Raw genomic sequence first — 55956 nt, 5'->3', positions numbered from 1 at the left:
CGCGATCTGGCTCGGCGGGCTGGTCACGATCGTCGTGCTGCGCCCGCTGCTCGGCGGCGCGCGCCTGCTGCCCGTGATCGGGCGCTACTCGAGCCTCGCGCTCGTCAGCTTCATCGTGGTCGCCGCCTCGGGCTACATCAGCGCCGAGCTGCGGCTGGCGACCCTCGGCAACCTGCTCACCGGCTACGGCGTGCTCGTGCTGGTCAAGGTCGCGGCGCTGACCGCCCTCGGCGTCTTCGGGCTCGTCCAGCGCCGGTTCCTCATCGCGCGGATGCGCAGCGCCGGCGGAGCGGGCGGGCGCAGCTTCTGGTGGCTGGTCGCCGCCGAGGTCGCCTTCATGGGCGTCGCCTCCGGCGTCGCCGCCGCCCTCGCCCGCACCGCGACGCCGGTCGACCAGGTCGCCGCGACCGAGCTGACGAACCCGACCCCCGCGGAGCTGCTCACCGGCGAGCCGCTGCCGCCCGCACCGTCCGCGCTCAACTTCCTCACCCTTTGGAACGTCGACCTGGTCTGGCTGCTGGTCTGCGGCTTCGGCATCGCCTTCTACGTCGCCGGCGTCGTGCGCCTGCACCGCCGCGGCGACCGCTGGCCCGTGCACCGCACCGTGCTCTGGATCGCAGGCATGCTGCTGCTGGCCTACATCACCAACGGCGGTGTCAACGCCTACGAGAAGTACCTGTTCAGCGCGCACATGCTCGCGCACATGGTCCTGACGATGGCGGTGCCGGTGCTGCTCGTGCCGGCCGCTCCAGTGACGCTGATCGCGCGCGCCACCGCGAGGCGCACCGACGGCTCCCGCGGCGGCCGCGAGTGGGTCCTGCTCGCCGTGCACTCGCGCTTCGCCACCGCGATCTCGCACCCGATCGTCGCCGCGCTGCTCTTCGTCGGCTCGCTCTGGGGCTTCTACTACTCGCCGCTGTTCCGCTGGGCGACGACGGACCACATCGGCCACGAGTGGATGATCGTGCACTTCCTGATCACGGGCTACCTCTTCGTGAGCGTCCTGATCGGCGTCGACCCGAGCGTGCACCGCGTGCCGTACCCGATGCGCCTGCTGCTGCTGCTGGGCACGATGGCGTTCCACGCCTTCTTCGGCCTCGCCCTGATGACGGGCGAGGGCCTCCTGCTCGCCGACTGGTACGGCGCGATGGGCTGGGGCACGAACGCCCTCGTCGACCAGCAGGCGGCCGGCGGCATCGCCTGGAGCATCGGCGAGATCCCCACGCTCGCGCTCGCGATCATCGTCGCGGTGATGTGGAGCCGGTCGGACGCGCGCGACTCCAAGCGGCTCGACCGCCAGGCCGACCGCACCGGCGAGGCCGAGCTCTCGGCGTACAACGACCGCCTCGCGGCGCTGCAGAAGCGCGGCTGATCCGAGCCGTTCCCGTCCGGCCGGACGTCCTGCGACAGCCCGGAGCGGGCTCCGCCGGCGCTTCCTAGGCTGACCGCTGCCGCACGACCTCGCCCGCTCCCCGCGGGCTCGAGGCGGCGCGCTGCGAGAAGGGGAACGCATGATCGAGGCACGAGGCCTGACCAAGAAGTACGGGGCGAAGACCGCCGTCGACGGGATCGACTTCACCGTCGAGCCCGGGAGGGTCACCGGATTCCTGGGGCCGAACGGCGCCGGCAAGTCGACGACGATGCGGATGATCGTCGGTCTCGACCGGCCGTCCGCCGGCTCGGTCACGGTGAACGGCCGCCCCTACCGCGAGCACGAGGCGCCGCTCGCCGAGGTCGGCGCCCTGCTCGACGCGAAGGCGACTCACCGGGGCCGCTCGCTCCGCGACCACCTGCGCGTGATCGCCGCGACGCACCGCATCCCGCGCTCCCGGGTGGAGGAGGTCATCGAGGTCGTCGGCCTCGGCAGCGTCGCCCGCAAGCGCGTCGGCGGCTTCTCGCTCGGCATGGGGCAGCGCGTGGGCATCGCGACCGCGCTCCTCGGCGACCCGCGGACCCTCCTGCTCGACGAGCCGGTCAACGGCCTCGACCCGGAGGGGGTCCGCTGGGTCCGCGACTTCGTCCGGGCGAAGGCGGCGGAGGGCTGCTGCGTGCTGCTCTCCTCGCACCTGATGAGCGAGATGGCGCAGACCGCCGACCACATCATCGTCCTCGGCCGGGGCCGGATCCTCGCGGACGCACCCCTCGCCGACTTCCTCGCCGAGGCGCGGCCGCGCGTGCGCGTCGAGAGCCCGGACTCGGTGCGCTTCGCCGAGCTCCTCGCCGTCCGCGGCGCGGCGGTCGCCGTCGTCGCCGGCGGGATCGAGGTCGAGGGCCTCGGGGCCCCGGTGATCGGCGCCCTCGCCGCCGAGTCGGGGGTCGTCCTGCACGCCCTCACCGCGCTGACGCGCTCGCTCGAGGAGGCGTACGTCGCGATGACCGCCGACTCCGTCGAGTACCACGCCGCCCAGCCCGCCGGATCCCAGCCCCTCGAAGGAGCCTCCCGATGACCGCCACCGCCCCGGGCACCGCCCGTGCCGACACCGCGCCCGTCCGGCTCCGCCTGGACGGCGTCGTCCTCTCCGAGCTGCTCAAGCTCGTCACCGTCCGCTCGACCTGGTGGTCGATCGTCGTCTCCGCCGCGCTCGCGCTCGCGCTGGCGCTGGCGCTCGGCGCCGTCGCCTCCCCGGAGCCGGGGGTCTCCGCGTCCACGCTCGCGGCCGGCGGCTCGACGATCCAGCTGCAGTTCGTCGGTCTGGTCATCGCCGTCCTCGGCGCGCTGTCGCTCGGCGGCGAGTACTCCACCGGGATGATCCGCTCGACCTACACCGCCGTGCCGCGCCGGATCCCGTCGCTCCTCGCCCGCGGAGTCGTCGTGGCCGTCGCCTCCTTCCTGGTGGGCGTGCTCACCTGCGTCGGCTCGTTCGCGGTGATCGCACCGCTGCTCACGGCGAAGGGCGCGCAGGTGTCGCTGCTCGACGACGGGGTGATCGGGAGCCTGCTGGGCGGGGCCTTCTCGCTGGCCGTCATCGGCGCCTTCGCGGTCGGGGTGGCGGCGCTGCTGCGCAGCACTGCCGCCGCCATCGGCGTCTCGGTCGGCGTGCTCTTCGTTCTGCCGCTGCTCGCGACCATCGCGGGCGGGCTGCTGCAGGCGCCGTGGATCGCCGACGTCAGCCCCTACCTGCTCTCGAACCTCGGGCTGGCGCTGTCGAGCGTCCCGAGCGAGGGCTCCGGCGTGGAGTCGATCAGCACGACGTCCGCCGTGCTCGCCTGCGGCGTCTGGCTCCTCGCCGTCTGGGTCCCGGCGCTGCTGGTCACCCGCGTCCGCGACGTCTGACCGCCCGGGTCGGCCGGGTGCGGCGGTCGGCTGGGTACAGTGGAGCGGTGACCCAGCCGACCCTCTCCGACGAGCAGCAGCGGGTGTTCGACCTCATCGAGAACACCCGCGAGCACCTCTTCGTCACGGGCCGCGCCGGCACCGGCAAGTCGACCCTGCTCAACCACCTGAGCTGGAACACCGACAAGCAGATCGTCATCTGCGCGCCGACCGGGGTCGCCGCCCTCAACGTCGGCGGGCAGACGATCCACTCGCTCTTCCGGCTCCCGATCGGCGTCATCGCCGACTCGGACCTCGATCAGCCGCCCGAGCTGCGCAAGCTCCTCAACACCATCGACACCCTCGTCATCGACGAGATCTCGATGGTCAACGCGGACCTCCTCGACGGCATCGACCGCAGCCTCCGCCAGGCCCGGCAGCGCCGGTCCGAGCCGTTCGGCGGCGTCCAGGTCGTCCTCTTCGGCGACCCGTTCCAGCTCGCCCCCGTGCCGGGCGACCCGGAGGAGCGCGCCTACTTCGCCGACCGCTACCGCTCGCTCTGGTTCTTCGACGCGCTGGTCTGGCAGGAGGCGCCGCTGCGGATCATCGAGCTCGGGAGGATCCACCGGCAGAGCGACGAGCGCTTCAAGTGGATGCTCAACGCGGTGCGCTTCGGGATGGTGACCAAGGAGATCGCCGACGTCCTGAACGCCGCCGGCGCGCGCACTCCGCCCGGGAACGACGCGATCACCCTGGCGACCCGCAACGACACCGTCAACCGGATCAACCAGACCGCCCTGGCGCGGCTCAAGGGCCCGGTGAAGACGGCCTCGGCTGAGATCAGCGGCGACTTCGGCGGTCGCGCCTACCCCGCCGATCAGAACCTCGAGCTCAAGATCGGCGCGCACGTGATGTTCCTGCGCAACGACGCCGAGCAGCGCTGGGTCAACGGCACGATCGGCCGCGTGACCAAGGTCGCCGGCACGGTCTGGGTCGAGGTGGACGGCGAGGTGCACGAGGTCGAGCCCGCCACCTGGGAGCGCTACCGCTACTCCTACTCCGCCGCGACCAAGAAGCTGACCCGCGAGATCGTGGCCGAGTTCGCGCAGTTCCCGCTCCGCCTGGCCTGGGCGGTCACGATCCACAAGTCGCAGGGCAAGACCTACGACGCCGCGGTGGTCGACCTCGGCTCGCGGGCGTTCGCACCCGGTCAGACCTACGTCGCGCTCAGCCGCATCACCAGCCTCGAGGGGCTCTACCTCACCCGTCCGCTGCGGCCGAGCGACATCATCGTCGACAAGGACGTGCTGCGCTTCATGTCCGAGCGCCGCGCCGAGCCGGCCGCGGTCGCCGAGGCCGGGACCGCCTCCGCCTGAGCCGTCGGGCGGACCCTCCGCGGTCCGTCAGGCCGCGGCGCGGGAGCGGGCGAGGTCGCGGAAGAGCTCGGTCGTCAGCCGGTAGGCCTCGGCCACCTCGGCGATCACGCGGTCGCGCTCGTCGTCGTCCCAGCCGGCGGCGTCGAGCTGCTCGCGGTAGACCGCTCGGAACGCGGACGGCGTCGCGATCTCGCCGTAGAGGTAGAAGCCCACGCCGTTCGTCTCGAAGCCGAAGCGCCGCTGCAGCAGAGCGCGCACGATCGCGCAGCCGGAGAGGTCTCCGAGGTAGCGCGTGTAGTGGTGCGCGACGAAGCCGCCGCTCCAGCCGCTCGCGACGGTGCGGATCCGCTCGACGTAGGCCGCCGTCGAGGGGAGCGGGCTGATCCGCGAGCGCCAGTCCTCGCCGACCAGGAAGCGCAGGTCCTCCGCGATCGCCGGCATGCGGGTGAGCTTGGCCGAGATGAACGGGGCGGCGACCGGGTCGCCCGCCATCTCCTCGGCCACGGCCTCGAGCGCCTCGTAGACGAAGTAGTGCTGCGCGATCATCGCGACGTAGTCGTCGCGGCTGCCGGACCCCGTCATCAGCGCCGTCATGAAGGCCGAGACCTCGTCGTCGGCGCCGGACTGGCCCAGGCGCGCGCGGAGGGCCTGCGAGAACGGGACGACGTTCGAGACCTTCGGCACGGCGGCCTCCTTCGGGCGTCTTAGGCTGCCCTTACCTTAGCCTGCGGGCACCGCCGTGGCCAGGACCGGTCTCAGTGCGAGTGCCCGCCGTCGGTGACCGTCGTCATCATGCCGCCCATGTCGTGCGAGCCCTCCGAGGACGCCGACAGCGCCGGCGTCGCGAGGGCGGAGACGAGCAGCGCGCCGGCGAAGAGGCCGAGGACCGCGCGCGGCGCTGACACGGGCGGCTCGGCGGTGCGCCGCGAGCGCAGGGTCGCCGCGACGACCGCGGCGGCGACGAGCTGCAGGGCGCCGGCCGCGAGGGCGGGCAGCGGATCGCGGAGCAGACCGGCGGCGATCGCCAGGACGAATCCCGCGACGGTCGTGCCGGTGACGGCGAGCGCGATCCGCGGGACGACGATCCGACCACGGGCGAGGACGACGACACCCCAGATCAGCTCGGCGACGCCGAGGGCGGCGATCGGCAGGGCCGCCGCATCGAGCTGTCCGGCGGCGAGCGAGAGGTGCACGAGACCGGCGCCGAGTCCTGCGAAGGCGGCGTTGCCGCGGGCGACGGTGCTCATCCCGGTCTCCGATCGTGGTGCATGCCTCGGGCGCGGCCCGAGAGAAGGGAAGAGGCCCCGGATCGACACACCGCATCGTGTCGTCCGGGGCCGTTCGGTCCGTCCGCCGCGGAAAACGGCGGGCCCACGGCGGACGGAGTGCAGGGGGAGCGGACGGATCCGCTCCGGGTCAGGCGGTCGCGGTGCGCGCCCGGGCGCCCTTGTCGGCGGTGAGCCCGACTCCGAGGAGGACGAGCGCGCTGGCGAGGTGCAGGAAGTGGTCGGCCGTGTTCAGCGCGAGCACATTGAGCGCGGTGTCGACCAGGAAGAAGCCCACGACGCCGAGGGCGAGGTAGACCGCGCCGACGGTGGTGTTCACGGTCTTGGCCGCCGACGTGGTGGAGAGGCCCGCGATGAGCAGTGCCCCGCCGATCAGCAGGTGAGCGATGTTGTGCAGCGGATTGACCTCGAAGATCCCGAGGAGCAGTCCGCCCTCGGTGGCGAGGAACTGGACGCCGCCCGTGACGACGAAGCCGAGCAGTCCGACGACGACGTACACCGCGCCGAAGAGCGTGGCGAGCAGTCGATTCGGTGATGTGCGCATGGTCCCTGATCTCCCTTCGAGCAGCGTCTCTTCGCCGCTTGCCTTCTCTTCGTAGCAGCCGCTCAGACGGTTTGGAAAAGGGGTGGCCGGATTCGGGAGGACGTGGTTGCGAGGGTCACGGTCGGGACACGAAAGCCGTCCAGCGCGCCTCCCGCCGCGTCCTCCGCCGGATCGCGCCCGTACAGTGGGGGCGTTCCAGCACACGTCTTCGGGGGGAGTCGAACGGCATGATCGGTGGCCGCAGGTCGATCCGGGTCGGAGCTCTCGTCGTGCCCGCCCTGCTCCTCGCCCTCACCGGCTGCACCGGCGGCACCAGCTCCGTCGTCCCCGACGCACCGCCCGGTCCCGTGCCCGACGATCTGGCGATCGCCCTGTCCGGCTTCCTCGTCGAGGCGCAGAGCGTCGCGGGTGCCTCCGGCGTGGTCGCCGGGGTCTGGTCGCCCTGGGCCGGCGGCTGGGAGACGGCGATCGGCACGATCGGCGACGAGGCGAACACCCCGGTGACCACCGACGCGCACGTGCGGCTCGGCACCGGCGGCACCGAGGCGATGACCTGCGACGTCGTCGTCGCGCTCGCCGAGAAGGGCACCCTCGATCTCGACGCCGACGTCGGCGGCACTCTCACCTCGCTGCCCGGGATCGAGGGGATGACCCTCCGCCAGCTCTGCTCGCACACGTCCGGGCTCGCGGACTTCCGCTCCATCCTCTGGCCGACCGTCGTGCAGAACCCCGCTCGCGAGTGGCCCACGCTGGAGCTGATCTCGGCCGCGCAGGTGAGCGCGCCGATCGCCGAGCCGGGGACCGCCTGGTCCGAGTCCTCGACCGGCCCGCTCCTCGCCGGTGTCGTGGCCTCCCAGGCGACGGGCCTCAGCATGCAGTCGCTCTACGACGAGTACGTCGTGCCGCGCTACGGACTGGGCAGCACCCGGCTCCCCGGCGACTCCGAGCTCGAGCTCCCCGCCCCGGCGATGCTCGGCTTCTCCGCGGCCCTCGATCCGCGCTCCGGAGCCGTCCAGTGCGAGGTCCGCCGCGACCTGTCCGCCGCGTCGCCCTCCTCGCTCGGCGCGGCCGGTGGCGCCGTCACCGACCTCGAGGACCTGCGCCGCCTCGCGCAGGGTCTCGCGACCGAGCCCGCGGGCGACGCGATGTGGGCCGATCCCGTGCCGCAGGGTCAGGGGCGCGCGGAGTGGCTCCTCGCCGGCCTCGGCGGCCACCAGGCCGGTCCGCTCCGCGGCTTCTCCGGTATCGCGCCCGGCTTCCTCACCGCCGCCTACTCCGACCCCGAGTCGGGACTGACGGTCGCGGTCGCGTTCAACAGCTCGACGGCGGGCGAGGGCTTCGTCGCCACGACCGCGCGCGCCCTCGCGGCGATCGCGGTCGAGCAGGGCGCGGCGACCGGCGCCGCGGGCCTGCCGCAGCTGCCGTGGACGGCGGACGGCGAGCGCGGTGCGGTCCAGGGCGCGCAGCCCCGCTGCTGAGCGGTCCTACCCTGGACCCATGCCCATCACTCCCGATACCAAGGACTGGACCTGGGTGCTCGAGCGCCCCTGCCTCGAGTGCGGCTTCGACGCCTCGCTCGTCGAGTCCGACGCCGTCCCCGCGCTGATCCGCCAGAACGCCGCCGCCTGGCCCTACGTCCTCGAGCGCGAGGACGCCGCGGGGCGCCCCGACGACGAGACCTGGTCGCCGCTGGAGTACGCCGCGCACGTGCGCGACGTGCACCGGATCTACCGGATGCGCCTCGGGCTGATGCTCGAGGGCGACGACCCGCTCTTCCCCAACTGGGACCAGGACGTGGCGGCGACCGAAGAGCGCTACGACCAGCAGGATCCGGCCGTCGTCGGCCGCGAGCTCGTCGAGGAGGCGGGCCGCATCAGCGACGTCTTCGAGGGCGTCACCGGCCGGCAGTGGCAGCGCCCGGGGCGGCGCAGCGACGGCGCCTCCTTCACGGTCGAGACGATCGCGAAGTACTACCTGCACGACGTGCAGCACCACCTGCACGACGTCGAGGGCTGACGCCGCGCGGAGCCGGGGCCGGCGTCAGCAGTCGATGAGCTGCGGGTTGAGGAACGAGAGCGTCCGCGCGTAGGCGAGCGCCGCGGCGGCCGGGCTCACCGACTCCCGCAGGGTGGCATTGGCGAAGTGCCGCTCCGTGTCCGGGTAGGTGTGCGCGGTGACGGGGGTGCCCGCCTCCTTCAGGCGGCCGACGAACGACTCCGGGTCGTCGCCCTCGGGCCACTCGTCGCTCTGCGCGTAGTGCAGCAGGGTCGGGCAGGGGACGAGCACGTGCTCCTCCCGGCCGAGAGTGGTGTAGTAGGCCACGACCGCGTCGACGAGACCGGTCGCGGCGACCAGCAGCGCCAGCCGACCGCCGAAGCCGAAGCCGACGATGGCCGAGCGCGCGGCACCGGCCGCGGATCCGGTGCGCACCGCGTCGGCGACGGAGGCGAGTGCGCGGTCCTGCGCGGCCATCGCGGCGAGGTCGCGCGCGTCCTCCGGGGCGAGCGTGGCCCAGCCGTCGTAGAGGTCGGGGACGAGCACGTGGTACCCGTGCTTCGAGACGGCCTCGGCGAACGGCTCGAGCCAGGGCAGCCGGCCGAAGACGTCGTGCAGGATCACCACGACCGGGCGGCCGGGGTGCCCGTACTCGAGGGCGATGCCCGGAGACGGGATCTGGACGAGCTCGCTCACCCCTCCACCCTGCACCGTCGGGCGGGCGGATCCGCGTGTTCGCACCGATCCGCCCGGCGTGTCGCAGCGCCGGCTCACCTCTGGACGGTGAAGCCCTGCTCCGCGCCGTACTCCTCGAGCTCGGCCTCCCAGTCGAGCAGCCCGTCCTGGAGGGTCGTCCCGTCGGTGTAGGCGGTGCCGACGGAGTCGTTGAAGACCCCCGCGGCGTAGACCTGGTAGGGCAGGAACCGGACGTCGTCGGGGGCGTTCTCCGACGCGGTCGCGTACTCCCGGTTGACGGCCTGCCCGCCGAAGTACTCGTTCGGCTCGTCGAGGAACCCGGGGGCCTCGGTCGCGGCGCGGTGCGCGGGCCAGAGCCCGGAGTCGCGGAGGACGTCGACGCCCTCGCCCGCGGTGGCGAAGGTCAGGAAGTCGACGGCGAGCTCCTTGCTGTCGCTGCTCTCCAGCACCGAGAAGCCGCCGCCGCCGTGCTCCGCCGCCACGCTCTCGCCCGGCTCCCACTGCGGCAGCTGCGCCACGCGCCACTCGCCGGCGGAGTCGGGGGCGCTCTGCGCCAGCGCGGAGGCCATCCAGCTGCCGGCCGGCAGCGTCGCGATCCGGTCCGCCGCGAGCATCCTCCGCCACTCGTCGCTCCAGTCCGCGACCGGCGCGAGCAGACCGCCGTCGAGGAGCCGCTGCCAGTTCTCCGCGTACCGAGCGGTGCCGGGGTCGGCGAGATCGATCGCGACCTCGGAGCCGCTCCCCGAGAACGGCCGGCCGCCCGCCTGCTGGATCAGACTCGTGGCCAGGCCGGCGTTGCCGACGTCATTGAGGATGTGCACCTCCGGATCCGCCGCGTGCAGCTGCTCCGCCGCGCTGACGTACTCCGTCCAGGTGGTGGGCACCGCCACGCCGAGCCGCTCGAAGAGGGCTCGGTTGTAGAACAGCACCATCGGCCCGGACGCCCACGGCAGCCCGTAGACCGTGCCGTCGAGCTGCGACGCCGCCCACGGACCGGGCGCGAACTCGTCGGACAGCGCGTCGGCCCCGAGCGGCCCGAGGTCGGCCAGAGCACCGGACAGGGCGAACTGGGGGAGCGCGGTGGCGTCGAGGAAGGCGACGTCGGGGCTGCCCGATCCGGCCGCGATCACGTTCTGCAGCGCGGTGTACTGCTCGTCCCCGGTGCCGACGTCGACCACCTCGATCTCGACCCCGGGATGCTCCTCCTCGTAGAGCTCCGCGACCTCCGGCAGCTGGTCGTCCCAGCTCCAGACCAGCAGGGAGTCGTCCCGGGGTGCCGCTGCGCCGGCGCAGCCGCCGAGGGTGACGGCGAGCGCGGCGGCGGCCAGCGCTGCCACGGGGCGAGAGGGGCTCCGGTGGGTCATCGTCGTCCTTCACTCGATCGGGATGCCGTCCCGGAAGGGGGAGGCCGTCGTCGATCCTACGAGAAGGTCGGCGAAGATGGTTGCCTTACCATTCCCTCATGTCTGCCGATGATGTGCACGACCCGATTCCCCCGCCCGACTTCCTCGAGGAGCTCCTGGACGAGCTGCGGCGGAAGAGGAGCCACTATGGGGACATGACCGACGTTCCGCGCCGCCCCTCGCTGGCCGACGTGGCGCGCCTCGCGGGCGTCGCGCCCGTCACCGCCTCCCGGGTCGCGAACGGGCAGACCAACGTCGTGCCGGCGACGCGGCAGGTCGTGCTGGAGGCGATGCGCACCCTCGGCTATCGGCCCAACAGCGCCGCGCGCGCCCTGAAGAGCGGTTCGTTCCGCACCCTCGGGGTCGCCGTCTTCAGCCTGGACACCCTGGGCATGATGCGGACCGTGGACTCGATCGCCTCCGCGGCGGCGGAGGCGGGTTACGCGATCACGCTCGTCCCGGTCTCCGCACCCAGCCAGACCGGGCTCAACGGCGCCTTCACTCGGTTCGGCGAGCTGGCGGTGGACGGCCTCATCGTCGTCGTGGAGACGTACCTGCGCGACACGGCGCAGCTGACCCTCCCCGAGATCCCGCGCGTGCTCGTCAACGCGGCCGCCGGTGCCCAGGGGCCCGTGGTCGACGCCGATCAGGCGGGCGGCGTCCGGGCCGCGGTCGAGCACCTCCTCGGGCTCGGGCACCGCACGGTGCACCACATCGCCGGCCCCCGCGGCTCCTTCGCGGCCGAGCGCCGCGAGACGGCGTGGCGGGAGGCGCTCCTCGCGGCGGGTGCGCCCGTGCCGCCCACGCGCTACAGCAACTGGCGCTCCGACGGCGGGTACCTGCAGGGCGCCGCCCTGGCCGAGAGCGGCGACTGCACCGCGGTGCTCGTCTCCAGCGACGAGGCCGCTCTGGGCGTCTACCGGGCGTTCGCGGAGCACGGTCTGCGGATCCCCGAGGACGTCAGCGTGGTGGGCTTCAACGACATCCCGGAGGCGCAGGACTTCTCGCCGCCGCTGACGACGATCCGGCAGGACTACCGCGCGGTCGGCGCGAAGTGCGTCGAGCTGCTGCTGGAGCAGCTCGCGAACGGGGTGAGCGACGAGCCCGTCGTCGAGCTGGTGCCGACCTCGCTGATCGTGCGGGCGAGCACCGCGCCGCCCGCGACGCGCTAGGCCGCCGCTGTGCACGGTCTCCTCCGCGTCGTCGCGGAACTGGAGCGGACCTGGCCCGACAACAGGGCGGTGAACCTCGTCTTCCACGGTCACAGCGTGCCGTCGGGCTACTCCGCGACGCCCCTGGTCGACCGGCGCGCGTCCTACCCGCACGTCGTCGCCGGCCGGCTCGCCGAGCGCCACCCGCACGCGGTGATCAACGCGATCGTCACTGCGATCGGCGGCGAGCACTCGGAGTCGGGTGAGCGCCGGACGACGGAGGTCCTCGGCCATCGCCCGGACGTCGTGCTGATCGACTACGCCCTGAACGACCGGGCGATCGGGCTCGACCGGGCCCGCCGCGCCTGGGCGTCGATGATCGACGCCGTGCTCGGGGCCGGCGTCGTCCCCGTGCTGATCACGCCCTCGCCGGACCTGGCCGCCGACCTGGCCGATCCCGACGACGAGCTGGTCCGGCACGCCGAGCAGATCCGCGGGCTCGCCGAACGCGACGGCGTGCTGCTGGCGGACCCGCTCCGGGTCTTCCGCGCGCTGCAGGAGCGCGGCGAGTCCCTGGCGGAGCTGATGGCGCAGGGGAACCACCCGAACGGGCGCGGCCACGAGGTCATCGCGGCGGAGATCCTCGCGCTGTTCGCGCAGGCCCGGCAGCGGGGGAGTCGGAGCGAGTGACGGGAATCGAACCCGCGCCATCTGCTTGGGAAGCAGAAGTTCTACCATTGAACTACACTCGCGCGGCGCCGCTCAGGCGCACCGCCCCATGGTAGCAAGCCCCGCGCCCTAAGCTCGCCTCGTGCTGCTCTCCGATCGCGACATCAAGCTCGAACTCTCCTCCGGCCGCGTCGGGCTCTCGCCGCACGACGCGGCGATGATCCAGCCCTCGTCGGTCGACGTGCGGCTCGACCGCTTCTTCCGGCTGTTCGACAACCACCGGTACCCCTACATCGATCCGGCCGAGGACCAGCCCGAGCTGACGCGCCTGGTCGAGACCCCGGCGGGCGAGGCGTTCATCCTGCACCCCGGCGAGTTCGTGCTCGGCTCGACCTACGAGGAGGTCTCGCTCCCCGACGACATCGCCGCGCGCCTGGAGGGCAAGAGCTCGCTGGGGCGGCTGGGGCTGCTGACGCACTCGACCGCGGGGTTCATCGATCCCGGCTTCACCGGTCACGTCACGCTCGAGCTGAGCAACGTCGCGACCCTGCCGATCATGCTCTGGCCGGGGATGAAGATCGGCCAGATGTGCTTCTTCCGCCTGAGCTCGCCCGCCGAGCAGCCGTACGGCTCGGCGTCCTACCTCTCGCGCTATCAGGGCCAGCGCGGCCCCACCGCCTCCCGCTCGTCGCTGAACTTCCACCGCACCGACGTCTACGGCGACTGACCCCCTCCGCGAGATGCCGCTTGTGCACGCGACACGCCGTGGAAGGCGTGCACAAGTGGCATCTCGCGGGCGGGGAGCAGCCGGTCAGCCGAGCAGGCGGGGGAGCTGCAGGACGAGCCAGGGGGAGAAGGCCCAGGGGGCCGCACGGACGGCGGCGAGGGTCGCCTCGGGGTCGACCCACTCGACGTCCATGACCTCGTCGGCGCGGGGGCTCAGCGCGTCGCGGCTCGAGACCGTCGCGGTGTAGACCGGGCAGATCTCGTTCTCGACGATGCCGGAGGCGTCCACCGCGCGGTAGCGGAAGTCGGGCAGCGCCAGCTCGAGCGAGTCGAGCCGGGCGCCCAGCTCGCGCTCGGCGCGGCGCACCACCGCGTCCTCGATCCGCTCGCCGGGAGCGGGGTGCCCGCAGAACGAGTTGGTCCATACTCCGGGCCAGGTGCGCTTGCCCAGCGCGCGCCGCGTCACCAGCAGTGCGCCGTCGGGCGCGAAGACGTGGCAGGAGAAGGCGAGGTGCAGGGGGGTCGCGGTGTCGTGCACGGTCGCCTTGTCGGCCACGCCGACGGCGGTCCCGGACTCGTCGAGGAGCACCACCTCCTCGAGGAGATCCAGCTGCTCGAGCTCGTCAGTGCGCACGGCGATTCCTTCCGAAGTCATGACCGTAAGTCAAGCACGACGGCGGAACTCAGCCGGCTTATTGCTAGAGAGGCGAGTTTGTTAGCCTCGACCCCGTGGATACGCGCGACCCCGTGGTTCTCTCCCGAAGGCGGCAGGAGCACGTCGATGCTGTCCTCGACCGGTTCTTCTCGCTCGCGCGCTCCCGGGCGACGCGGCTCGGACCCCGGTACCTGACCCTCTGGCAGACGATCGAGGCCAACACCCGCGGCGGCAAGCGGTTCCGGCCGCTGATGGTGATCTCGGCCTACGAGGCGCACGGCGGTCAGGACCCCGAGGCGTCCGCCCACCTCGGCGCGGCCTTCGAGCTGCTGCACACCGCGCTGATCGTGCACGACGACGTGATCGACCGCGACTTCGTCCGCCGCGGCGGCCCGAACGTCTCGGGCAGCTACCGCGACGAGGCGACGACCGCCGGGCTCTCCATCCCCATCGCGGAGCACCGCGGAACCTCGGTCGCCGTCATCGCGGGCGACCTCGCGCTCACCGGCGCGCACCGCCTGGTCGAGGGCGTCGGCGCCTCCGACAGCGTCCGCGCGCGCCTGCTCACCCTGCTCGACGAGGCCGTCTTCGCCTCCGCCGCGGGTGAGCTGGCCGACGTCGACTTCTCGCTGATGCCCGGCATGCCCTCGGTGGAGGAGGTGCTCGAGATGGAGCGTCTGAAGACCGCGGTCTACTCCTTCGAGGCGCCGCTGCAGGCCGGCGCGATCCTGGCCGGCGCCGACGACGCGGCCGTCGAGGCCCTCGGCGAGTTCGGCCGCGGCATCGGCATCGCCTACCAGATCGTCGACGACCTGCTCGGCGTCTTCGGCTCCGAGGGGCAGACCGGCAAGACCACGCTCGGCGATCTCCGCGAGGGCAAGCGCACGGTCCTGATCGCGCACGCCGCCGGGACCGACCGCTGGCGCGAGATCGAGGGCCTCATCGGCGACGAGCACCTCGACCCCGACACGGCGGAGCGCGTGCGCTGCATCCTCGAGGAGTGCGGTTCGCGCGGCTACGCCGAGGCGCTCGCGAGCGACTTCGCGAACCGCGCGTGGGACGCGCTGCACACCCCCGCGGTGACGGAGGCGTTCCGCACCGAGATGCGGCCGCTGGTCTCGAGCGTCCTCGGGCGCACCCGGTGACCGCCCGACACGCCGCCGCGCACCCGTCGGACGCCCGCCACGCGCGGATCGCGGCCCGGATGCCGGTCGCCGCCCGCGCGCGCCGTACGGTGGCACGATGAGCCGGCAGAGCGAACTGTACGACCGCGTCGCCCACGAGGCGTCCGCGCAGGTGATCCGGCGCTACTCCACGTCCTTCGGCCTGGCCACCCGCCTCCTCGGGGCGGGCGTGCGCGAGCGCATCGAGGACGTCTACGCGCTGGTGCGCGTCGCCGACGAGATCGTGGACGGGGTCGCCGAGGAGGCGCACCTCGACCGCGCCGCCGTCGAGGAGTCGCTCGACGCCTTCGAGGCCGAGACCGAGCGCGCGCTCGCCAGCGGCTACAGCGCGAACCTCGTCATCCACGCCTTCGCCCGCACCGCGCGCGCCGCCGGCTTCGGCACCGAGCTCACCGGTCCCTTCTTCGCCTCGATGCGCGCCGACCTGCGCGAGACGGTGCACACCCCCGAGTCGTTCGAGAGCTACGTCTACGGCTCGGCCGAGGTGGTCGGGCTGATGTGCCTGCACGTCTTCCTCGCCGCGCCCGACGCCGGACTCGTCTCGCCCGCCGCGCGCGAGCGCCTCGTCGCCGGCGCCCGGCGCCTGGGTTCCGCGTTCCAGAAGGTCAACTTCCTCCGCGATCTGGCGGCCGACGTCGACGGCCTCGGCCGCAGCTACTTCCCCGGCGTCGACCCGCGCGCGTTCTCGGAGACCGACAAGGCGGCGCTGCTGGCCGACCTCGACGACGACCTCGCCGCGGCCGGCGCCATCGTGCCCGAGCTGCCCCGCTCGAGCCGACGCGCCGTGCTGCTCGCGCACTCCCTCTTCGCCGCGCTCGCGGACCGGATCCGCGCCACTCCCGCCGAGGAGCTGCTGCGCGCCCGGGTCAGCGTGCCGACGGCGACGAAGGCGGCGCTCGCCGCCCGCGCCGCCGTCTCGACGATCGGCCCGCGCCTGGGCACCGGCCCGGCGCGCGCGTCCCGCTCGGCGAGCGGCCCGCACCGCGCCGTCGTGATCGGCGGCGGCATCGGCGGTCTCGCCTCCGCCGGCCTGCTCGCCCGCGACGGCTGGGACGTGACCCTGCTCGAGCAGCGCGAGGTCGTCGGCGGCCGGGCCGGCTCGTGGGAGCGCGACGGCTTCCGCTTCGACACCGGCCCCTCCTGGTACCTGATGCCGGAGGTGTTCGACCACTTCTTCCGACTGATGGGCACGAGCGCCGAGGAGCGGCTCGACCTCGAGCGCCTCGACCCGGGCTACCGCGTCTACAGCCAGGGCATCGCCGAGCCGATCGACGTGCTCGCCGACCTGGAGTCCAACCTCGCCCTGTTCGAGAGCATCGAGCCCGGCGCGGGGGCCCGGATGCGGGTCTACCTCGAGTCGGCGCGCGACACCTACGAGGTGGCCAAGCGCCGGTTCCTCTACACGAGCTTCGCGTCGTTCCTGCCGCTGCTGCGCCGCGACGTGCTCAGCCGCACCGGCCGGCTCGGCCGCCTCCTGCTCACCCCGCTCGACACCTTCGCGGCGACCGCGGTCACCGACAACCGGCTGCGGCAGATCCTCGGCTACCCGGCCGTCTTCCTCGGCTCCTCGCCGTTCGCCGCGCCGAGCATGTACCACCTGATGAGCCACCTCGACCTGGCCGACGGCGTGCTCTACCCGATGGGCGGCTTCACCCGCCTGATCGCGGCCGTCGCCGAGGTGGCGGAGGAGGCGGGCGTCACCGTCCGCACCTCCTCGCGCGCCACCCGCATCCTCACGGCGCGCGCCCCGCGCGGCAGCCGCCGCGGGGCCGAGGTCGTCGGCGTCGAGTACGAGGGCCCGGACGGCACGCGACAGCTCCCCGCCGAGCTCGTCGTCAACGCCTCCGACCTGTTCACCACGGAGCAGGCGCTGCTTCCCGACGAGCTGCGCAGCTATCCGCCCGAGTACTGGGAGAACCGCGAGCCCGGCCCGAGCGCCGTGCTGGTGCTCCTGGGCGTCCGCGGTGCGCTGCCGGAGCTCGAGCACCACACGCTGCTGTTCACGAGCGACTGGCGCGAGAACTTCGGCCGGATCTTCGGCGAGAACCCCTCGGTCCCCGATCCCGCGTCGATCTACGTCTGCCGCCCGAGCGCGACCGACCCCGGCGTCGCTCCCGAGGGGCACGAGAACCTCTTCGTCCTCGTGCCGATCCCGGCCGACACCTCGATCGGCCACGGGGGGATCGACGGCGCCGGCGACGCGCAGGTCGAGGCCATCGCCGACGCGGCGATCCGCCAGATCGCGACCTGGACCGGTGCCGAGGACCTCGCCGAGCGGATCGTCGTGCGCCGCACCATCGGCCCGGCCGACTTCGAGAGCGATCTCGGGGCCTGGCGCGGCTCGATGCTCGGTCCGGCGCACATCCTCTCGCAGAGCGCGTTCTTCCGCTCCGGGAACGCCAGCGCGCACGTCGACGGGCTGCTCTTCGCGGGCAGCTCGACGATCCCGGGCATCGGCCTGCCCATGTGCGTGATCAGCGCCGAGGTGATGCTCAAGCGCGTCCGCGGCGACGTGTCGACCGAGCCGCTGCCCGTGCGCGCCGCCCCCTCGGCGCCGGTCGCCCCGAGCGTGGCTCCCGAGCCCGTCGCCGCGGGGGAGTAGCGCGTGGGGGTCCTCTACCTGCTCGCGCTCGTCGTCTCGATCACCGGGATGGTCGTGCTCGACAGGCGCTTCGGCCTGTTCTTCTGGGCGGACGCCCGCCGTGCGGCGATCGTGCTGCCGGCCGGCGTCGTGTTCTTCCTGCTCTGGGACCTCGCCGGCATCGGACTCGGCGTCTTCTTCCGCGGCGAGACCCCGTACATGACCGGGCTGCAGCTCGCGCCGGAGCTGCCGGTCGAGGAGGTCCTCTTCCTCACGCTGCTCTGCTACCTGTCGATGGACGTGCACGGGTTCCTCGCGAAGCGGGCGGAGGCGCGCGCGTGACCTACCTGCTCCTCAACGCGGTCTTCCTCGCGGTGGTCGCGGTGCCGCTGGTGGTCGCGCTCCGGCGCGGCCGGCTCCGGCTGCCCGTGCTGCTCGGCACCCTCGCGATGCTGCTGGTGACGACCGCCGTCTTCGACAACATCATGATCGGCGTCGGGCTCCTCGTCGCCTACGACGACGACCTGATCTCGGGGATCCGGATAGGCGTCGCGCCGATCGAGGACTTCGCCTACGCGATCGCGGCCGCGCTCGCCCTGCCGGCGCTGTGGGTCCTCCTGCCGGCACGCCGCCGGAGCGATCGGTGAGGCGGCTCCGCGCGCTGTTCGTCTCCAGCCGCCCGCTGAGCTGGGTCAACACGGCCTACCCGTTCGCCGCGGCCTACCTGCTGACCACCCGCGAGATCGACCTCGCCCTCGTGCTCGGCACGCTCTACTTCCTGATCCCCTACAACCTCGCGATGTACGGGATCAACGACGTCTTCGACTACGAGTCCGACCTTCGGAACCCGCGCAAGGGCGGTGTCGAGGGCGCGGTCCTCGATCGGAGCGAGCACCGCGCGACGCTGATCGCGGCGGTGGCGACCAACGTCCCGTTCCTGGTCGCGCTCGTGCTGCTCGGCTCGCCGCTGTCCTGGCTGGTGCTGGCGGTCAGCGTCTTCGCCGTCATCGCCTACAGCGCGCCCGGCCTGCGCTTCAAGGAGCGGCCGTTCCTCGACTCGCTGACCTCGGCGACGCACTTCGTCAGCCCCGCCGTCTACGGCGTCGCGCTCGCGGGCACGGTGCTCACCCCGGGTCTCTGGGCCCTGCTGGTCGCGTTCTTCCTCTGGGGGATCGCCAGCCACGCCTTCGGCGCGGTGCAGGACATCCTGGCCGACCGGGCCGGCGGCATCGGGTCGATCGCCACGGTGATCGGCGCGAAGGCGACCGTGCGCTTCGCGATCGCCGCCTACGTCGCGAGCGGGCTGCTCCTGCTGCTGCTGCCCTGGCCGGGGACGCTGGCCGCGCTGCTCGCGATCCCGTACGCGCTGAGCGTCTGGCCGTACCGCTCGCTGACCGACGAGCAGGCCGAGCGCGCGAACGCCGGCTGGAAGCGCTTCCTCGCGCTGAACTTCCTCACCGGGTTCCTGGTGACGCTGCTGCTGATCCTGTTCTGGCTCGCGACCTGATCGGAGCTCGCCGGCTGATCAGGCGCTCGTCCGGGCGGCGGCGGCCGGCGTCCTGACCGGCAGCAGCAGGGCGAGTCCCGCGGCGAGCACGACGACCAGCCCGAGGATCCCCCAGTACTGCACGTCGGCGTCGCCGGAGACGCCCGCGGCGATCGAGACCGCGGCGGCGAAGGCGGCGGGCGCGAGGAACGACGCCGCGCGACCGGTCGTCGCGTAGAGGCCGAAGATCTCGCCCTCGCGTCCCTCCGGGATCAGCCGGGAGAGGTAGCTGCGGCTGGCCGACTGCGCGGGGCCGACGAAGAGGCACAGCAGCAGGCCGAAGACCCAGAACGCGGTCGGGCCGGCGTCGTGCAGGACGAAGACGGCGCCGCCGCAGACGATCAGCCCGATCAGCGAGGCGACGATCACCGACTTGGGACCGAGCCGGTCGTCGAGGGCGCCGACCGCGATGGTCGCGACGCCGGCGACGATGTTCGCGGCGATCGCGAACAGGATCACCTGCCCGGCGCTGAAGCCGAAGGTGCCCTGGGCGAGGACGCCGCCGAAGGTGAAGACGCCGGTCAGGCCGTCGCGGAAGACGGCGCTCGCGAGCAGGAAGGCGAGCGTCGTCGGGCTCTCGCGGCGCAGCGCCCCGATCTGGCGGAAGAGCGCGCGGTAGGACTCGAGCACGCTCACCCGCGCGGTGCCGCCGGTCCGGCCGGGGAGCTCGGGGACGGCGAACAGGACGGGCAGGGCGAAGACGGCGAACCAGATCCCGGCCAGCAGGATCGAGACGCGGACGTCCAGGCCGTCCTCGCCCGTGACGCCGAAGAGCCCCACCTCGGGCGAGATGAGGCCGAAGTAGAGGACGAGGAGCAGCGCGATGCCGCCGACGTAGCCCATGCCCCAGCCGAAGCCCGAGACGCGCCCGACGCTCGCCCGGGTGGAGACCTGGCTGAGCATCGCGTTGTAGTTGACGCTCGCGAACTCGAAGAAGACGGTGCCCACGGCGAGCAGGCCCAGGCCGAGCCAGAGGAAGGCCGGGTCGGGGCGGACGAAGAACATCAGCAGGATGCAGGCGACGACCACCGCGGAGTGCAGGCCGAGCCAGCGGCGCCGGCGCCCGCCCAGGTCGGCGCGGCGCCCGGTCACCGGGGCGATCAGGGCGACGACGACGCCGGCGCCCGCGAGGGTCCAGCCGAGCGCCGCGGAGACGCCGCTCGGTGTGCCGAAGAGGCCGTCGGTGGTGAGGTAGACGGTGAAGACGAATGTCGTGACGACGGCGTTGAAGGCGGAGCTGCCCCAGTCCCAGAGGCCCCAGGCGACGACGGGCCAGCGGCTGGTGCGGGGGTGGAGGCTGGCGCTGGCGGTCATGCACTCACCGTAGGGGGAGCGGGAGAACGGGAGGTAGCGTGACGTTTTCTGCAGCCTGAGAGTTGAGCCGGGTCGACTCAGGTTTCTGCTCCTCGACTTGACTCACCACGACCGATGCGTAAACTTGAGCGTGCGGGGCTCAACTCCCGCAGACGACTTTCCCGCAGAAGATCCACCAGTGAGGGACGGCCCGACGGCCGTCCGCGAAGGAGAAACACGCATATGTCCCGTGCCGTAGGCATCGACCTGGGAACCACCAACTCGGTCGTGGCCGTCCTCGAGGGTGGCGAGCCCACCGTCATCGCCAACGCCGAGGGCTTCCGCACCACCCCGTCCGTCGTCGCGTTCACCAAGGACGGCGAGGTGCTCGTCGGCGAGACCGCCAAGCGCCAGGCCGTGACGAACGTCGACCGCACCCTCGCCTCCGTCAAGCGCCACATGGGCACCGACTGGACGTTCGCCGTCGAGGAGAAGAAGTACACGCCGCAGGAGATCTCGGCGCGCATCCTCGGCAAGCTCAAGCGCGACGCCGAGCAGTACCTGGGCGAGAAGGTGACCGACGCGGTCATCACCGTCCCGGCCTACTTCAACGACGCCGAGCGCCAGGCCACGAAGGACGCCGGCGAGATCGCCGGCCTCAACGTGCTCCGCATCATCAACGAGCCGACCGCCGCGGCGCTCGCCTACGGCCTCGACAAGGGCAAGGAGGACGAGCTCATCCTCGTCTTCGACCTCGGTGGCGGCACCTTCGACGTCTCCCTCCTCGAGGTGGGCAAGGACGACGACTTCTCCACCATCCAGGTCCGCGCGACCTCGGGTGACAACCGCCTCGGCGGCGACGACTGGGACCAGCGCGTCGTCGACTACCTGGTCAAGCGCTTCAAGGACTCGACCGGCGTCGACGTCTCGAAGGACAAGATCGCGCGCCAGCGCCTCAAGGAGGCGGCGGAGCAGGCCAAGAAGGAGCTCTCCTCGAGCACCTCGACCAGCATCCAGCTGCCCTACCTCTCGCTCACCGAGAACGGCCCCGCGAACCTCGACGAGACGCTCACGCGCGCCAAGTTCGAGGAGCTCACGAACGACCTGATCGAGCGCACCCGCAAGCCGTTCACCGACGTCATCGCGGAGGCCGGTGTCAAGGTCGACGACATCGCGCACGTCGTCCTCGTCGGCGGCTCGACCCGCATGCCGGCCGTGGCCGAGCTCGTCAAGAAGCTCACCGGCGGCAAGGAGCCCAACAAGGGCGTCAACCCGGACGAGGTCGTCGCCGTCGGCGCCGCCCTGCAGGCCGGCGTCCTCAAGGGCGAGCGCAAGGACGTCCTGCTCATCGACGTCACCCCGCTCTCGCTCGGCATCGAGACCAAGGGAGGGATCATGACCAAGCTCATCGAGCGCAACACGGCCATCCCGACCAAGCGCTCCGAGACCTTCACCACGGCCGACGACAACCAGCCGTCCGTCGCGATCCAGGTCTTCCAGGGCGAGCGCGAGTTCACCCGCGACAACAAGAACCTCGGCACCTTCGAGCTGACCGGCATCGCCCCCGCGCCGCGCGGCATCCCGCAGGTCGAGGTCACCTTCGACATCGACGCCAACGGCATCGTGCACGTGTCCGCCAAGGACAAGGGCACCGGCAAGGAGCAGTCGATGACGATCACCGGCGGCTCGTCGCTGCCCAAGGACGACATCGACCGCATGGTGCGCGAGGCCGAGGAGCACGCCTCCGAGGACAAGGCCCGCCGCGAGGCCGCCGAGGTCCGCAACAACGCCGAGACCCTCGCCTACTCGATCGACAAGCTGATCAAGGAGAACGAGGACAAGCTGCCCGAGGACGTCAAGACCGAGGTCCAGGGCGACGTCGACGCGCTGAAGACCGCGCTCGCCGGCGACGACGACGCGGCCGTCAAGACCGCGTTCGACGCCCTCAACGCCTCGCAGACCAAGATCGGCCAGGCCATCTACTCGCAGGACCAGGCCGCGCAGAGCGCTCCGCAGGACGCGCCGGCCGAGGACGAGAAGAAGGACGACGAGGACATCGTCGACGCCGAGGTCATCGACGAGGACGAGCCGAAGGACACGAAGTAGCGATGGGGAAGCACAACCAGGAGCCGGACAACGGCGTGCCCGAGGACGAGCCGGCCACCGGTGCCGAGGCGGCCGAGTCCGCCCAGGACACCGAGGGCCTGATCGAGGCCGAGGGTCCCGACGTCGAGACGACGCTCTCCGACGCCGACCTCTCGTTCCTCTCCGGTCAGTCCGACGCCGAGACGCTCGCGGCCGAGCACCTCGCCGACCTCCAGCGGGTCACCGCGGAGTACGCGAACTACCGCAAGCGCACCGAGTCGAACCGCCAGGTCGACAAGGAGCGGGCGATCGGCGACGCGGTGAAGGTCATCCTCCCCGTGCTCGACGACATCGACCGCGCCGAGAAGCACGGCGATCTCGCCGAGGGCGGCCCGTTCACCGCCATCGCGCAGAAGCTGCGCGGCGGCATCGAGAAGCTCGGGCTGGTGAAGACGGGCGCCGTGGGCGATCTGTTCGACCCGAACATCCACGAGGCGATCTTCCAGCAGCCCACTCCCGGTGCCGAGACCTCCACGGTCGCGGACGTCGTGGAGTCGGGCTACTACCTCGGCGGCTCGCTGCTGCGCGCCGCCAAGGTGGTCGTCGCGGTCCCCGCCGACTGACCCGCCTCCCGCACCACTGCGGAGCCTCCACTCCCGAGCAGGGGCCGTCCCGACCACGGGCGGCCCCTGCCGGGGTCTGAGGACTCCGCACGACGACAGCCGCACTACGACACAGGAAGAGGCGCATGGCCAGCCAGGATTGGTTCGACAAGGACTTCTACAAGATCCTCGGTGTCTCGAAGGACGTCTCCGCGGCGGACCTGAAGAAGACCTACCGCAAGCTCGCCCGGCAGTTCCATCCCGACTCCAACCCGGGGGACGCGAAGGCCGAGGCGCGCTTCAAGGAGATCAGCGAGGCGTACACCGTCCTCTCCGACGCCGAGCACCGCAAGGAGTACGACCAGATCCGCGCGATGGGCTCCGGCGCCCGCTTCACGGCCGGCGGCCAGCCGGGCGGCTTCGACGACGTCTTCGGCAACGTCTTCAACCAGGGCGGCGGCGGCCGCACCTCGTACAGCACCCAGCAGGGTCCGCCCGCCGGCTTCGAGGACATCCTCGGCGGCATGTTCGGCAACGCGGGCGGCGGCCGGTTCGGCCAGCCCAGCGGCGGCTACCGCGGCTTCGGCGGCCCGCAGAAGGGCGCCGACGTCACCGCCAGCACCACCATCGACTTCCGCACTGCTACCCAGGGCGACACCGTGCAGCTGCAGACCGGCGAGGGCCGCGCGCTGTCGGTCCGGATCCCGGCCGGCGTCGCCGACCAGCAGAAGATCCGCGTCCGCGGCAAAGGCCGCCCGAGCCCCGACGGCGGCGAGCCCGGCGACCTCGTGCTCACCGTCGCCGTGCGCAAGCACCCGGTCTTCGAGCGCGACGGACTGAACCTGCGCGTCACCGTCCCCGTCACCTTCGTCGAGGCCGTCTTCGGCGCCACGATCGAGGTGCCGACCCTCGGCGGCGACCCGGTCAAGCTGCGCGTCGCGCCCGGCACCCCGAGCGGCCGCGTGCTGCGAGTCAAGGGCCGCGGTGTCGCCACCGGCAAGGGCACGGGCGACCTGCTCGCCGAGATCCAGGTCGCGGTGCCCGACCACCTGTCCGGCGCGGCGCGCGACGCGCTCGAGGCCTACGCGGCCGCCGAGCCGTCGGACAACCCGCGCGACGACATCCTGGAGAAGGCCCGCTACTAGCACGGCCCGGACCCTGCGGGGCCGGCCGGAGAGGAGGAGACGTGGACGAGAGCACCCCGGTGTTCGCGATCGCGGTCGCCGCCGACCTGGCCGGCATGCACCCGCAGACGCTGCGCCAGTACGACCGGCTCGGTCTGGTGCGCCCCACACGCACGGCCGGCAAGTCCCGCCGCTACTCGATGCGCGACGTCGTGCAGCTGCGCGAGGTCGCCCGGCTCTCCTCCGAGGGTGTCTCGCTCGAGGGCATCGCCCGCATCCTCCAGCTCGAGAACCAGGTGCTCTCGCTGTCGCAGCGCGTGCGCGAGCTCGAGTCCGCGCTGGCCGACGAGCTGCTCAACCGTCCGGGCCGCCGGGTCTTCGCCGCCGGCCTCGAGGGCGACGTGGTGACCCTCCGTCACGGAACGCGCGCTCAGCGGCGCACCGAGCTCGTGGTGTGGCGTCCGCTGCCGCGCGGGGCCGATGAGGGCGACGCCACCCCTGAGCGCGGAGCCCCCGAACAGGGCTAGCCTGTCGGAGCGCCCGGAACGGACCGGGCCGCTGAGAGGGCACCATGACTCAGGACGACCGCGACGACGACGCCGCGACGCCGGATGCCGAGACTCCGGAGTACACCCGCGAGGACTACGCGATCCACGCCACCCGGAGCGAGCTGCCGCTCTTCGCGGAGGCCGTCGTCGACCGGCGGGACGACTCCGACTGGCTCTCCGCGCTCTCGGGCGTCCTCGGCCGCACCGAGAAGGACACCGCCGCAGCGGCCGCCCAGGCGGCCCTCGAGCGCCGCGCGAGCAAGCCCGACGGCACCTGAGCCCATCGGCTGAGGCGGCGGGTCTCGATGCGCCCCTGCGGGGCTGCTCGACCACCATGATGTGCATGCCGATCGAGTAGCGCGCGGAGCGGGCGCATCGAGATCCACCGGCGTCAGACGTGGAGTCGGCACTCGACCAGCAGGAGAAGGCGCTGCGTGCTACTTGCGGGCCGGGACGCGCAGCGCCGCGGGGGCGCCGAGGCGGCCGCCGCTGAGGCGCTGCAGGATCTCGGTGCCGAAGGGGACGGCGCCGACGAGTCGGCGCGCATCGACGTCCTCCTCGTCGGAGTAGCCGACCAGGACGTAGACGCCGACGACGACGATCGCGGCGATGGTCGCGACGCGGACCGGGATCTGGTCGACCGCCCCGCCCCCGCCGTCGACCGGCTCGGCGAGCGTGACGCACATCAGGAAGACCGTGGCGTAGACCGCGAGGTGCCGGTGCGTGCTCCGCCAGGGCCGCGAGAGCGCGGCGATCGGCAGGATCCAGAGCGCGTACCAGGGGTGGATGGCGGTCGACGCCGTGACGAAGGCCAGCAGCGCGCCGGTCAGGCGGGCGAGCGGATCGATGGCCCGCCGCGACAGCATCAGCGCACCGGCGATCACGCCCGCGCCGAGGAGGGCGAGCATCTTGACCACGGCGATCGCGGCGGCCGGATCGTGGCCGGTCATCTGGACGGCGGTGGACACCGCGACGACGACGGCGGACATCGGTGCGTACCAGTGCAGGATCGAGCCCGGCACGATCATCGCGCCGATCCAGCCGACGCCGACTCCCGCGGCGAGGCCGATCGCGACGACGACGGCGAGCGCTCCCGCGCCGCTCCAGGCCCAGGTCCGGACGCGCTGCCGCAGCGTCGCGTCGTGCCGCAGCCAGAGCAGCGCGAGGACGGGCAGCGCGATGACGGCGACCGGCTTGACGGCGATCGCCGCGCCCATCAGCAGCACGGCGGCGACCCGGCGGTCGGTGTGGCCGTAGTAGAGCGAGGCGAGGATCAGCGCGATCATCACGGAGTCGTTGTGCCCGGCGACGACGAAGAGGACGAGGGTCAGCGGATTGGCGACGAGGGTCCACGCGGTGAGCGGGACGGACAGGCCGCGCAGCCGGGCGAGCCGCAGGGCGTAGACGGTGCTGACGGCGACTCCGGCGACGGAGAGCGCGCGGAGCATCGCGACCGAGAGCTCGGGGAAGGTCCAGCCGGCGACGTGCACGGCGGTCTGCTCCGCGAGCAGGTAGAGCGGCCCGTAGGGCGTGGGCGTGTCGGCCCAACGCGGGTCGACGCCGAGCGCGTACCAGCCGGGCAGGGTGGCGACGCCGCTCGAGTAGGGGTTCACGCCGGCGGTCATCAGGCGGCCCTGTGCGACGTAGGAGAACATGTCGCGGCTGAACAGCGGCACGGTGACGAGCAGGGGAGCGGCCCAGGCGAGCGCGGCGACGAGGATCGCGCGGACGGATCCGGGGCGGTCGTCGAGGGCGGCCGAGCGCAGCCGCAGCCAGGCGACGAGCAGCAGCATCCCGCCGCCGACGACGGCCACGACGCCCAGCTCGGTGGCCCCGGCCGAGGCGCGGAGCGCGGAGATCAGCGGCCAGTCCCGGATCGGCGAGTCGAGCGGCAGGTAGCCGACGGAGAGCGAGCCGGCGAGGATCGCGAGCGAGCCGATCAGCCCGACCACGAGGGGTGCGGCCGTGGACAGCAGGGGCGCGCGCACGCGCCCGCTCTGCGTCCGGACCTCGTCCGGTCGTCGCGTCATCCCCCGAGTCACCATCCCGGCCACGTTAGGCGACCCGCATCGGAAAGCGGTGGACAGGCGGTGAACGGTTGACCAGCGCGCTCTCAGCCGTTAGCGGCGTCCGGCGCGGCCTCGGCGAAGCGCAGCTGGTTGCCGAACGGATCGATCAGATCGAGCGCGAATCCGAACGGCGACCGCGTGATCCGCGGGTTGAGGTACGGGTACTCCTTCGAGTCGAGCTCGGCGTGCAGCTCGCGCACCCCGCGGAGGGCCACGTGCACCGCCGCTCCGGGGCTCCCGTCGCGGTGGTGCTCGCTGAGGTGCAGGCGCAGACCCGACCGCGAGACCTGCAGGTAGAGCGGCGCGTCGCGTGCGGCGCGGTGCTCCCAGTCGACGGTGAAGCCGAGGTAGTCGACGTAGAACTCGCCCGCCTTGGCGACCGAGAAGATCCTCAGGATGGGCACCGCCGCCTCCAGCCGCACCGCTTCCAGGCGCGGAACGTCGCCTCCGTTCGTCTGGTCTCTGGCGCGTCGTCTCGTCTCCACGCCACGAGGCTAGCCGCCCGTGCGACGGCCGCTCGCCAGCGGCGTCGCTCGACGAGGCCCGGCTCAGTCGATGAGGTCCAGGGCGCGCAGGCGGGCGAGCGTGTCGACCCCGGCGGGCGGGCAGCGGTGCCCGTCGGAGCCGGTGATCCAGTGCAGCGCGTCGATCTCGCCGCTCGCGCGCGGCTCCGCGGTGAGCTCCGCGGCGAACACGGTCATGTGCACCTCGCGGCCCTCCGGCTCGCCGTGCGCCTGCGTCCGGACGGTGAAGAGCTCGCGCAGCGACGTCGGCGCGGTGCCCAGCTCCTCCTCCGTCTCGCGGGCCGCCGCCTCGGCGCCCGTCTCGCCCGGGTCGACCTTGCCGCCGGGGAGGTAGACGACGTCGCGCCCGCGCGCCGTCACCATCAGCACGCGGCGCTCGCGCAGGACGGCGACCGCGGAGACGACGAGGGGAGGGAGGCTGCTCATCCCGCCATCATGCCCGTCGACGGTTCCCGCCCGCGGTCGGGCCTCCGAGCCCGCGGCTACCATGGACGCACACCAGAAGGACGCGCGCAGCCGGCGCGCGCCAGGGCCCCGTGCGCCCGAACAGCTAGGAGCTCCCCGTGGCAGAACCCACCACCCTCGACAAGGTCGTCACCCTCGCCCAGCACCGGGGGTTCGTCTTCCCCTCGGGCGAGATCTACGGCGGCACCCGCTCCGCCTGGGACTACGGCCCCCTCGGCGTCGAGCTCAAGGAGAACATCAAGCGCCAGTGGTGGAAGGCGTTCGTGCAGGGCCGCGGCGACGTCGTCGGCCTCGACTCGGCCGTGATCCTGCCGACCGCGATCTGGAGCGCCTCCGGTCACGTCGGCGTCTTCTCCGACCCGCTGACCGAGTCGCTGATCACGCACAAGCGCTACCGCGCCGACCACCTCTTCGAGAAGTACGAGGAGGTCAACGGGCACGCCCCCGAGAACGGCCTCGCCGACATCCCGGACCCGGAGCACCCCGACAAGATCGGCCAGTGGACCGAGATCAAGCAGTTCTCCGGGCTGATGAAGACCTACCTCGGTGTCGTCGACGACGAGTCGGGCCTGCACTACCTCCGCCCCGAGACCGCGCAGGGCATCTTCACCAACTTCGCCAACGTGCTGCAGAGCGCGCGGAAGAAGCCGCCGTTCGGCATCGGCCAGATCGGCAAGGCGTTCCGCAACGAGATCACGCCCGGCAACTTCATCTTCCGCACCCGCGAGTTCGAGCAGATGGAGCTCGAGTTCTTCGTCGAGCCCGGCACGGACGAGGAGTGGCAGGAGACCTGGATGCAGCTCGCCTGGGACTGGTTCGTCGACCTCGGGATCTCGCCGGAGAACATCCGCCAGTTCGAGCACCCGAAGGACAAGCTCTCCCACTACTCCAAGCGCACCGTCGACATCGAGTACCGCTTCAGCTTCGCCTCGGGCGAGTGGGGCGAGCTGATGGGCGTCGCGAACCGCACCGACTTCGACCTCAAGACGCACATGGAGCACTCCGGCAAGGACCTCTCCTTCTTCGACCAGACGAAGAACGAGCGCTTCGTGCCGTTCGTGATCGAGCCGTCCTTCGGCCTGACCCGCGCGCTGATGGCGTTCCTGGTCGACGCCTACGAGGAGCAGGAGCTGCCGCCGAACGCCAAGGGCAAGGTCGAGACGCGCACCGTGCTGCACCTCGACCCGCGCCTCGCGCCGGTCAAGGTCGCGGTGCTGCCGCTCTCGCGCAACGAGGCGCTCTCGCCGCTCGCCCGCGAGGTCGCGGACCGGCTCCGCGCACTCTGGAACGTCGACTTCGACGACTCCGGCGCGATCGGCCGCCGCTACCGCCGCCAGGACGAGATCGGCACGCCCTACTGCGTGACGATCGACTTCGACTCGCTGGAGGACCACGCCGTGACGGTCCGCGACCGCGACACCATGAAGCAGGAGCGCATCCCGCTCGACCAGCTGGAGACGCACCTCTTCACCGGTCTGCGCGGCGCCTGACCCTTCTCGCGAGATGCCACTTGTGCACGCTTTCCACGGCGTGTCGCGTGCACAAGTGGCATCTCGCGGAGGGGGTCAGCGCTCGCGGGCGAGCAGGGCGTAGACGAGGGTCGACGTCCACTCGCCCTTGCAGTACTCGTCGTCGAGGTGGTGCGCCTCGAGGCGCAGGCCGAGCCGCTCGCAGAGGCGGGCGGAGGCGGTGTTGCGGGCGTCCAGCTGCGCGACGATCCGGTGGGCGCCGAGCCGGTCGAACGCCACATCGAGCAGGGCGCGGGCGGACTCGGTCGCGAAGCCCTGCCCCTGCGCCTCCGGGTGCAGGACCCAGCCGATCTCGATGCCGGCCTGCTCGACCGACGACGCGATCAGCGTCAGGTCGCCGACGACCCGGCCGGTGAGCGGCCCGGAGCGCGGCACGATCGCGAGCACGACGACGTCCCCGTCGGCCGCGAGCCGGTCGGAGGGCAGCCGGAGCGCGAGGTGCGCCCGCGACTCCTCCGGAGTCCGCACGGGCCAGCGCAGATAGCGCACCGCCTCTGCATCGCCCTGGTAGCGGGCGTGGTCCTCGGCGTCGTCCGGCGAGAGCGGCCGCAGCAGCAGCCGCTCCGTCTCGATCGGCTCCGCCTCGTAGGGGAGCCGGAGCGGCGTCACGCGGAGGCCGCGGACTCGCCGCCGGCCTCGAGCGGGCGGGCCGCGGTGCGCTCGACCGGCACCTCGATGCCGAAGAGCGCCTCGAGGCCGGTGAGGTAGGCCTCCTGCTCGCCGGCGCGGGCGTAGTCGCGCGCCCGGACGCTCGGGGTGTGCAGCAGCACGCCGGCCAGGTGCCGCAGCGCCTGCTCGGTGCGGCCGTCCTCGTCACCGCGGGAGCGGGCGCGCTCGATCTCGGCGTCGAGCGCGTCGAAGACGTGGGCGCGGAGGGCGACCACGGCGGGGGTGAGGCTCTTCTCGTCGGCGACGTCCGAGAACTTGCGGACGGCCTTGTCGACCAGGGCGCGCGCCTGCGTCGACGCGTCGAGCACGTCGAGCGGGGCGTGCAGGCTGATCGTCTCGAGGTCGAGCAGCTCGACGCCGGTCACCGTGGTGACGTCGGCGGCGACGTTGCGGGGGAGTCCGAGGTCGATCACCAGCTGGCGCTCGCGGGAGAAGCCGCGCAGGCGCCCCTCCGCGAGGATGGCAGCGTCGAGGACGGGCTCCTGCGTCGTGGTGCAGGTGATCACGACGTCGGCCGCGACGGCCTCGGTCGCCAGCTCGTCGCCGTCGATCGGCCGCAGTGCGCGGCGGGCGGCGAAGCCCTCGGCGCGGCCGGAGGGGGAGTGCACGGCGATCTCGAGCACGCCGCGGTCGCGCAGAGCGGCGACGGTCGCGCGGGCGTAGCTGCCGGTCCCGATCAGCAGCACCCGGGCTGCGCGCCAGTCGGTGATGCGGCTGGAGGCGAGGTCGAGGGCGAGGCGCACGATCGAGCGGCCGGCGCTGCCGAGCCCGGTGCGGTTCTTGATCCCGCGGGAGGTCTGCGAGGCGCGCTGGAAGAGGCGCTCGAGCTCGGAGGAGGTGGTGCCGAGGCGGCGCGCCTCCTCGAGCGAGCGGCGGACCTGGCCGGCGATCTCGCCCTCGCCGACGACCACGGACTCGAGCCCGCTGGAGACGGCGAAGAGGTGCTCGGCGACGCGATCGCCCGAGACGACGGAGACCGAGCTGCGCAGCTCCTCCTGCTCGACGCCGGTCGCGGCGCTCACCGCGGCGGTGGCGGCCTCGACGGTCACGGCCTGCGCGGCGGTCAGCGGCTCGTCGATGTCGAGGTAGGCCTCGAAGCGGTTGCAGGTCGCGACGACCACGGCGCCCGAGACGAAGTCGATCCCGTCCGAGAGGGCCGACGCGACGGCGGAGGAGTCGACGGAGAGCTTCTCGAGGAGATCGAAGCTGGCGTTCTTGTGCGACGCCGTCAGACACAGAAGCACCAGGGCAGTCTACCCGCGGAGTCCGGGGGTCGGCCGCGGTCCTGGGGAAGACTGCACGGATGCGCTCGGATCAGCGGGGCCTGGAATAATGCCGCGGTGACCTCCCCCGACACCGGCCTGCTCGATCCGCTGCACCCGCTCGCCTCCGGGCGCACGGCCGACTCCTCTCTTCTGCGGGCGTACCGCTCCGACCGGCCGGAGTCGACGCCCGTCTGGTTCATGCGCCAGGCCGGCCGCAGCCTCCCCGAGTACCGGGCGCTGCGCACCGACACCCAGATGCTCGACGCGTGCCTCGACCCGGCCCTCGCGAGCGAGATCACCCTGCAGCCGATCCGCCGCCACGGCGTGGACGCGGCGATCTTCTTCAGCGACATCGTCATCCCCCTGCGCCTCGCGGGCGTCGCCGTCGACATCGTCCCCGGACGCGGACCGGTGCTGGAGAAGGCGGTGCGGACCGCCGCCGACGTCGACGAGCTCGTGGCGCTGGACCCGGCCCTGCTCGACGAGACGCTCGAGCCGATCCGCGAGGGCGTGCGCCGCACGGTCGAGGGCCTGCAGGGGATCGGCGCGGGCGACACCCCGCTGATCGGCTTCGCGGGCGCCCCCTTCACCCTCGCGGCCTACCTCGTCGAGGGCGGGCCGTCCAAGGACCACATCCGCGCCCGCACCCTGATGCACGCCGATCCCGAGGCCTGGGCCCGGCTGATGGAGTGGACCGCCGAGGTCACCGGCCGCTTCCTCCGCGCGCAGGTGCAGGCCGGCGCGAGCGCCGCGCAGCTCTTTGACTCCTGGGCCGGCGCGCTCTCGCTGGCCGACTACAGCGCGCACGTCGCTCCCGCCTCCTCCCGCGCGCTCACCCACGTGCGCGACCTCGCCTACGACCACGGCGAGACCCGGCGGAACGTGCCGATCGTGCACTTCGGCGTCGGCACCGGCGAGCTGCTCGGCGCGATGCACGGGATCGGCGCGGACGTCGTCGGCGTCGACTACCGCATCCCGCTCGACGAGGCGAACCACCGGCTCGGCGGCTTCGTGCCGGTGCAGGGCAACGTCGACCCGGCTCTGCTCTCCGCGCCGTGGGAGGTGCTGGCCGCGCACGTCGAGGACGTCCTCCGCCGCGGCACCAGCGCGCCGGCGCACGTGCTGAACCTCGGCCACGGCGTGCCGCCCGAGACCGACCCCGACGTGCTGACGCGCCTGGTCGCGCACGTGCACGCCTGGCGGCCATGACCGAGGAGCGCGGCACCGAGGGGCGCGGCGGCGAGGCCGGCACCGATTACGACGTCGCGGTCGTCGGCGGGGGAGTGGCGGGACTCGCCGCCGCCACCGAGTGCCTCCGGATCGGACTGCGGGTGGTCGTCCTCGAGGCGGGCGACGCGGTCGGCGGCTCGGTCGCTCCGCTCGGGATCGCCGGGGTCGTCCTCGACGCGGGCGCCGAGAGCTTCGCCACCCGCGGCGGGCACGTCGAGAAGGCGCTCGCCGCGCTCACCCTCGACGGCCGGCCGCTCGCCGAGTCGATCGTCGAGCCGCGCACCGGCGGCTCCTGGCTGCACCTCGCGGGCGGCCGCTCGGTCCCCTCGCCGCGGGCCGGCGTCCTCGGCATCCCCGGCACCCCGCTCGCGCCCGACGTCGTCCGCGCGATCGGCCGCCGCGGTGCCGCGCGCGCCTGGCTCGACGCCGTGATGCCGGTGCTGCGGATCGGCCGCGCCCACTCCCTCGCCGAGCTCGTGCGCACCCGGATGGGGCAGCGGGTCCTCGACGACCTCGTCGCGCCCGTCGTCTCCGGCGTCTACTCCAGCCGCCCCGAGGACATCGACGTCGATGCAGCGGCGCCCGGGCTGAACGGGGCGATCACCCGGTCGGGCTCACTGGCCGGCGCGGTCGCCGCCCTGCGCGCGAACCTCCCGGCCGGCGTGGCCGTCCGCGGGATCGACGGCGGGATGCACCGCCTGGTCGCCGCGCTCGTCGAGCGGATCGACTACCTCTCGGGGGAGATCCGGGTGCGGACCGCCGTGACCCGGCTCGAGGGCGACGGCGAGCCGTTCCTGCTCACCCTCGGCGACGGTGCCGCGCTGAGCGCCCGAGCCGTCATCGTCTCGACCCCGGAGCGCGACGCGCGCGAGCTGCTCGCCGGGATCGTGCCCGCGGTGCGCGAGGAGGCGGCCGAGGTGCTGCACGACTCCGTCGAGCTGGTCACCCTCGTCGTCGACGACGCCCGCCTCGACGCGGCGCCCCGCGGCTCCGGCGTGCTCGTCGCCCCGACCGCCCGCGACGTCACGGCGAAGGCGCTCACCCATGCGACCGCGAAGTGGGCGTGGCTCGCCGCCGGTCTGCCCGCGGGCCGGCACGTCCTCCGCCTCTCCTACGGGCGGCCGGGCGAGCACCCGCCGCTCGAGGGCGCGAGCGACGCCGAGGCGGCCGCGACCGCGCTGCGCGACGCGTCGATCCTGCTGGGGATCGAGCTCGACCCCGCCACCCTCGTCGACTCCGCGCGGGTGCGCTGGGCGAACGTCCGGCCCGCCGCGGCACTGGGCCGCCGCGCGCGCCTGGAGGCGTTCCGCGAGGCGCTCGCCCCGGTCGCGGGCATCGCCGTGACCGGCACCTGGCTCGCGGGGACGGGTCTGGCCTCTGTGCTCCCGCACGCCGCCGGGACCGCCGCTCTTATCCGGCGCCGACTGGTGCGTCAAGGCGTCGGCATTCCGCGCGAAGAATATGACGGCGACGGCTACTCTGGGAGCCAGGCATCCGCGTGAGTGCGGCGTGCCCCGACACGAGTGGTCATCGACCGCGTGAACGAGCCGCGAGAGCGGCCCAGGACGAGGAGTAGGCGTGAAGGGCAAGATTCTTTTCGTGGCAGGAGCCGCAGCGGGCTACGTGCTGGGAGCGCGTGCAGGCCGCAAGCGGTACGAGCAGATCGCCTCGGCGGCGAACAGGTTCTGGCAGACGCAGCCCGTGCAGGACGTCGCGGGTGCCGTGGGCGGAGCGGCGAAGACGCAGCTCAGCACGGTCTCCGACAAGGCCTACGAGCTCGTCCGCACCGTCGTGGTGAAGGCCGTCTCCGGCGGCAAGAAGGCGCAGGGCGCCTCGCCCGCCGAGGCGACCGCCGCGGCCCGCTCGGCCGCGTCGAAGGTCGACGAGGCCGCCGCCGCGGCCGGCTCCGGAGGATCGACCTCGTCGTCCTCCACCAGCAAGGCGTAGTCCTCATCCCCCCGGGCCGTCCGTTCGGCCGAGGCCCGGCACGTCCCCCCTGCGAGGAGCCCCCGTGGTGAACGAACGCAATCCGAAGAACGCCCGATCGCTGGGCGAGCTGGTCAGCGACCTCCCCGGTCTCGTGATCGAGCTTGTGAAGGCCGAGATCGCCTCCCTCAAGAACGAGCTGTCCGGCAAGGCGAAGAGCGCCGGCCTGGCGGTCGCGCTGTTCGCGGTCGCGGCCTTCTTCCTCCTCACCGCGTGGGCGACCCTCGTCACCTTCGCGATCATCGGCATCGCCTCCTGGCTCCCCGCCTGGCTGTCGGCGCTGATCGTGACCGTGTTCTTCCTGCTGGTGGCGGTCGTGCTGATCCTGGTCGGCGTCAAGTCGATCAAGAAGGCCGTCCCGCCCGTTCCGCAGGACTCGATCGAGAGCATCAAGAAGGACGTCCAGGCGTTCAAGGGAGTCGGCAGCTATGACCACTGATCGCGCTGTGTCCAGCACCACGCCCCGCTTCGTCGACCCGGCGGAGCTCCAGCCGAGTCAGCTGAAGGCCGACATCGAGCGCGCCCGCACCGAGCTCGCAGCCACGCTCGACGCCATCGAGTACAAGGTGAACGTCCCGCGCAAGGTGCGGAACGTCCAGCGCACCCTCGAGCGCAAGGTCGCCGTCGTGCGCAAGCACCACCCCGAGGCGCTGATCGCCGGTGCCGCGGGTGCTGCCGCCGCGGTCGGCCTCGTCGTCTGGGGCATCGTCCGCGCCGTCGTCGAGGACTGACACTCGGCCGCGGGGGCCCGGGTCGCTAGCGCCCCGGGCCCCCGGGCGCCAGAGTCCCTGCCGCTTTTGTGCATCGGCACGAGCGGAGGGATGATGGATCAATGACCGATCAGACCGCCGAGACGGCGGGTCCCGTTCAGTCCGCCCCCGACACGAGCGCCGCTCCGGCGGCGCAGCCCCCCGCCGATCAGGATCACTCCGATCAGGCCCTGGGATACACGCTCTGGGCGGTTCTCCGCAGGGATCCCTCACGCCCGTTCACCCTCTCCGCCGACGAGGCAGCCCAAGCGGCTGCGGGCTACGAGGACACCGTCGCGCGGCTCGCGGGCGAGGGCGTCACGGTGCGCGGCACCTACGACGTCTCGGCCCTCCGTGCCGACGCCGACATCATGCTCTGGCTCACCGGAGCCGCGCCCGAGGAGCTGCAGCGCGCCTACCGCGAGCTGCGCCGCACCGAGCTCCTCTGCGCGCTGCTGCCCACCTGGAACGCGATGGGCGTGCACCGCGACGCCGAGTTCAGCTCGAACCACCTCCCCGCCTACATGCGGGGCAAGGCGCCGGCCCGCTGGCTGACGGTCTATCCGTTCGTCCGCTCCTACGAGTGGTACATCCTCCCCGAGGAGGAGCGCCGCACCATGCTCGCCCAGCACGGCCGTCAGGGCTCGCGCTTCCGCTCCGTGCTGACCAACACGGTGGCCTCGTTCTCGCTCGGCGACTACGAGTGGATCCTCGCGCTCGAGGACGAGGAACTGGTCAACCTGGTCGACCTCATGCGCGACCTGCGAGCCACCGAGGCCCGTCGGCACGTGCGCGAGGAAGTCCCCTTCTACACCGGTCGGCGCATCGAGGCCGACCAGATCGCCGAGGTCCTCCGATGAGCTCCACCGTCCCCGCACCCGAGGCGCGCGACTTCGCCGAGCCGGTTCCCGAGGTCGCCGAGGGCGTCCTCGTCCGCGGTGCGACACCCGCCGCCGCGTCCGGCCCCGAGCACGTCACCGAGCCGGTCGCCTACGACGCGATCCTGCTCGCCGGCTTCGGCGGCCCCGAGGGGCAGGACGACGTCATCCCGTTCCTGCGCAACGTCACCCGCGGTCGCGGGATCCCGGAGGAGCGCCTCGAGGAGGTCGCCCACCACTACCGGCACTTCGGCGGCGTCAGCCCGATCAACGCGCAGAACCGCGCGCTGAAGGCGGCCCTGGAGGCCGAGCTCGCCGACCGCGGCATCGACCTCCCGGTGCTCTGGGGCAACCGCAACTGGGCGCCGTACATGAGCGAGGCGGTGACGGAGGCGAAGGAGCGCGGCTTCTCGAACCTGATCGCCATCGCGACCAGCGCCTACTCGTCCTTCTCCTCCTGCCGGCAGTACCGCGAGGACTTCGCGGCCGCGCTCGACGCGACCGGCCTCGAGGGCGAGCTGCGGATCGACAAGGTCCGCCAGTTCTTCGACCACCCCGGCTTCGTGATGCCGTTCGTGAAGGCCGTCCACGACGGGCTCGACGAGCTGCGCTCGCGCCTGCCCGGCCTGGACGCCGCCACCGAGGTCGAGGTGCTCTTCGCGACGCACTCGATCCCCTCCACCGACGCCGCGCGCAGCGGCCCGCACGAGCGGCACGAGGACGGCACCGTCGTCGACGTGCACCACTTCGGCGACGGCGGCGCCTACGAGGCGCAGCACCTCGCGGTCGCGGAGGTCGTGATGGCGGCCGCCGGCGCGGAGGACGTGCCGTGGCAGCTCGTCTACCAGTCCCGCTCCGGCCCGCCCACCCAGCCGTGGCTCGAGCCCGACATCAACGACGCGATCGCCGAGCTGCCCGCCAAGGGCCGCAAGGCGCTCGTGATCGTGCCGCTCGGCTTCGTGTCGGACCACATGGAGGTCATGTGGGACCTCGACAACGAGGCGCTCGAGACCTCCGAGGAGCACGGCCTCGTCGCCGTCCGCGTCGCGACGCCGGGCACCGACCCGGTCTACGTCTCCGGTCTCGTCGATCTCGTCCTGGAGCGGGTGAACGGCACGCCGGTCGAGGACCGTCCGTCGATGACGGCGCTCGGCCCCTGGTACGACGTGTGCCGCCCGGGCTGCTGCGAGAACGTGCGCGCGGGCTTCAAGCCGGCGCTCGCGGGGATCGCACCGTGACGGGAAGCGCTCAGTCGTGAGCATCCGCGTCGGCACCCGCGCGAGCGCGCTCGCGGTGGCGCAGACCCGGATGACGGCCGATCGGATGGCGCAGGCCGCCGGGGTGCCGGTAGAGCTGGTGCGCATCGAGTCCGACGGCGACCGGATGCGCGGCTCGCTCGCGTCTCTCGGCGGCACCGGGGTCTTCGTGAGCGCCCTGCGGGACGCGCTGCTGGCCGGCCGCTGCGACGCGATCGTGCACTCGTTGAAGGACCTGCCGACGGCGCCGGTCGAGGGCCTCGTCCTCGGCGCGGTGCCCGAGCGCGAGGACCCGCGCGACGCGCTCTGCGCCCGCGAGGGGGCGACCCTGGCGACCCTGCCCCGCGGAGCGCGGGTCGGCACCGGCTCGCCGCGGCGGAGGGCCGCCCTTCTGGCCGCGCGCCCGGATCTCGAGATCGTCGACATCCGCGGGAACATCGACACCCGGCTCGGCCGTGTGTCGGCCGGCAGCTCGTCGCCGCTGGACGCGATCGTGCTCGCGCTCTCGGGCCTGCGGCGCCTGGGCCGGACGGACGCTGTCACCGAGGTGCTGGACTTCGGCGTCTCGCCGCACGCACCCGGTCAGGGTGCGCTGGCGATCGAGGTGCGCGCGGAGGAGCCGTCGGACGAGCTGCGGGCGGCCCTCGCGGCCGTGGAGCACACGGCCACGCGCGCGGCGATCACCGCCGAGCGCGCGCTGCTCGCCGTGCTCGAGGCCGGCTGTGCCGCGCCGATCGGCGCGACCGCGGCGGTCGAGGGCGGCAGCGTCGTGGCCCGCGGCGTGGTCTTCGCCGTCGACGGCTCGGCGTCCCTCTCTCGGGAGGTGGCGGAGCCGATCGGTAACGGTTCGGTCGCCGGTGCTCGACACCTGGCGGATCCGCAGTATGGTGGTCGCGAACTGCCCGTCGTCGAAGCCGCGTTCCGTTGCGGCTCTCTGCTCGCTGACGCGCTTCTCGGTGCGGGTGCCGCCCAACTCGCACCTCTGGGAGCCACTTCGTGATCGTGCCCGCCGCCTACTCCCAGTGGGAGAAGCCGTTGCAGGGCTGGCGTGTCCTCGTCCCCCGCGGAGGTCCGTGGGGCGACGGCGTCGCCGGTGCCCTCCGTGCGAAGGGCGCGTCGCCCGTCGTCGCCCCGATGATCAACTTCGCGCCGACCGACGACTTCCCGGCGCTCGAGCAGGCCCTGGCCGATCTCGAGGCCGGCGCGTTCGACTGGATGACGGTGACGAGCGCGACCACGGTCGATGTGCTCTCCCTCCTGCGCACCACCGTTCCCTCGAGCACCAAGGTCGCCGCGGTCGGCGAGACCACCGCCGCCGCACTCGTGGCGGCCGGCTACTCCGTGGACCTCGTCCCCTCCGAGGACAACTCGGCGAAGGGCCTGCTCGCCGAGTGGGAGCAGGCGACCGGCGGGCAGCACCCGCTCCGCGTGCTGACCCTGCGCTCCGAGATCGCGAAGCCGCTGCTCACCGAGGGCCTCAAGCGCATCGGCCACGACGTGCGCTCGGTGGTCGCCTACCGCACCGTCGGCGTGCAGGTGGAGGACCGCGTCGTCGCCGACGTCGCGAGCGGCGCCGTCCACGCCATCCTGATCACCTCGGGGAGCGTGGCCGAGCAGGTGCAGAAGCAGCTCGGCCCGGTTCCGGAGTCGACGCTCGTCGCCGCCATCGGCCCGCAGACCGCCAAGGACGCCCGCGCCTTCGGGCTGCGCGTCGACGTCGTCGCCGACGAGCGCTCCGCCTCCTCCCTGATCGAGGCCGTCGCCGGCGTCGCCGCGGAGCGCGCGACCCGCTGACCCGCGCCTGCCGCGCACGACATCAGCCGAGACGGGTGGGCCTCCGCTGTCAGGGGAGGGACCCCCGTCTCAACCCCGAGCGCAGCGCTCCTCGGGGATCTGTGGAGAGAAGATCACGAGGCGGTCCTGGGGAGGAGCTCATGTTCTGCGGCCAGGGGGCACTCCGCGAGCCAGGCTTAGGCTGGAGGCATGACCGCGATCCGCCCGCGGCGCCTCCGCACGACACCGGCACTGCGCCGGCTCGTCCAGGAGACGCGCGTCCACCCCGCCCAGCTCGTCCTCCCCCTCTTCGTCGCGGAGGGGATCACCGAGTCCCGTCCGATCGGCTCGATGCCGGGGGTGTCGCACCACTCGCTGGACAGCGTGCGACGGGCGGTGACCGAGGCGGCCGAGGCGGGGCTCGGCGGCGTCATGCTGTTCGGCGTGCCGACCACGCGCGACGCGGTGGGCTCCGGGGCGACCGATCCGGACGGCGTGCTGAACGCGGCCACGCGGGTCGTCGTCGAGGAGGTCGGCGACGCACTCGTCGTGCAGACCGACCTGTGCCTCGACGAGTTCACCGACCACGGCCACTGCGGCGTGCTCGACGCGCACGGCCGGGTCGACAACGACGCGACGCTGCTCCGCTACGAGCAGATGGCGCTCGCGCAGGCCGAGGCCGGCTCGCACCTGCTCGGGCTCTCCGGGATGATGGACGGCCAGGTCGGCGCCATCCGCGCGGCCCTCGACGGTGCCGGGCACCTCGACACCGCGATCCTCGCCTACTCCGCGAAGTACGCCTCCAGCTTCTACGGCCCCTTCCGCGAGGCCGTGCAGTCGACGCTCGAGGGCGACCGCCGCACCTACCAGCAGGACCCGGCGAACCGCCGCGAGGGCCTGCGGGAGGCGACCCTCGACCTCGCCGAGGGCGCGGACGTCGTGATGGTGAAGCCCGCGATGTCCTACCTCGACGTGCTCTCCGACGTCGCCGCGGTCTCGGACGTGCCGGTCTGGGCGTACCAGGTGTCCGGCGAGTACGCGATGATCGAGGCCGCCGCCGCGAACGGCTGGATCCACCGCGAGGCGGCGATCGTGGAGTCGGTCACCGGCATCGTCCGCGCCGGTGCCGACGCCGTGCTCACCTACTGGGCCGTCGAGCTCGCGAACGATCTGCTGAAGTAGGCACATCCTCCGTGAAGGGTCCGCGCCGTATCGTGGTCGGGTGACTCCCACCGCGAACGACACCCTGTACGAGCGTGCCCGGCACGCGATCCCCGGCGGCGTGAACTCGCCGGTCCGGGCCTTCTGCTCGGTCGGCGGCACCCCGAGGTTCATGGTGTCGGCGACCGGCCCGTACATCACCGACGCCGACGGCCGCGAGTACGTCGACCTCGTCTGCTCCTGGGGTCCGGCCGTGCTCGGCCACGCGCACCCCGAGGTCGTCGCCGCCGTGCAGGAGGCGGCGGCGCGCGGTCTCTCCTTCGGCGCGTCGACCCCGGCCGAGACCGATCTCGCCGAGCTGGTGGAGGCGCGGATCACGGCCGGCGGCGTCTCGCCGATCGAGAAGCTCCGCCTGGTCTCCACGGGCACCGAGGCGACGATGACCGCGATCCGCCTGGCCCGCGGGGTCACCGGCCGCGACCTGCTGATCAAGTTCTCCGGCCACTACCACGGCCACTCCGACGGCCTGCTCGCCGACGCGGGCTCCGGTCTCGCGACGCTCGCGCTGCCCGCCTCGGCCGGCGTCACCGCGGCGACGGCGGCGCAGACGATCGTGCTGCCCTACAACGACCTCGACGCGGTGCGAGCCGTCCTCGCCGAGCGCGGCTCCGAGATCGCCGCGGTGATCACCGAGGCCGCCGCCGCGAACATGGGCGTCGTGCCGCCTGCGCCCGGCTTCAACGCGGCGCTCGCCGAGCTCGTGCACGCCAACGGCTCGCTGCTGATCATGGACGAGGTGCTCACCGGCTTCCGCGTCAGCGCCGGCGGCTGGTGGGGGCTCGAGAACGCGGGCGCCGAGGCGCCCTACGTCGCCGACCTCTACACCTTCGGCAAGGTCATCGGCGGCGGCATGCCCGTGGCGGCGCTCGGCGGCCGCGCGGACGTGATGGACCACCTGGCCCCGCTCGGGCCCGTCTACCAGGCGGGAACCCTGTCCGGGAATCCGGTCGCCGTGGCCGCGGGCATCCGCACGCTCCAGCTCGCGGACGAGGCCGTCTACGCCTCCCTCGACCGCACCGCGCTCACGCTGCAGCGCGAGGTCTCGGCCGCGCTCTCGGCCGAGGGCGTCGTGCACACGGTGCAGAGCGCGGGCAGCCTCTTCAGCTTCATGTTCACCGACATCGGCGGGCCGGTGCGCGACTACGCCCAGGTCCAGGCGCAGGAATCGTTCCGCTATCCGGCGTTCTTCCACGCGATGCTCGACGCGGGCGTCTCGCTGCCGCCGTCGGTGTTCGAGGCGTGGTTCGTCTCGGCCGCCCACGACGACGCGGCGATCGGCCGGATCGTCGACGCGCTGCCGGCCGCCGCGAAGGCCGCGGCGGCAGCGCGCCCGCAGGAGTAGGCGGTGGCGCCGGGGGTCAGCCCCGGCGCGACACCGACTTCGGCAGCACGAAGACGAGCGCGAAGGCGGCGATCGCCATCAGCGCGCTGACCAGCATCGCCGGGGCCGCGGCGTCGAGGAAGCCCGAGGCGACGGTGTCCGGCCCGGTGATGACCAGGCCGCCGAAGAGGATGCTGCCGATCGCGGCGATGCCGACGGCCGAGCCGATCCGCTGGATCGCGGAGATGACGCCACTGGCCGCGCCCGCGTCCTGCGGGTCGACCGTCGAGACGATGAACTGCACGTTCGGCGCGATGAAGAAGCCGTTGCCGATGCCCGCGATGAACAGCGGCGCGAGCAGCTGCCAGTTGGTGATCGAGTCGGGCGTCGCGGTCAGCAGGACCAGCCAGACCCAGATCAGGCCGACGGCGAGGAGTCCGCTGCCGAGCACGAGGACGTTGCGGCCGAGCTTCGCGGTGAGGCGATTGCTCTGCGAGGAGCTGACGATGCTGCCGATCGCGAAGGGGATCGAGACGAGGCCCGACTCCAGCGCGGTGTGGCCGAGACCGGACTGCCAGAGCAGCGAGATGGTGAAGAAGATGCTCGTGAAGGCCGCGAAGTAGACCAGCGCGAGGATCACGCCGCCGGTGAAGGCGGGGTGGCGGAACAGGGTCGGCGGGACGAGGGGCGCGCGGCCGCGGCGGGTGTACGCCACCTCCCAGGCGCCGAACGCCGCGAGGAGGATCACGCCGCCGGCGATCGAGAGGAAGGTCCAGAGCGGCCAGCCCTCGTCCTCGCCCTGGATGAGCGGCACGAGCAGGGCGACGAGGCCGCCCGAGACCAGGATCAGGCCGAGCCAGTCGACACCGCCGCTCGGGGCGCGGTCCGCCGCGCCGAGCTCGCGGCGGGTCGGCAGCAGCATCGCGGCGGCGAGGAGCGTCGCGACGCCGATCGGCAGGTTGACCCAGAAGACCAGGCGCCAGCCGTTCTCGTCGCCGAAGGCCTGGATGATGAGGCCGCCGATGATCGGGCCGAGCGCCGACGAGACGCCGAGGACGGCGCCCATCACGGCGAACGCCTTGCCGCGCGCGGGGCCGCGGAAGAGGATCTGGATGTAGGCGTTGACCGCGGGGACGAAGATCCCGCCCGCGAGGCCCTGCACGACGCGCGCGATGACGAGCTGGACGTCGTCGGCGGCCAGGCCGCAGGCGAAGCTCGCGACGGTGAACAGGGCGACGCCGCTGACGAAGACCCACTTGTGCCCGAAGCGGTCGCCGAGGCGGCCGGCCGGGATCAGCGCGAGGCCGAAGGCGAGCGCGTAGCCCGAGATGATCCAGGAGAGCGTCGACTCGGAGGCGTCGAGGGTGGTGCGGATCGTCGGCAGGGCGACGTTGACGATGGTGGTGTCGAGCAGGGCGATGAACATGCCCGCGAGGAGGACCACGAGGGAGCGCCAGGCGCGGCGGTCGGGGGCCGGGGGAGCGCCGGTCGCGCGGTCGGACGACGTCTCGGTCATGCGGAGGGGGCCTTTCGAGAGGCGGGAGAAAGGGGGAGGGGGAGCGGGACCACCCATCGGGGGTACGACCGCATGTGAACTCTCGCAGGAGCACCCGGGTTTCTGCACGTCTCGGCCTGTGGGGGCCTTCAGGGTGCGGGTGCCCGGGGTCTCGTCAGCGGCGGCGGGACTCGGCGGCGCGGGCGCAGGCGATGCAGAGGTCGGCCGTGGGGCGGGCCTCGAGGCGGGCGGCACCGATCGGGAGGCCGCAGTGGGCGCAGTCGCCGTAGTCGCCGGCGGCGAGGCGCGTGCGGGCGGCGACGAGGTCGCGCTCGGTGCGGGCGAGGGCGTCGCGCACCCCGGCCATCCGCGACCACTCCGCGGAGAGCGGGGTGCCCTCCGGGTCGTGCTCGTCGTCGGCGGTGCCGTCGGCGCGGTCGAGGAGGAGCTCGCGGAGGGACTCGTCCAGCCGCTCCGCCTCGCGGCGGGCCTCGGCCTGCCGCTCGGCGAGGAGCGCGTCGAGGAGGCGCCGCTCGTCCGGATCCCTCGTCATCCCTCCATGCTGCCACCGCGACCGCCGGGCGCCGGGTGCGATGGTCGGGGCAGACTAGGGGCATGCCCGTCGTGACCGTGCTCCCCGACCGCCTCGAACTCCGCCTGACCCGTGCCGAACGGGTGCTCGCCCTGCACCGCGGCGACGTCGTCGTCGAGCGCGCGAGCATCCGCTCGGCGACCGTCACCGAGGATCCCTGGATCTGGGTGCGCGGGATCCGGGCGCCGGGGACCGCGGTGCCGCTGACGATCGCGGCGGGGACGTGGAAGTTCCACGGCGGCAAGGACTTCCTGCTGATCAAGCGCACGGCCGCGGCGGTCGTGATCGACCTGGTCGGCGAGGAGTACTCGCGCCTGATCGTCAGCACGAAGCACGCGCCCGAGCTGATCGCGGCGCTGCAGCTGGGTACCGCGACGGCGGCGATCCCGGTGATCGAGACCGACGACCTCGTCGTCGTGCCGGCCGTCGCCGAGCAGGCCGCCGAGCGCCTGGCTGCAGCGCAGGCGGAGGAGGAGGCGCCCACGGTCGTGGAGCCCGCCGTCGTGGAGCCCGCGGTCGTGGAGCCCGCGGTCGTGGAGCCCGCGGTCGTGGAGCCCGCGGTCGCGGAGCCCGCCGCGAAGGAGCCCCCCGCGAAGAAGCCCGCTGCGAAGAAGACGCCCGCGAAGAAGCCGGCACCGGCGAAGCCCGCCGAGGGAGCGCCTGCGGACGAGGCGCCCGCCGCTGCGACGCCCGCCCCGAAGAAGCCCGCCTCGAAGAAGCCCGCCGCCGCGAAGCCGCGCCCCGACTCCTCCGTCGGCCACGCCTCCGCCGAGCCCAGCGGCGCGACCGAGGCCGCCGAGTAGGAGCATCAGCTCCGGACGTCGACCAGCGTGCGCCCGTGGGCGCGCCCGGCGAGCAGGTCCGCCCCGGCGTCGATCGCGCCCGCGAGCGGAACCGTCGTGGTCAGCCCGTCGAGCAGCTCCAGGTCGAGGTCGTGGGCGAGGCGGCGCCAGGCCTCCTCGCGCAGCTTCCGTGGCGCCTCCACCGAGTTGATGCCCGCCAGCGTCACGCCGCGCAGGATGAACGGCATCACCGTCGCGGGCAGGTCGCCGCCCTGGGCCAGACCGCAGGCGGCGACGGTGCCGCCCCAGCGGGTCTGCGCGAGCGCATTGGCGAGGGTGTGCGAGCCGGCCGAGTCGACCGCGCCGGCCCAGCGCTCGGATTGCAGCGGCTTGCCCTTCTCGGACAGCTCGGCCCGGTCGAGGACCTCCGTCGCGCCGAGGCGGCGGAGCAGCTCGCCGTGCTCGTCCGCGCGGCCGGTCGCCGCGACGACCTCGTGGCCGAGCCTCGAGAGGACGGCGACGGCGATCGAGCCCACGCCGCCCGAGGCGCCGGTGACCAGCACCGGTCCGTCGCCGGGGCGGACGCCGTGGCGCTCGAGGGCGAGGACGGCGAGCATCGCGGTGAAGCCCGCGGTGCCGATCGCGCCGGCCCGGGCGGAGGAGATCGCGCCGGGGATGCGCAGCAGCGAGGCGGAGTCGACCCGCGCCCGCTCGGTGAGTCCGCCGTCGAAGCGCTCGCCGAGGCCGGCGCCGTTGAGCACCACCCGGTCGCCGGAGTCGAAGCGCTCGGCCGCGGCGCCGTCGGCGTACTCGACGGTGCCGACGACGTCGATGCCCGCGATGAGCGGGGTGCGGCGCACGACCCCGGGCCGGCCGGCCAGCGCGAGGGCGTCCTTGTAGTTGACGCTCGAGTACTCGACGGCGAGGGTCACGTCCCCGTGCGAGCGGTCGGGATCGTCCCGCTCGGTCAGTCGTGCGCGATTCGGGGACTCGGTGTCGGAGGAGGACTGCTGCTCGACGACGACGGCTCGGAACATGAGCCCACGCTACGCCCGAGTGCGCGAGGCGCGCCCGAGCGCGGCGTCAGTTCAGCGGACGGGTGCCCTCGGGCAGCGCGCCACCGGCGTAGAGGGCCGACGCCGCGTCCTGCAGGGCGGTCAGCGCCACGCGCTGGGTCCACGGGCCGTAGGAGACGCGGGCGAGGCCGAGCTCCTCGAATCGCGCGGGCGACTGGGAGCCGGGGACGCCGATCACGCTGACCCGCTGGCGGCCGAGGGCCGACACCAGGCCCTCGAGCTCCGCGTCCTGCAGCAGTCCGGGGACGAAGAAGCAGGTCGCTCCCGCATCGAGGTAGGCGCGACCGCGCTCGATCGCGTCGGCGAGGACCTCGCCGCGGTCGCGGTCGCCGGCGCGGAGGAAGACGTCGGTGCGGGCGTTCAGAGCGAAGGGCACGGCCTCCTCCTCGGCTGCGGCGACCGCCTTCTCGACCGAGCGCAGCGCGTCGGCGAGCGGCTTCGCCTGATCCTCGAGGTTCGCACCGACGACGCCGATCTCGATCGCGCGGCGGATCGTCTCGCCCGCGTCGCCGTAGCCGGCCTCGAGATCGGCCGAGACGGGGACCTCGACCGCGGCGACGATCCGCTCGATCATGCTCAGGTGCAGGTCGAGCGGGATCTGCTCGCCGTCCGGGTAGCCGAAGGTCGCGGCGATGGAGTGGCTGGCCGTCGCGAGCGCCCGCGTCTCGGGGAGGGCGGCGATCGTGGTGGCCGAGACCACGTCCCAGACGTTCACCACGCTCAGCAGCTCGGGGGCGGTGTGGAGGTCGACGAGGGTGCGGCCGCGCGCTTCGATGCTCATCCGAGCACCGTAGCCCGCTCCGCGACGTCCCCGCCGTGCGCCGCGCAGGACGCGGTGCCGCAGGCGTCGCAGACCACGAGCTGCTCCCGGCAGCCGGGATCGGTGCAGTTGCGCATCCGGCTCGTCGGCTCGGCGCAGACGCTGCAGCGGCCGAGCACCTCGGCGTCGGGGGAGAAGGTCAGCGAGCCGCGCCCGTCGAAGACGTAGAGCGCGCCGCGCCAGAGCCCCGTGTCGCGGCGGGCCTCCTGGTAGCGGACGACGCCGCCGTCGAGCTGGTACACCTCGCCGAAGCCGCGCGCGAGCATCAGGCTCGAGAGCACCTCGCAGCGGATGCCGCCGGTGCAGTAGGTGACGACCGGCCGGCCCTTGAGGTGGTCGTAGGCGCCGGAGTCGAGCTGCTCGACGAACTCGCGGGTGCTGGCGACCCCGGGCACGATCGCGCCGTCGAAGCGGCCGATCTCGGCCTCGAAGGCGTTCCGGCCGTCGAAGAACACCACGTCCTCCCGCTCCGCGACGAGCGCGTCGACCTCGTCCGGGTCCAGCCGGACGCCGGTGCCGACGACGCCCGTCGCGTCCACGCGCAGCTCCTCGGGCGCCCCGAACGACACGATCTCCTCACGCACCTTCACCGACAGCCCGGGGAAGTCGACGCTGCGGCCCTCGTCGTCGAGGCCCGTGCCGTCGCTCCACTTCACCTCGAGGCCGCGGAAGGCGGAGTGCTCGCGGGTGCGGCGGACCCAGCGCTTGAGCGCGCCCATCTCGCCGCCGAGGGTGCCGTTGACGCCGTCCTTCGAGAGCAGGACCCGGCCGCGCAGGCCGAGGTGCTCGGCCAGCTCGCGCTGCCACAGCCGGACGGACTCGGGGTCGGCGAGCGGCACGAAGCGGTAGAACAGCAGGATCTTCGGCAGCACCGGGTCATCCTACGAGGGCGGGGAGGGGTCGGCCGAAACGCTCCGGCAACGCGGGTGTGACAGCATCTCCCGGTGACCGACGCCCCCCTCCCCGTGCCGCACAGCCGCTTCGAGGACGTCTTCGGCCTCGTGACGGGGGCGTTCGTCGTCTCGCTCGGGCTGTTCCTGCTCCGCGCGAGCGAGGCGGTCACCGGCGGGACCGCGGGGCTCGCGCTGCTGCTGGGCTATGCGGCGCCGATCCCCTTCGGCGTGATCCTCGTGGTGGTGAACCTGCCGTTCCTGGCGCTCTCGCTCTGGAAGAAGGGCTGGCGGTTCACGCTCCGGACGATGTCCTCGATCCTGCTGGTGTCGGTGCTCGCCGGGCTGCACCCGCTCGCGTTCGGCACGATCCGGATCGATCCGGTCTACGGCGTGCTGACCGGCGACGTGCTCGCGGGGATCGGCCTGCTGATCCTCTTCCGGCACGGCTCGAGCCTGGGCGGCTTCAGCATCCTCGCCCTGCTCGCGCAGGAGCGGCTGGGCTGGCGGGCCGGCTACGTGATGATGGCGCTCGACGCCTGCGTCGTCGTGGCGGCGCTGCTCGTCGTGCCGCCGCTGAACGTGCTGATCTCGGCGGCCGGCGTCGTGGTGCTCAACCTCGTGCTCGCCTTCAACCACCGGCCGGGGCGCTACCTCGGTTCGTGAGCGGCGCAGCGTGAGCGCCGCAAGCCCTCGACCTGCGGCCGCCGCTTCCTAGGCTGGAGGGGAGGCGCGCGACTGCCGCGCCCGAACGGAGAACCGGATGTCCGACTGGAACTACGACCCCTACGCCCGCCTCGGCGAGGTGCCGACCTTCACCCTCGAGAGCGACGACATCAGAGACGGTGCGGCGCTGGCCCCCCGCCACTACGGCGAGGGCTCGGGCGGCGAGGACGTCTCGCCGCAGCTGCGCTGGTCGGGGGCGCCCGCGGAGACGAAGAGCTTCGCGGTGACCGTCTTCGACCCCGACGCGCCGACCGGTTCTGGCTTCTGGCACTGGGCGGTGTACAACCTGCCCGCCGACACCACCGAGCTGCCCACCGGCGCCGGAGCGGCCGGCTTCGAGCTGCTGCCCGCGGGCGCGCAGACCCTGCCGAACGAGATGCGGCTGCGCCAGTTCATCGGAGCGGCGCCGCCGGACCGCGAGCACCGCTACTTCTTCGTCGTGCACGCGCTCGACGTCGAGGAGCTCGAGCTCGACCCGGAGTCGACGCCGGCGATCCTCGGCTTCAACGTGCACTTCCACACGCTGGCGCGCGCGGTGCTCGTCGCGACGGCGACGCCGGACGGCGCGAAGGGCTGACGACCGCGGGTCTCGATACGCCGCTGCGCGGCTGCTCGACCAGCAGAGAAGGGGCGCCGCCCGCGAGAGCGGGGGCGCCCCTTCGCTGATCGAGTAGCGCGCGGAGCGGGCGTCTCGAGATCCGCGCGCTACCCGAAGAGGGTGCGCGCCTCCTCGTAGCGGGAGTCGGGCACCGTCTTCAGGGTGCCCAGCGCCTCGGCGAAGTCGACGTGGTAGATGTCGGTGCCGCGCAGGGCGACCATGCGGCCCCAGTGCTCGGCGACGACGGAGTCGGCGGCGGCCATGCCGAGGCGGGTGGCGAGGACGCGGTCGAAGGCGCTGGGCGTGCCGCCGCGCTGGATGTGGCCGAGGGTCGTGGCGCGGGTCTCGATGCCGGTGCGGTCCTCGATCATCGGGGCGAGCATCTCGCCGATGCCGCCCAGTCGCGGGCGGCCGAAGGCGTCGAGGCCGCGCTCGGAGTGCGCGTCGTCCATCGAGTCGAGCGAGAAGCCCTCGGCGACGACGACGAGCGGCGCGCGCCCGCGGTCCTGGGCGCTCTGCACCCACTCCACGATCTGCTCGATCGAGGTCTTCTTCTCGGGGATGAGGATGACGTGCGCGCCGGCGGCCATGCCCGAGTGCAGGGCGATCCAGCCGACGTGGCGGCCCATGACCTCGGCGACCATGCAGCGGCCGTGCGAGTCGCCGGTGGTGCGCAGGCGGTCCATCGCGTCGGTCGCGATGCCGACGGCGGTGTCGAAGCCGAAGGTGTAGTCGGTGGCGCCGAGGTCGTTGTCGATGGTCTTGGGGACGCCGACGATCTTGAGGCCCGCGTCGGTGAGGCGCTTCGCCGCGGCCAGGGTGCCCTCGCCGCCGATCGCGATGATCGAGTCGATGCCGTTGCGGTCCATCATCTCGGCGATCTTCTCGGGGCCGCCGTTGTCGCCCTCGAAGGGGTTCGTCCGGCTCGTGCCGAGGATCGTGCCGCCCTGCTTGGCGATGCCCTGGATCTCGGGCCGCCCGAGGGGGAGGAGATCGCCGTCGACCACTCCGCGCCACCCGTTGCGGAAGCCCACGAATTCTTGGTCGTACACCTTGATGCCCTTGTACACGGCACCGCGGATGACGGCGTTCAGCCCGGGGCAGTCGCCCCCGGAGGTCAGGATCCCGATCTTCACCCGCTCAGAGTAGAGGACGCGGGGGCGGGGTCGGGTCGCCCGCCCCGGGTGGGAACGACGAAGGGCCCCTCCTCGCCGCCTCGAGGAAGGGCCCTTCATCGTCGTGGGGTCAGACGCCGCCGTTGGAGGCGGTGTTCACCACGCCGTTGACGCCGTCGGGGAAGAACCCGCCCTGGACGACCGGGCCGGGGTTCAGGTACACGATGTTGAGGACCTGGCCGGGGCTGCGGCTGAACGCGATGCCGTTGGCGTCGGTGGGCTGGATGTTGGCCGCGCCGCCGACCTTGACACCCTGGTCGAGGTCCGTGGGACCGTCGAGGCTGTCGCGCGCGTCGGAGAGCTTGCCCGCCTGCACGTCGAGACCAGCGCCGTAGATCGCCGAGCGGATGGCACCGGCGTGGTACGCCTCCACCGCGAGGATGCCGGCGGCCGCCTCCAGGTAGAGCTTCGACTGGATGAGGGGGGCAGCGCCCTTGTAGGCGGTGACTCCGACGTCCTCGAAGACGAAGGCGCCGAGCAGGAAGTTCTGCTCGTTGAGGAACGGGTCGAACGTGCCGCCCGCAGGGATGAGGCCGGCCGCGGCGGCCGCGGCGTTGAAGCTGGCCTCGAGGTTGATCGAGGGGCGGGCGACGGCGGCAGCGCCGAGCTGGCCGCGGAGGAACTTGACGTGCGCCTTCTCGTCGTTGGCGACCTCGCGGGCGAAGGACTTCAGCCACGGGGTCTTGAACGGGACGGCGCGGCCGCCCTTGACGCCACCGAGCTTGCCGGTGCCGCCGGTGTCGCTGCTCGCGAGGCCCGAGCCGGTGACGGCGCGGAGGTAGAACTCGGCCTCGAGGTACTCGAGGTTGAGCGCGAAGTTGAGGACGGCGGCGTCGCCGGGGCCCTCTGCGGCGACCTCTTCGGCCGAGGCAGCGGGGGCGGAGGCGAGTGCCGCCGCTCCGATGCCGAGTCCGGCGACGCCGGTGGCCTCGAAGAAGCGGCGACGGTCGAGAGCCGTCTCCGAGCTCCTGACGATCGCGTTGCGGATGAAGGTGGTGTCGAACATGTGCGCATCTCCAGTGATAGGCGGTTGGCCGGGCGGTCGAACACTGCCGCGACAGCGCGAAGCTACGCCCGGAATCGGGGCGCTGACTAGCGGAATCGGGCGATCCAGATTGCGCATGTGTTCTTCCGGGTTGAACCAATCCGGGACGGTCGCCGCTCCGAACACGTCGTGAATAGCGGTTCTGCGGGACACCTGATCAGCCCGCCGTTCCGGGGTGCTTCGGCGAGTGTCGGCACCCGCGATTACCATCGCAGCGTGTCGTCCGCCCTCCCCGCTCCCGTGCCGTTCCTGGCCACGGTCTACGCGCCGGCCGTGCCGGTGAGCCTCGCGCTCACCCTGCGCACGCTGCTGCGCGGCTCGGGCGACCCCACGATGCTGATCGACGCGACCGGCTTCTGGCGCGCCTTCCGCACTCCGCTCGGCCCCGGCACGCTCCACCTGCGCCAGGCCGCCGACGGCGCCGTGCACGCGCGGGCCTGGGGCGAGGGCGCGGAGTGGCTGATCGATCACGTGCCCGAGCTGCTCGGCCACGGCGACGACTGGAGCGCGCTCGATCTCTCCGCGCACGGTCCGCTGGCCGAGGTGCTGCGCCGCTCGGCCGGGCTGCGGCTGACCCGGGCCAACCTCGTCTTCGAGATGCTGGCGCCGTCGATCCTGGAGCAGAAGGTCACCAGCACGGAGGCGTGGCGCGCCTACCGCGCGCTCGTCCGGCTGCACGGCGAGCCGGCTCCGGGGCCGGTGCCGCTGCACGTGGCGCCGTCGGCCGAGCAGTGGCGGCGGGTCCCGTCCTGGGACTGGCACCGGGCCGGCGTGGACCCGCGGCGCTCGCGCACCGTGCTCACGGCCGCGCTGGTGGCGAAGGGGCTCGAGCGCACGCTGGCCCTCGGTCGCGGCGGCGAGGTCGTGGCCGCGCGGCTGCAGTCGGTGCCCGGCATCGGGCCGTGGACGGCCTCCGAGGTGATGATGCGCGCCCACGGCGACCCGGACGCGGTGAGCGTGGGCGACTACCACCTGGCCGCCGCGGTCGGCTTCGCGCTGACGGGGCGCCTCGGCGTCGACGACGACGGCATGCTCGAGCTGCTCGAGCCGTGGCGCGGGCACCGGCAGCGGATCATCCGCCTGATCGGGACGAGCGGCGCCCGGAAGCCCCGGCACGGTCCGCGGATGACGATCCAGGACCACCGGCACCACTGAGCCGCCGCCGGCTCCGAGGAGGCCGGTCTCAGGCGCCGAGCGCCTCCAGCACCGCCATCGCCGCGTTGTGGCCGCCGATCCCCGAGACGCCGCCGCCCCGGCGCGCCCCTGCGCCGCAGAGCAGCACCCGCGGGTGCTCGGTGGCGACGCCCCAGCGCTGGGCCGGGGTGTCCAGCGGCTCGTCGTCCTCCGCGAACGGCCAGGACAGCGGCCCGTGGAAGATGTGGCCGCCGGGCAGGCCGAGGCTCTCCTCCAGGTCGCGGGTCGTCCGCGTCTCGACGCAGGGCTTCCCGTCGGCGTCGGCGAGCAGCAGGTCGCGGATCGGCTCCGCGAGCACCGAGTCGATCGAGTCGAGGACCGCTGCCTCGAGCTCCTCGCGCGTCGGAGCACCGTCGCCGGTCAGCAGCCGGTCGGGGGTGTGCAGGGCGAAGACGGTGAGGGTGTGCGCGCCGGTCGCGGCGAGCTCGGGCGAGAGGATCGTCGGGTCGGTCAGCGAGTGGCAGTAGATCTCGCAGGGGATCGGCGAGGGGAGGCGGCCCTGCTCGGCCGCGCTGCGGGCGTCCTCGAGCTGCCGGTAGCCCTCGTTGACGTGGAAGGTCCCGCCGAAGGCCGCCTCCGGGGCGACGCTCTCGTCGAGCAGACGCGGCAGGCGGCGCAGCACGAGGTTCACCTTCACCTGGGCGCCCTCGGGGCGGACGACGGGGCCGCCGCCGCCGAGCAGCCGGTCGAGGACGAACGGGGCGACGTTCGAGAGCACGAACCGCGCCCGCACCCGGCGGCTCCGCGGCCCGCGGCGGTAGACGACGTCGCCCGCGGGGTCGACGCCCGTCACCTCGGCGCCGGTGAGGATGCGCGCGCCGGCGTTCCGGGCCGCCCGCTCGAGCGCGCCCGAGACGCTGCCCATGCCGCCGACCGGGACGTCCCAGTCGCCGGTGCCACCGCCGATCACGTGGTAGAGCAGGCAGCGGTTCTGCGCGAGGTCGGCGTCCGCGGCCCCGGCGAAGGTCCCGATCAGCGCGTCGGTGAGCAGGACGCCGCGGGCCGCGTCGCCGGCGATGTCCCGCTCGATCACCTCGCCGATCGGGCGCTCGATCATCGCCCGCCAGATCGCGTCCTCGCCGACCAGCCGCCGCGCCTCCTCGCGGCGCAGCAGCGGCTGGGTGAGCGTCGGCCAGAGCGCGCGCGCCAGCCGGGAGGTGTGCCGGGAGAAGTCGGCGAAGGTCTCGGCGTCCTCCGGCGTGCCCATCCGCGCGAAGGACTCGGCGGTCGCCGCGGCGTCGCCGGTGTCGACGAGCAGCCCGCGCGTCGGATCGCCGGGGTCGGGTGTGTAGGAGGAGTAGCGGCGGCGCACGAGCGGCACGTCGACCCGCAGATCGGCGAGGATCGACGGCGGCAGCAGGCTGACGAGGTAGGAGTAGCGGCTGAGCCGCGCCTCGACGCCGCGGAACGGGTACTCCGAGACGGTCGCGCCGCCGGCGTGCGCGCCGCGCTCGAGGACGAGGACGTCGAGCCCGGCCTGCGCGAGGTAGGCCGCGGCGACCAGGCCGTTGTGGCCGGCGCCGACGATCACGACGTCGACCGAGGGATCGACCGCGGCGGGGGTGTCGGAGCGCAGCGGGCCGGGCGCGGTGCCGCTGCGCTCGGAGACGTCTCGGGGGCGGTGCCTGTCGCGTCGGGCCATGGTCCCCAGTCTGGCGTCAGCCCTCGTCGCTGCGCAGCGCCTCGGTGACGAACTCGCGCAGGGAGAAGAGGATCTCCTCGCTGGAGCGGCCGCTGGCCTCGACGAGTCGGCCGGTCAGCCAAGTGAGGCAGATCACCGCCGCGCCCGCGACGTCGGAGGAGGTGGGGACGACGATGCCGTCCTCGTCGAGCACGCCGTGCTCGATCGGGCTCAGCGCGCGCTCGAGCACGGCGCGGTTGAAGGTGCCGGTCGCCTCGCCGTCGTAGGAGGCGGAGCTGTCGATCAGGGCCTGCGCGGCGATCATCGCGGCGCGGGGGATGGGCAGCGGATCCATCGGGTCTCCGATCGGGAGCGGGACTGTCGGGTGCGCCCCATGGTGCTCCTCCGCCGGGCCCGCGTCCATCGCCCCTTCGCGGGCGTCGTCCACAGCCGCAGTTCCCTGTCGAGTGTCCACAGACGGGGCGACACGACCCGCCGCCGCGCCGCCTCGGGCATAGCCTCGGGGGATGGAGAAGTCGACGTCCTCAGCCGTGCCCGGGAACGACCCGGAGCAGGAGGAGACGAGCGACGCACAGGACGAGACGATCGAGCCGGACGAGAAGATCGACCGCCACGCCCTGAGCGACACCGGCCAGTACCAGACGGGCGTGGCGCTCCGGCTGCCCCGGCAGAAGCCCGAGTTCGACACCGAGGCGCCGGTCCTCGCCCGCGTCGAGGCGCTGGTGCGCCGCTGGCTGTTGCGCAGCCGCGCCTTCCCGGTCGATCCCGCGGCGCAGCGCCTCGCCGGCGTGCTGCAGGACCCGAACGGCCTCGACTTCACCGTCGGCTTCGTCGACGGGGTCGCCCGCCCGGAGGACCCGGTCGTCGCGGCCGAGAACCTCGCCGCGCTGACCGCGAAGACCCCGGCGTTCCTCCCCTCCTACCTGCGTGCGGCGGTCGCGACCGGCGGCGCCGTCGGTCCGGTGCTGCCGTGGATCGTCGTCCCGGCGGCGCGCCAGGTGCTGCGCCGGATGGTCGGCCACCTCGTCGTCGACGCGTCCGACGCCCGGCTTGGCGCGGCGATCCGCCGGCTGCGCGAGGGCGGCGACCGCCTCAACCTCAACCTGCTCGGCGAGGCCGTGCTCGGCGAGCGCGAGGCCGACCGGCGCCTGGCGGGCACCCTGCGCCTGCTCGAGCGCCCCGACGTCGACTACGTGAGCATCAAGGTCTCGAGTATCGCCAGCCAGCTCTCGATGTGGGCGTTCGACGAGGCCGTGGACCGCGTCGTCGAGCGGCTCACCCCGCTCTACCAGCTGGCCGCGGCGAGCCCGGAGCCGAAGTTCATCAACCTCGACATGGAGGAGTACAGGGACCTCGACCTCACGGTCGCGGTGTTCCGCCGCCTCCTCGAGCAGCCGGGGATGCAGCAGCTCGAGGCGGGCATCGTCCTGCAGGCGTACCTGCCCGACGCCCTCGGCGTGCTGATGTCGCTGACGGAGTGGGCGACCGAGCGGCGGCGGCTCGGCGGCGCTCCGATCAAGGTCCGCGTCGTGAAGGGCGCGAACCTCGCGATGGAGCGGGTGGACGCGGCGCTCCACGACTGGCCGCTCGCGACGGTCGGCAGCAAGGCCGAGGCCGACACCAACTACAAGCGGCTGCTGGACTACGCGCTGCGCCCTGAGCGCGCGGACGCGGTGCGGATCGGCGTGGCCGGCCACAACCTCTTCGACATCGCCTGGGCGTGGATCACCGCGAACGAGCGCGGCGTCGCCGACGCGGTGGACTTCGAGATGCTGCTCGGCATGGCGACCGGGCAGGCGCGCGCCGTCCGCGAGGACGTGGGCCGGCTCCTGCTCTACACGCCGGTCGTGCACCCGCACGAGTTCGACGTCGCGATCTCGTACCTGATCCGCCGGCTGGAGGAGAACTCGAGCCCCGAGAACTTCCTCTCGGCCGTCTTCGAGCTCGAGGACGAGAGCGTGCTCCGGCGCGAGCTCGGCCGGTTCCGCGCGTCGCTCGAGGCGCTCGACGACGCGGTGCCGACCCCGAACCGCACGCAGGACCGCCTGCGCGAGTGGGCGTCGGGCTCGGGCCTGCGTCTCGTGCGGGAGCACGCCGGCGCGGGCGCCCGGGTGCAGGACCCGGCCGCCGAGGGCCTCACCGAGGCGGTGCTGGGCCTGCGCCGCGGCTCCGGAGCGACGGCGGCGACGAGCGCGTTCCGCAACGAGCCCGACACCGACCCCGCCTTGCCGGGCAACCGCCGCTGGGCGCGGCTGATCACCGACCGCAT

The 55956-nt window shown here is 73.1% G+C and carries 57 protein-coding genes and 1 tRNA gene (2 of these 58 cut by a window edge); 36 read left to right on the top strand and 22 right to left on the bottom strand.

Going from position 1 to position 55956, the window contains the following annotated elements:
- The 4 genes from HRK28_RS06445 to HRK28_RS06430 all read left to right on the top strand — a co-directional run.
- Positions 1–1372 carry the 3' portion of a cytochrome c oxidase assembly protein gene (locus HRK28_RS06445; protein ID WP_208543735.1) on the top strand. 641 nt of this gene lie to the left of the window's left edge, so only the last 1372 of its 2013 coding nucleotides appear in the window; its start codon lies beyond the left edge, outside the window; its stop codon occupies positions 1370–1372.
- A gap of 139 nt (positions 1373–1511) precedes the next feature.
- Positions 1512–2447, top strand: coding sequence for an ABC transporter ATP-binding protein (locus tag HRK28_RS06440; RefSeq protein ID WP_173250742.1), 936 nt, complete (start codon positions 1512–1514; stop codon positions 2445–2447).
- Positions 2444–3274: a hypothetical protein gene (locus tag HRK28_RS06435; RefSeq protein ID WP_160087251.1), complete on the top strand. Its 831-nt coding sequence runs from the start codon at positions 2444–2446 to the stop codon at positions 3272–3274. The genes HRK28_RS06440 and HRK28_RS06435 overlap by 4 nt, the downstream gene beginning before the upstream one ends.
- Positions 3275–3321: 47 nt before the next feature.
- Positions 3322–4629, top strand: coding sequence for an ATP-dependent RecD-like DNA helicase (locus HRK28_RS06430; RefSeq protein WP_160087253.1), 1308 nt, complete (start codon positions 3322–3324; stop codon positions 4627–4629).
- 27 nt (positions 4630–4656) lie between these two features.
- Here HRK28_RS06430 and HRK28_RS06425 read toward each other — a convergent pair whose 3' ends face one another.
- The 3 genes from HRK28_RS06425 to HRK28_RS06415 form a co-directional block, all read right to left on the bottom strand.
- Positions 4657–5313: a heme oxygenase (biliverdin-producing) gene (locus HRK28_RS06425; protein WP_160087255.1), complete on the bottom strand. Its 657-nt coding sequence runs from the start codon at positions 5311–5313 to the stop codon at positions 4657–4659.
- 71 nt (positions 5314–5384) lie between these two features.
- Positions 5385–5876 carry a hypothetical protein gene (locus HRK28_RS06420; protein WP_173250741.1) on the bottom strand — a complete coding sequence of 164 codons (492 nt, stop codon included), beginning with the start codon at positions 5874–5876 and terminating at the stop codon, positions 5385–5387.
- Positions 5877–6045: 169 nt separating this feature from the next.
- Positions 6046–6459 (bottom strand): DUF4383 domain-containing protein, encoded by a 414-nt coding sequence (locus HRK28_RS06415; protein WP_160087259.1) that lies wholly within the window; start codon positions 6457–6459, stop codon positions 6046–6048.
- A gap of 269 nt (positions 6460–6728) precedes the next feature.
- On the opposite strand from HRK28_RS06415, the gene HRK28_RS06410 reads away from it, so the two are divergent.
- Positions 6729–7937, top strand: a complete 1209-nt coding sequence (locus tag HRK28_RS06410; protein WP_173250740.1) for a serine hydrolase domain-containing protein — start codon at positions 6729–6731, stop codon at positions 7935–7937.
- A gap of 19 nt (positions 7938–7956) precedes the next feature.
- A complete protein-coding gene (locus HRK28_RS06405; RefSeq protein WP_160087263.1) occupies positions 7957–8475 on the top strand; it encodes a DinB family protein in 519 nt (172 codons plus the stop codon).
- Between the two features lie 24 nt (positions 8476–8499).
- Here HRK28_RS06405 and HRK28_RS06400 read toward each other — a convergent pair whose 3' ends face one another.
- On the bottom strand, positions 8500–9150 hold the full coding sequence (locus tag HRK28_RS06400; RefSeq protein ID WP_173250739.1) for a dienelactone hydrolase family protein: 651 nt from the start codon (positions 9148–9150) through the stop codon (positions 8500–8502).
- A 74-nt stretch (positions 9151–9224) separates the two neighbouring features.
- Positions 9225–10514, bottom strand: coding sequence for a sugar ABC transporter substrate-binding protein (locus HRK28_RS06395; protein ID WP_160087267.1), 1290 nt, complete (start codon positions 10512–10514; stop codon positions 9225–9227).
- A gap of 98 nt (positions 10515–10612) precedes the next feature.
- On the opposite strand from HRK28_RS06395, the gene HRK28_RS06390 reads away from it, so the two are divergent.
- Complete coding sequence (locus tag HRK28_RS06390) at positions 10613–11725, top strand: LacI family DNA-binding transcriptional regulator (RefSeq protein WP_254304501.1); 1113 nt, start codon at positions 10613–10615, stop codon at positions 11723–11725.
- A 9-nt stretch (positions 11726–11734) separates the two neighbouring features.
- A complete protein-coding gene (locus tag HRK28_RS06385) occupies positions 11735–12394 on the top strand; it encodes an SGNH/GDSL hydrolase family protein (RefSeq protein ID WP_160087271.1) in 660 nt (219 codons plus the stop codon).
- Here the strand turns inward: HRK28_RS06385 and HRK28_RS06380 are convergent.
- A tRNA-Gly gene (locus tag HRK28_RS06380) sits at positions 12386–12456 on the bottom strand. The genes HRK28_RS06385 and HRK28_RS06380 overlap by 9 nt on opposite strands.
- Before the next feature lie 59 nt (positions 12457–12515).
- Between HRK28_RS06380 and dcd the strand changes: the two genes are divergently transcribed.
- Positions 12516–13100 (top strand): dCTP deaminase, encoded by a 585-nt coding sequence (dcd, locus tag HRK28_RS06375; protein WP_160087273.1) that lies wholly within the window; start codon positions 12516–12518, stop codon positions 13098–13100.
- An 84-nt stretch (positions 13101–13184) separates the two neighbouring features.
- Here dcd and idi read toward each other — a convergent pair whose 3' ends face one another.
- Positions 13185–13754 carry an isopentenyl-diphosphate Delta-isomerase gene (idi, locus tag HRK28_RS06370; RefSeq protein WP_160087275.1) on the bottom strand — a complete coding sequence of 190 codons (570 nt, stop codon included), beginning with the start codon at positions 13752–13754 and terminating at the stop codon, positions 13185–13187.
- A 74-nt stretch (positions 13755–13828) separates the two neighbouring features.
- Here idi and HRK28_RS06365 point away from each other — a divergent pair, with 74 nt between their 5' ends.
- The 5 genes from HRK28_RS06365 to HRK28_RS06345 all read left to right on the top strand — a co-directional run bounded on the left by HRK28_RS06365 (position 13829) and on the right by HRK28_RS06345 (position 19026).
- Positions 13829–14899 carry a polyprenyl synthetase family protein gene (locus HRK28_RS06365; RefSeq protein WP_367948350.1) on the top strand — a complete coding sequence of 357 codons (1071 nt, stop codon included), beginning with the start codon at positions 13829–13831 and terminating at the stop codon, positions 14897–14899.
- Between the two features lie 97 nt (positions 14900–14996).
- Positions 14997–17540, top strand: coding sequence for a phytoene desaturase family protein (crtI, locus tag HRK28_RS06360; RefSeq protein ID WP_173250738.1), 2544 nt, complete (start codon positions 14997–14999; stop codon positions 17538–17540).
- A 3-nt stretch (positions 17541–17543) separates the two neighbouring features.
- Positions 17544–17861 carry a lycopene cyclase domain-containing protein gene (locus HRK28_RS06355; RefSeq protein ID WP_160087279.1) on the top strand — a complete coding sequence of 106 codons (318 nt, stop codon included), beginning with the start codon at positions 17544–17546 and terminating at the stop codon, positions 17859–17861.
- Positions 17858–18166 (top strand): lycopene cyclase domain-containing protein, encoded by a 309-nt coding sequence (locus tag HRK28_RS06350; protein WP_173250737.1) that lies wholly within the window; start codon positions 17858–17860, stop codon positions 18164–18166. The genes HRK28_RS06355 and HRK28_RS06350 overlap by 4 nt, the downstream gene beginning before the upstream one ends.
- Entirely contained in the window at positions 18163–19026 is an 864-nt protein-coding gene (locus tag HRK28_RS06345; RefSeq protein WP_173250736.1) for a prenyltransferase, read from the top strand. The genes HRK28_RS06350 and HRK28_RS06345 overlap by 4 nt, the downstream gene beginning before the upstream one ends.
- Before the next feature lie 18 nt (positions 19027–19044).
- Here HRK28_RS06345 and HRK28_RS06340 read toward each other — a convergent pair whose 3' ends face one another.
- Positions 19045–20379, bottom strand: a complete 1335-nt coding sequence (locus HRK28_RS06340; protein WP_173250735.1) for an MFS transporter — start codon at positions 20377–20379, stop codon at positions 19045–19047.
- Between the two features lie 222 nt (positions 20380–20601).
- On the opposite strand from HRK28_RS06340, the gene dnaK reads away from it, so the two are divergent.
- The 5 genes from dnaK to HRK28_RS06315 all read left to right on the top strand — a co-directional run bounded on the left by dnaK (position 20602) and on the right by HRK28_RS06315 (position 24995).
- Entirely contained in the window at positions 20602–22464 is a 1863-nt protein-coding gene (gene dnaK, locus HRK28_RS06335) for a molecular chaperone DnaK (RefSeq protein ID WP_160087287.1), read from the top strand.
- A 2-nt stretch (positions 22465–22466) separates the two neighbouring features.
- Positions 22467–23066 carry a nucleotide exchange factor GrpE gene (locus HRK28_RS06330; RefSeq protein ID WP_160087288.1) on the top strand — a complete coding sequence of 200 codons (600 nt, stop codon included), beginning with the start codon at positions 22467–22469 and terminating at the stop codon, positions 23064–23066.
- A 125-nt stretch (positions 23067–23191) separates the two neighbouring features.
- Positions 23192–24190 carry a DnaJ C-terminal domain-containing protein gene (locus HRK28_RS06325; protein ID WP_173250734.1) on the top strand — a complete coding sequence of 333 codons (999 nt, stop codon included), beginning with the start codon at positions 23192–23194 and terminating at the stop codon, positions 24188–24190.
- Between the two features lie 41 nt (positions 24191–24231).
- Positions 24232–24696: a MerR family transcriptional regulator gene (locus tag HRK28_RS06320; RefSeq protein ID WP_160087290.1), complete on the top strand. Its 465-nt coding sequence runs from the start codon at positions 24232–24234 to the stop codon at positions 24694–24696.
- A 44-nt stretch (positions 24697–24740) separates the two neighbouring features.
- Positions 24741–24995, top strand: a complete 255-nt coding sequence (locus HRK28_RS06315; protein WP_173250733.1) for a hypothetical protein — start codon at positions 24741–24743, stop codon at positions 24993–24995.
- A 159-nt stretch (positions 24996–25154) separates the two neighbouring features.
- On the opposite strand, the gene mptB is transcribed toward HRK28_RS06315, so the two are convergent.
- From mptB to HRK28_RS06300, 3 genes are all read right to left on the bottom strand, one after another.
- Positions 25155–26747, bottom strand: a complete 1593-nt coding sequence (gene mptB / locus HRK28_RS06310) for a polyprenol phosphomannose-dependent alpha 1,6 mannosyltransferase MptB (RefSeq protein ID WP_173250732.1) — start codon at positions 26745–26747, stop codon at positions 25155–25157.
- Positions 26748–26830: 83 nt separating this feature from the next.
- The gene (locus HRK28_RS06305) at positions 26831–27208 is read right to left on the bottom strand and encodes a glyoxalase superfamily protein (RefSeq protein WP_160091211.1); all 378 of its coding nucleotides are present in this window, start codon (positions 27206–27208) and stop codon (positions 26831–26833) included.
- A 126-nt stretch (positions 27209–27334) separates the two neighbouring features.
- Positions 27335–27736: an NUDIX domain-containing protein gene (locus HRK28_RS06300; protein ID WP_173250731.1), complete on the bottom strand. Its 402-nt coding sequence runs from the start codon at positions 27734–27736 to the stop codon at positions 27335–27337.
- Positions 27737–27873: 137 nt separating this feature from the next.
- Between HRK28_RS06300 and HRK28_RS06295 the strand changes: the two genes are divergently transcribed.
- A complete protein-coding gene (locus HRK28_RS06295) occupies positions 27874–29265 on the top strand; it encodes a glycine--tRNA ligase (protein WP_123701783.1) in 1392 nt (463 codons plus the stop codon).
- 75 nt (positions 29266–29340) lie between these two features.
- Here HRK28_RS06295 and HRK28_RS06290 read toward each other — a convergent pair whose 3' ends face one another.
- Both HRK28_RS06290 and HRK28_RS06285 read right to left on the bottom strand, forming a co-directional pair.
- Positions 29341–29913: a GNAT family N-acetyltransferase gene (locus tag HRK28_RS06290; RefSeq protein ID WP_367948349.1), complete on the bottom strand. Its 573-nt coding sequence runs from the start codon at positions 29911–29913 to the stop codon at positions 29341–29343.
- Positions 29910–31217, bottom strand: coding sequence for a glutamyl-tRNA reductase (locus tag HRK28_RS06285; protein WP_173250730.1), 1308 nt, complete (start codon positions 31215–31217; stop codon positions 29910–29912). Before HRK28_RS06285 ends, HRK28_RS06290 begins: the two co-directional genes overlap by 4 nt.
- A gap of 96 nt (positions 31218–31313) precedes the next feature.
- Between HRK28_RS06285 and hemE the strand changes: the two genes are divergently transcribed.
- The 11 genes from hemE to hemL all read left to right on the top strand — a co-directional run bounded on the left by hemE (position 31314) and on the right by hemL (position 41673).
- Positions 31314–32447 carry a uroporphyrinogen decarboxylase gene (hemE, locus tag HRK28_RS06280; protein ID WP_244231769.1) on the top strand — a complete coding sequence of 378 codons (1134 nt, stop codon included), beginning with the start codon at positions 31314–31316 and terminating at the stop codon, positions 32445–32447.
- On the top strand, positions 32444–33970 hold the full coding sequence (locus HRK28_RS06275) for an NAD(P)/FAD-dependent oxidoreductase (RefSeq protein ID WP_173250729.1): 1527 nt from the start codon (positions 32444–32446) through the stop codon (positions 33968–33970). The genes hemE and HRK28_RS06275 overlap by 4 nt, the downstream gene beginning before the upstream one ends.
- A 97-nt stretch (positions 33971–34067) precedes the next feature.
- The gene (locus tag HRK28_RS06270; protein ID WP_173250728.1) at positions 34068–34415 is read left to right on the top strand and encodes a YtxH domain-containing protein; all 348 of its coding nucleotides are present in this window, start codon (positions 34068–34070) and stop codon (positions 34413–34415) included.
- A gap of 64 nt (positions 34416–34479) precedes the next feature.
- Positions 34480–34893, top strand: coding sequence for a phage holin family protein (locus HRK28_RS06265; protein ID WP_123444871.1), 414 nt, complete (start codon positions 34480–34482; stop codon positions 34891–34893).
- A complete protein-coding gene (locus tag HRK28_RS06260) occupies positions 34883–35185 on the top strand; it encodes a DUF3618 domain-containing protein (protein ID WP_173250727.1) in 303 nt (100 codons plus the stop codon). The genes HRK28_RS06265 and HRK28_RS06260 overlap by 11 nt, the downstream gene beginning before the upstream one ends.
- Before the next feature lie 101 nt (positions 35186–35286).
- A complete protein-coding gene (hemQ, locus tag HRK28_RS06255; protein ID WP_173250726.1) occupies positions 35287–36063 on the top strand; it encodes a hydrogen peroxide-dependent heme synthase in 777 nt (258 codons plus the stop codon).
- Complete coding sequence (locus tag HRK28_RS06250; RefSeq protein WP_160087306.1) at positions 36060–37319, top strand: ferrochelatase; 1260 nt, start codon at positions 36060–36062, stop codon at positions 37317–37319. Before hemQ ends, HRK28_RS06250 begins: the two co-directional genes overlap by 4 nt.
- Before the next feature lie 16 nt (positions 37320–37335).
- On the top strand, positions 37336–38337 hold the full coding sequence (gene hemC / locus HRK28_RS06245) for a hydroxymethylbilane synthase (protein WP_173250725.1): 1002 nt from the start codon (positions 37336–37338) through the stop codon (positions 38335–38337).
- Entirely contained in the window at positions 38337–39131 is a 795-nt protein-coding gene (locus HRK28_RS06240; RefSeq protein ID WP_160091214.1) for a uroporphyrinogen-III synthase, read from the top strand. The genes hemC and HRK28_RS06240 overlap by 1 nt, the downstream gene beginning before the upstream one ends.
- 189 nt (positions 39132–39320) lie before the next feature.
- On the top strand, positions 39321–40292 hold the full coding sequence (hemB, locus tag HRK28_RS06235; RefSeq protein WP_173250724.1) for a porphobilinogen synthase: 972 nt from the start codon (positions 39321–39323) through the stop codon (positions 40290–40292).
- A gap of 40 nt (positions 40293–40332) precedes the next feature.
- Positions 40333–41673: a glutamate-1-semialdehyde 2,1-aminomutase gene (hemL, locus tag HRK28_RS06230; RefSeq protein WP_173250723.1), complete on the top strand. Its 1341-nt coding sequence runs from the start codon at positions 40333–40335 to the stop codon at positions 41671–41673.
- Positions 41674–41689: 16 nt separating this feature from the next.
- On the opposite strand, the gene HRK28_RS06225 is transcribed toward hemL, so the two are convergent.
- Positions 41690–43168, bottom strand: a complete 1479-nt coding sequence (locus HRK28_RS06225; RefSeq protein ID WP_160087312.1) for an MFS transporter — start codon at positions 43166–43168, stop codon at positions 41690–41692.
- Positions 43169–43322: 154 nt separating this feature from the next.
- Positions 43323–43700, bottom strand: coding sequence for a TraR/DksA C4-type zinc finger protein (locus HRK28_RS06220; RefSeq protein ID WP_173250722.1), 378 nt, complete (start codon positions 43698–43700; stop codon positions 43323–43325).
- A 62-nt stretch (positions 43701–43762) separates the two neighbouring features.
- Between HRK28_RS06220 and HRK28_RS20030 the strand changes: the two genes are divergently transcribed.
- Positions 43763–44542 (top strand): hypothetical protein, encoded by a 780-nt coding sequence (locus HRK28_RS20030; RefSeq protein WP_254304500.1) that lies wholly within the window; start codon positions 43763–43765, stop codon positions 44540–44542.
- A 5-nt stretch (positions 44543–44547) separates the two neighbouring features.
- Here HRK28_RS20030 and HRK28_RS06210 read toward each other — a convergent pair whose 3' ends face one another.
- Genes HRK28_RS06210 through HRK28_RS06200 form a run of 3 tightly spaced genes read right to left on the bottom strand, consistent with a single transcriptional unit; the run spans position 44548 to position 47289 of the window.
- A complete protein-coding gene (locus tag HRK28_RS06210) occupies positions 44548–45558 on the bottom strand; it encodes an MDR family oxidoreductase (protein ID WP_173250721.1) in 1011 nt (336 codons plus the stop codon).
- A gap of 46 nt (positions 45559–45604) precedes the next feature.
- Positions 45605–46378 (bottom strand): isocitrate lyase/phosphoenolpyruvate mutase family protein, encoded by a 774-nt coding sequence (locus tag HRK28_RS06205; RefSeq protein ID WP_173250720.1) that lies wholly within the window; start codon positions 46376–46378, stop codon positions 45605–45607.
- Complete coding sequence (locus HRK28_RS06200; RefSeq protein ID WP_173250719.1) at positions 46375–47289, bottom strand: rhodanese-related sulfurtransferase; 915 nt, start codon at positions 47287–47289, stop codon at positions 46375–46377. Before HRK28_RS06200 ends, HRK28_RS06205 begins: the two co-directional genes overlap by 4 nt.
- A 72-nt stretch (positions 47290–47361) precedes the next feature.
- Here HRK28_RS06200 and HRK28_RS06195 point away from each other — a divergent pair, with 72 nt between their 5' ends.
- Both HRK28_RS06195 and HRK28_RS06190 read left to right on the top strand, forming a co-directional pair.
- Positions 47362–47973: a YitT family protein gene (locus tag HRK28_RS06195; RefSeq protein WP_123734901.1), complete on the top strand. Its 612-nt coding sequence runs from the start codon at positions 47362–47364 to the stop codon at positions 47971–47973.
- A 97-nt stretch (positions 47974–48070) separates the two neighbouring features.
- The gene (locus HRK28_RS06190; RefSeq protein WP_160087324.1) at positions 48071–48610 is read left to right on the top strand and encodes a YbhB/YbcL family Raf kinase inhibitor-like protein; all 540 of its coding nucleotides are present in this window, start codon (positions 48071–48073) and stop codon (positions 48608–48610) included.
- 128 nt (positions 48611–48738) lie between these two features.
- On the opposite strand, the gene HRK28_RS06185 is transcribed toward HRK28_RS06190, so the two are convergent.
- Positions 48739–49767 (bottom strand): 6-phosphofructokinase, encoded by a 1029-nt coding sequence (locus HRK28_RS06185; RefSeq protein WP_123701816.1) that lies wholly within the window; start codon positions 49765–49767, stop codon positions 48739–48741.
- A gap of 109 nt (positions 49768–49876) precedes the next feature.
- Positions 49877–50812 (bottom strand): ferritin-like domain-containing protein, encoded by a 936-nt coding sequence (locus tag HRK28_RS06180; protein ID WP_160087326.1) that lies wholly within the window; start codon positions 50810–50812, stop codon positions 49877–49879.
- 255 nt (positions 50813–51067) lie between these two features.
- Here HRK28_RS06180 and HRK28_RS06175 point away from each other — a divergent pair, with 255 nt between their 5' ends.
- Positions 51068–52006, top strand: a complete 939-nt coding sequence (locus tag HRK28_RS06175) for a DNA-3-methyladenine glycosylase (protein WP_367948348.1) — start codon at positions 51068–51070, stop codon at positions 52004–52006.
- Between the two features lie 28 nt (positions 52007–52034).
- Here the strand turns inward: HRK28_RS06175 and HRK28_RS06170 are convergent, their stop codons facing one another.
- A complete protein-coding gene (locus HRK28_RS06170) occupies positions 52035–53687 on the bottom strand; it encodes an NAD(P)/FAD-dependent oxidoreductase (RefSeq protein WP_173250718.1) in 1653 nt (550 codons plus the stop codon).
- A gap of 16 nt (positions 53688–53703) precedes the next feature.
- A complete protein-coding gene (locus HRK28_RS06165) occupies positions 53704–54021 on the bottom strand; it encodes a hypothetical protein (RefSeq protein ID WP_173250717.1) in 318 nt (105 codons plus the stop codon).
- Between the two features lie 172 nt (positions 54022–54193).
- Here HRK28_RS06165 and HRK28_RS06160 point away from each other — a divergent pair, with 172 nt between their 5' ends.
- Positions 54194–55956, top strand: partial view of a bifunctional proline dehydrogenase/L-glutamate gamma-semialdehyde dehydrogenase gene (locus HRK28_RS06160; RefSeq protein WP_173250716.1) — the 5' portion only. Its footprint extends 2176 nt past the window's final position; 1763 of the gene's 3939 nt are visible here — the first part of the coding sequence; the start codon lies at positions 54194–54196; its stop codon lies off the right edge, out of view.

This window comes from Rathayibacter sp. VKM Ac-2835, from assembly GCF_013266705.1.
Lineage (GTDB): Bacteria > Actinomycetota > Actinomycetes > Actinomycetales > Microbacteriaceae > Rathayibacter.
Note: the sequence above shows the minus strand (reverse complement) of the source record. Positions and strands in the feature narration are given on the sequence as shown.

Bases quoted from the DNA above. Each gene is read 5' to 3' on its own strand.
- HRK28_RS06440 (WP_173250742.1), top strand. From the start codon at position 1,512: ATGATCGAGGCACGAGGCCTGACCAAGAAGTACGGGGCGAAGACCGCC.
- HRK28_RS06435 (WP_160087251.1), top strand. From the start codon at position 2,444: ATGACCGCCACCGCCCCGGGCACCGCCCGTGCCGACACCGCGCCCGTC.
- HRK28_RS06420 (WP_173250741.1), bottom strand. From the start codon at position 5,876: ATGAGCACCGTCGCCCGCGGCAACGCCGCCTTCGCAGGACTCGGCGCC.
- HRK28_RS06415 (WP_160087259.1), bottom strand. From the start codon at position 6,459: ATGCGCACATCACCGAATCGACTGCTCGCCACGCTCTTCGGCGCGGTG.
- HRK28_RS06405 (WP_160087263.1), top strand. From the start codon at position 7,957: ATGCCCATCACTCCCGATACCAAGGACTGGACCTGGGTGCTCGAGCGC.
- HRK28_RS06395 (WP_160087267.1), bottom strand. From the start codon at position 10,514: ATGACCCACCGGAGCCCCTCTCGCCCCGTGGCAGCGCTGGCCGCCGCC.
- HRK28_RS06390 (WP_254304501.1), top strand. From the start codon at position 10,613: ATGTCTGCCGATGATGTGCACGACCCGATTCCCCCGCCCGACTTCCTC.
- idi (WP_160087275.1), bottom strand. From the start codon at position 13,754: ATGACTTCGGAAGGAATCGCCGTGCGCACTGACGAGCTCGAGCAGCTG.
- crtI (WP_173250738.1), top strand. From the start codon at position 14,997: ATGAGCCGGCAGAGCGAACTGTACGACCGCGTCGCCCACGAGGCGTCC.
- HRK28_RS06340 (WP_173250735.1), bottom strand. From the start codon at position 20,379: ATGACCGCCAGCGCCAGCCTCCACCCCCGCACCAGCCGCTGGCCCGTC.
- dnaK (WP_160087287.1), top strand. From the start codon at position 20,602: ATGTCCCGTGCCGTAGGCATCGACCTGGGAACCACCAACTCGGTCGTG.
- HRK28_RS06330 (WP_160087288.1), top strand. From the start codon at position 22,467: ATGGGGAAGCACAACCAGGAGCCGGACAACGGCGTGCCCGAGGACGAG.
- HRK28_RS06325 (WP_173250734.1), top strand. From the start codon at position 23,192: ATGGCCAGCCAGGATTGGTTCGACAAGGACTTCTACAAGATCCTCGGT.
- HRK28_RS06315 (WP_173250733.1), top strand. From the start codon at position 24,741: ATGACTCAGGACGACCGCGACGACGACGCCGCGACGCCGGATGCCGAG.
- mptB (WP_173250732.1), bottom strand. From the start codon at position 26,747: ATGACGCGACGACCGGACGAGGTCCGGACGCAGAGCGGGCGCGTGCGC.
- HRK28_RS06300 (WP_173250731.1), bottom strand. From the start codon at position 27,736: ATGAGCAGCCTCCCTCCCCTCGTCGTCTCCGCGGTCGCCGTCCTGCGC.
- HRK28_RS06275 (WP_173250729.1), top strand. From the start codon at position 32,444: ATGACCGAGGAGCGCGGCACCGAGGGGCGCGGCGGCGAGGCCGGCACC.
- HRK28_RS06260 (WP_173250727.1), top strand. From the start codon at position 34,883: ATGACCACTGATCGCGCTGTGTCCAGCACCACGCCCCGCTTCGTCGAC.
- hemQ (WP_173250726.1), top strand. From the start codon at position 35,287: ATGACCGATCAGACCGCCGAGACGGCGGGTCCCGTTCAGTCCGCCCCC.
- HRK28_RS06250 (WP_160087306.1), top strand. From the start codon at position 36,060: ATGAGCTCCACCGTCCCCGCACCCGAGGCGCGCGACTTCGCCGAGCCG.
- hemB (WP_173250724.1), top strand. From the start codon at position 39,321: ATGACCGCGATCCGCCCGCGGCGCCTCCGCACGACACCGGCACTGCGC.
- HRK28_RS06225 (WP_160087312.1), bottom strand. From the start codon at position 43,168: ATGACCGAGACGTCGTCCGACCGCGCGACCGGCGCTCCCCCGGCCCCC.
- HRK28_RS06220 (WP_173250722.1), bottom strand. From the start codon at position 43,700: ATGACGAGGGATCCGGACGAGCGGCGCCTCCTCGACGCGCTCCTCGCC.
- HRK28_RS20030 (WP_254304500.1), top strand. From the start codon at position 43,763: ATGCCCGTCGTGACCGTGCTCCCCGACCGCCTCGAACTCCGCCTGACC.
- HRK28_RS06210 (WP_173250721.1), bottom strand. From the start codon at position 45,558: ATGTTCCGAGCCGTCGTCGTCGAGCAGCAGTCCTCCTCCGACACCGAG.
- HRK28_RS06205 (WP_173250720.1), bottom strand. From the start codon at position 46,378: ATGAGCATCGAAGCGCGCGGCCGCACCCTCGTCGACCTCCACACCGCC.
- HRK28_RS06190 (WP_160087324.1), top strand. From the start codon at position 48,071: ATGTCCGACTGGAACTACGACCCCTACGCCCGCCTCGGCGAGGTGCCG.
- HRK28_RS06180 (WP_160087326.1), bottom strand. From the start codon at position 50,812: ATGTTCGACACCACCTTCATCCGCAACGCGATCGTCAGGAGCTCGGAG.
- HRK28_RS06170 (WP_173250718.1), bottom strand. From the start codon at position 53,687: ATGGCCCGACGCGACAGGCACCGCCCCCGAGACGTCTCCGAGCGCAGC.
- HRK28_RS06165 (WP_173250717.1), bottom strand. From the start codon at position 54,021: ATGGATCCGCTGCCCATCCCCCGCGCCGCGATGATCGCCGCGCAGGCC.